A 57671-nucleotide genomic window follows, 5' to 3' on the forward strand; every position below is an offset into this window, starting at 1 on the left:
CGCTACTGCTGTTCCTCGCCATGGGTGGTTCGCGCGCACTGTATCGCGCAACCAAAGAGTTTTACCTGTACGGCGGCCTGGTAGGCAAAGGCAAGCCGGTGGTGGTGCTCGGTGCCGGGTCGGCGGGCGCGAGCCTTGCCCGCGAGTTGTCGCGCTCCAGTGAATGGCGCCTGGTGGGCCTGCTGGATGACGATGTCGCGAAGCATGGTCGCGAAATCTATGGTTACAAGGTACTGGGTGCCATGAGCGAACTGCCGCAGCTGGCGGAATCGCTGAAGACCGAATACGCCATCATTGCGATTCCGTCGGCGTCGGTGGAAGCGCAGCGGCGCGTCGCTACGCTGTGTGTGCGGGCAGGCGTGCGGGCCATGGTGCTGCCGGCGCTGACCACGCTCACGCAAGGGCAAGCCTTCCTGTCGCGGGTGCGGCAGATCGACCTCGAAGATCTGCTGGGCCGGGATCCCATCAAGATCGACACGCCCCATGTGGAAGCCCTGCTGCGCAATCGCGTGGTGATGGTAACGGGAGCGGGAGGCTCGATCGGCTCTGAACTGTGCCGTCAGATCCTGCGCTTCGAGCCGGCCCAGCTGATTGCCTACGATCTGTCCGAATTCGCCATGTACAAGCTCACGGAAGAGCTGCAAGAACGCTTTCCAGGCTTGCCGGTCATTCCTGTGATCGGCGACGCGAAAGATTCGCTGCTGCTCGATCAGGTGCTCTCGCGGCACGCGCCGCACATCGTATTTCACGCGGCCGCTTACAAGCACGTACCGCTGATGGAAGAGCAGAACGCGTGGCAGGCGGTGCGCAACAACGTGCTGGGCACCTATCGCGTGGCGCGTGCGGCGATCCGTCATGACGTGAAGCACTTCGTCCTGATTTCGACGGACAAGGCCGTCAACCCGACCAACGTCATGGGCGCGAGCAAGCGTCTCGCGGAAATGACGTGCCAGGCCTTGCAGCAGACCAGTTCGCGGACCCAGTTCGAGACGGTGCGCTTCGGCAATGTGCTGGGTAGCGCGGGCAGCGTGATCCCCAAATTCCAGCAGCAGATTGCGAAGGGCGGTCCCGTTACCGTGACTCACCCCGAGATCACCCGCTTCTTCATGACGATTCCGGAGGCTTCGCAACTGGTGTTGCAGGCGTCGAGCATGGGACGTGGCGGCGAGATTTTCATTCTGGACATGGGTGAGCCGGTGAAAATCGTCGACCTGGCGCGCGACCTGATCCGGCTCTACGGCTTTAGCGAAGAGCATATCCGCATCGTGTTCACGGGCTTGCGGCCGGGTGAGAAGCTCTACGAGGAGTTGCTCGCCGACGACGAAACCACCACGCGTACCCCGCATCCCAAGCTGCGTATCGCCCAGGCACGCGGTACCCCGGATAACCTGCTCGACGAGTTACTGCCCTGGCTCATGCAGCATCGTGTGCCGGCGGACGACGAAGTGCGGCGCGATCTGCGCCGCTGGGTGCCCGAGTATCAACCTACGCTGGCGCCACCGCTGCAAAGCGTGCCCGGTGTCAGCGGGATTCACGCTTCGCGATAAAGAGAACTTCGGCGTGCGCCTGACGGCCGCGCCGGCCAAACAAAAAAGGCGCGCGAGGCGCCTTTTTTTGCTTACCGCCGACCCTTCCTCACCACCAGCCACCTGGGCGACTTGAAGCGCACGATGCTCACATAGAGCCACACGTAGGTCGCCGCGAACACCATCACGAAGCAGAACAGGTGCAGCGTGTGCCGCCAGAACAAGGTTGCCGGCACGACAGCCACGAGACACAGCAGCCAGAGATACGGCGAAGTCAGCGAATTGCGCCGCGTCAGCTCGCGCGCTGTCCGTGTGCCCACGGCCCAGCGCATCAGGCGCTTGTACACCAGCATGTGCAGGTGCACGCCGTCGGGAATGCCCGGTGACATGCCTCGAATGAACTTCTTCCGGTAGATCGAGAAGCACGTCTCGAAGATCGGGTACATGAACAGCAGAACCGGATACCACGCCGACACGTCGCGGTTGCGCATCACCAGCATGATCGACAGTTCGGCGAGCATGAAGCCGATGAAATACGCGCCGCCGTCACCGAGAAAAATCAGCCCGGCCGGAAAATTCCAGATAAAAAATCCCATCACCGCGCCCATCATGATGAGCGATGCGGACAGCACGACCGGGTCCGATACTTCGAACGCCACATAGGCGAGCGAGGCGAACATCATGAATGCGACCATCGACGCCAGGCCGTTGAAGCCATCAATGATGTTGACCGCGTTTGCGAGGGCGGCCACGGCTAGCACGGTGATCGCGCAGGAAATCACCGCGTACGACAGCAGAAAGTCGAGCGGCGGCACGCTGATGCGCGTCACCGCGATATCCAGCAGGAAGTAGGCGAGCGCGGCCGCTGCCATGGTGCACACGAGTCTTGCGAGCGGCGAAACCCGCTTGGTCAGGTCTTCGACCAGCCCGGAGCCGAACGCCGGCAGCCCGCATGCCGTGAGCCCCAGAATCCCGCCGGACACGGCGGGGTAGGCGTGATGCAGCTGCAGGGCCGCCACCACCAGTCCGAGCAGGATGCCGGTTCCGCCAATCCGCGGCACCGGGGCCACGTGAAATTTCTGAACCCCGGCGAGGTCGGTATCGGTGGAGAATTTTTCATGCAAATGCGCATAGCGCACGATCAGCAGCGTGACCAGCAGTGAGACGAGAAATCCGAGCGCGAAACTAAGCATGAAAGAGAGCCTGTGCGAAGACGCCGAATTATACAAACGAAACTCGCGTGCCCCGAAAAGCGGGCCAGTTCCGGCGCGCGGCTGATTCCGGACGCAGCGTGCCCCTCGCAGAACCGGCCCAGCGCGCGCGGCAGTGAATCTGCACGCGCCGAGCCACTCATGCATACTCTCGCTTTTCTCTGATTGGATCGAGTTGGACCTATGTTTGGCAAACTAGCCGTTGCTGTCATTGCGCTTTCGCTCGTCAAGAGCGCGTGCGCCATTGGCACTTCCGGACCCATCGTGATGACGGGCATCACGCAAATGGCGGACACCGCCGAACTGCGCTTCGATCCTGCGCCTGCGGACACCGGCACGCTCGTCATCCTCGGCGACCACAGCAAGACACCGCAGCAGACGTATCGATTCGTCTATAACCGGCTGGCACCGTACGGTACCGTCGACCCCGAAGTCAGCATTTCGTTTGCCGACAAGCACACGCTGACCATCCTGTGCGACGCGCTGTCGGACAACTGCCGGTCAACCGATTACGTGACCGAAGGCGCGGCGACTTTTTCGATGATGTGGAAACTCACGCGGCGCTAACGCTGCGCGACTGGCGAAGATCCCTCGCGCCGGCGCCGGCTCAAAATAGTCAGCGCGCATACCCCAGCGTCACACCTGCCGTTCTCGCTCGGGCTCCCACATAGTGGCAGCCGACTGCCCGGAAACCCTTGCCTGTCATGGATTCCACCTATCCAGCCCAGCTCGCGAAGCGCCGATATACCAAAGGCGGCGAAGCGCGAACGGGGAGGTCCAGGTTGTGTGCCGCGCGACATGGACGTTACGGGAGAGGGAGATACGGTGCTAAATAACATTACCATTCGTGGCGGCTTGACGCTGGTCATCAGCGTGTTTGTCGCGTTTCTGCTGATCGTGATCGGGGTCGGCTATGGAGCGCTCAAACTGGCCAGTGATGGTCTGCAGAACGTACAGCACAATTCAACGGCGCTCTCGCATCTGAACGCGAGCTCCGCGAAGCTGCTTCAGGCGCGGCTGGCACTCGGCAGCTACGAAACCTTGTTCAGTGTCGGCAAGCAGACGGACGATCTGCTGCCCGCCGCGCACAAGGTGCTGATCGAATCGAACAACGATTTCCAGAACTACGTGAGCGGCCCGTTCGGCAGCGACGAGGAGCAGCGGCTGGCGCAGGCCGTCCAGAAGGCGCGCTCTGCCCTGGTCGATGAGGCGATCGAGCCCGAATTCAAGGCACTCTCCGATAACGACTTCAATACCTTCCGCAACATCCAGGGCGAAACCGCCAATACCTTCTACGCCAGCTATGCAAAGGCGATCGACTCGCTGGAGCAATTGCAAACCGACAATCAGCAGCGTCAGGCCGCAACGGCGGCGGCGCGTTTTCGTGTCGCGACACTGGTGTTCGGTGCGATCGGGGCGGTTGCAATCGTAATTGGCGTAATGGCGCGGGTCGGCTTGTCCGCGGCCGTGCTCAAGCCGGTGAATCAGACCATTCGCCACTTTCAGCGGATCGCGGCCGGCGATCTGACGGTCGCCGTCAAGGTGCGCTCGCGTAATGAAATGGGGCAGTTGCTGGGTGCCCTGACGCAGATGCGCGATGGGCTGGTCGACACGGTTTCCAAGGTGCGCGGTAGCACCGGCGCGATTACGCAAGGGGCGAATGAGATCGCCTCCGGTAATGCCGATCTGTCACGCCGCACCGAACAGCAAGCCGCCGCACTGCAGGAGACGGCGGCCAGCATGGAAGAGCTGTCCGCGACGGTCAAGCAAAACGCCGACAACGCGCAGCACGCCAACCGGCTCGCGCGTGGCGCACTGGAGACGGTGACCCGTGGCGGCAGCGTCGTGGGTCGTGTGACCGAAACGATGGACGGCATTACGACTTCGTCGCGCAAGGTGGCGGAGATCATTGGGATGATCGAAGGGATTGCGTTTCAGACCAATATCCTTGCGCTAAACGCTGCTGTGGAAGCGGCGCGCGCGGGTGAGCAGGGGCGTGGCTTTGCAGTGGTGGCCTCGGAAGTGCGCAGCCTCGCGCAGCGCTCCGGGACGGCGGCCAAGGAAATCAAGGAATTGATCGGCGAGTCGGCGGCGAAGGTGCAGCAAGGCTCGTCGCTGGTCGCCGAGGCGAGCAAGACCATGAGCGAAGCGATGCAGTCGGTGCAGAGCGTGACCGGCATCATGGGCGAGATCGAAGCGGCCGCACTCGAGCAGAGCGAAGGGATCGCCCAGGTGAACAAGGCGATTACGCAAATCGATGAGGTGACGCAGCATAATGCGGCGCTGGTCGAAGAGGCCGCTGCGGCGGCCAGGTCGCTGGAAGAGCAGGCTGCAGTGTTGCGGGACGCGGTGGCGGTTTTCCAGTTGGACCATGATGACGCCGCGGCGGCGCGGGGCCTTGCATCGACGGCATATAGCGGGGACGAGAATGTTGCGCAACCCCTAGCGCGGCGGGCAGCGTCTCTGCAGACGGTGTAGGCGGGGCGGGGAGCGGAGGCTCCCCTTGGCCACCTATCGCAAGGTCGCGGACACCTCGTGAAAAGGGACGCATCCGCCGGGTCATGCCGGCTTGACATACTTTCCAGGCTCGCGCCCCGCTACAATCGCATAGCCGGACGTCGGTGGTGATCGTCTTCTCCTATGCCAAACTCTTCCTATTGCTGGTTCCGGGGCTACGCATCCACCGTGGCTCATTCCTCGCGGTGGCGAGTCACAATGAAACGCGGCACGCTGCTGGCCGGCCTGAGCATGCTGGCCGCCTGCACGTCAGTCTCGGATGTCGGCTCGCGGCAGGACGGGCACTTGACCCTGAGCAGCCGGGCGCGCTGCAGTCTCACGTCGTGGAACCATGTCAAGAACGTCGGACTCAAGCACGCTGCAGCTTATTGCAAAGCACAGAAGTCGCAAGTGCATGTGGTTGCCGTGCATACCGAAGGGGTGTGGGGAGTGACTGACCAGGTGGTCGAAGTGGTATTCGACTGTTACTGATGCGCTCATTGATGCAGACGCGTACCCGCTACGCGCACCAGCCCGATCAGGCCGCCGCCACCGACTCGACAAAGGCCATCAACCGGCTATTGCTCTCTTCTATTCCGTAGTAGGCGGCCCTCGAACGCGCCGCCGCGGCTGACGCTTCGCGAGCCGCATGGTCCATCAGCAGACGTGCCATCGCCTCGGCCATCGCACTCACGTTACCCACGGGCACGAGCGTGCCTGCCTTGCCTCCGGCCAGGATCTCGCGCGGGCCGGTCGGGCAATCGGTCGCGACAATCGCCTTGCCGATCGCTAGCGCTTCCAGCAGCACCATCGGCATGCCTTCATATTTCGAGCTCAGTACCAGCAGCGACGCGCGCGCCATGATGGGATACGGGTTGTCCTGGTGCCCTGCAAAATGCACCCGTCCATGGATGCCCAGTTCGAGCGCCAGTGTCTGCAGTTCTTCGCGATACGCGCCATTGCCGACAATCACGAGATGCTCCGCGACCGCGCGATGCTGCAGCAGCGCGGCAAACGCACGCAAAAGCGTCCGATGGTCTTTCTGAATCTCATCGAGCCGCGCGACGGAGACGATGTACGGAATACCGTGCGCAATGATCTGACCTTGCTCATTCGCCAGCGACGCACGTTCGCGGATTGCTTCGATATCGATCGCATTCGGCAGCACGATGACGCGCTCCAGTTTGCCATCGAAAATCCGCGCGGCTTCGTCGGCCATGTGCTGATTCAGCGCGGCAATGCCGTGATAGCGCTGGTATTGGGTCAGCAAGCGGCCGATCTTGCGCGGCTTGCCGCCAAGGCGTGCGTCAAAGCTAAAGTGATTGACGCCTAGCCATGCCACGCCGAACCGACCGGACAGCCGCCGTAAAGACATGTCGAAATCGACGATGACGTCGACATTGCGCGTCAGTTGTTCCACACGTTTTGCTACATAGGGACGCACGGCCAGCGTGGTGTGGATATCACGCGCAACGCGCCCCAGTTTGCTCAAACGCTGCTCGTATCGCTTCGCCTGAAAATATCCCAGCCACGGACGGTCCACCAGAATCGCTACTTCAATATCCGTCGGAATGAGCGCGCGAAAGCGTTTCTCGTAGGCGGGCGAGGTGTACATCACCGACAGCGTTATTTGAAAGCGAGCCCGATCGAGAATTCTCAGCCATTGGATCAGCGACGACTCGATTCCACCGTCGATGAAATCGGTGATGTGAAAGAGAACGCGCACGCGTGTCTCATCGGTGGGTAGCGGACGCTCAACGGACATACGCTTGATCGGGCCGGGACGAAGCTGGGAAGACTTTAGCACCCGGATTGACGCGCACTAGCGCAAGCCGTGCGCGATGTCGTGAGTCGCCAACAAAAGGACTTCGCCTCGGCCTCGCAGCAGCACCGTCACCTCTGCAAGCCAGTGCAACACGAGTGCGCCCGACTTTGCATTCGCGGGGCCGCCACGGGTCAGTCCTGATTATCCGGATACAATGCCGGCCGGACAGTTAGTCTTTTTCCGCCCTTTTTTGTCCGGAAAATCCAGAGAAAACGATCCGTATTCATTGATCCGAACCCCCATGCAGCAAGTGACTTCCGAGCGCGGAACCCATCTTCCCCAGCACTACCGCCCCGATATCGACGGGCTCCGTGCCATTGCGGTATTGGCTGTCATGCTGTGTCACGCCGGATTTGTACGATTTGCCGGGGGCTTTACTGGCGTCGACGTGTTTTTCACCATCTCCGGCTTCGTCGTCGCCAATTCGATTCTCGGCGACATCGGCCGCAACACGTTTTCGTTCAAGGCGTTCTACGCGCGCCGCGCCAGGCGTCTGATGCCCGCGCTCTATGTGATGCTTGCCGCCACGTTCGTGTTCAGCGTGCTGTTCTGTTTTCCCGAGGACACCTTCCAGCTCGCCAAGAACATCCTCGCGGTGTCGACGATGACATCCAACATCTTCCTTTCGAAGCAGACGGGCTACTTCGATACCAAGGCGGCGGATCAACCCTTACTGCACACGTGGTCGCTCTCCGTCGAAGAGCAGTTCTACATCGTTCTTCCGCTGCTTCTGTTCTGGCTGCACAGAAAGTCGTGGATATGGGCGATTGCCGGGCTTTCCTGCCTGGCAGCTGTTTCGTTTGCCTTCGCAACGTATGAAGCTCATCGAGGCTCGGTTGGCGCCTATTACTTCGCGCAATATCGGGCATTCGAGTTTCTGGTTGGCGTGCTGCTGGCCCTGTTTGAGCTCAAGCGTCAGGCGGCGAGGCTCGCGCTGTTCGACGCAGTATTTGTCGTCGGCATCGCATTGATTCTGGGCGGCGTGCTGGGGCTGAGTCGCGAAAGCCAGTTTCCCGGACTCGGGGCCCTGTTGCCATGCGGCGGAGCGTTGCTCACGATTTTTGCAGGCCGTCGCGCGAAAGTATCGGCCTGGCTGTTGTCTAACCCGCCAATGGTCTTCGTCGGCAGGATCTCCTATCCGCTCTATTTGTGGCACTGGCCCGTCTTTTTCGCGCTAAGGCGCTTTGATATCGCAAGCCCTGCGACGTATCTGGTCGCCATGGGGGTAGCAGGTCTGCTGTCGGCGCTGACCTACTTTGCGGTCGAACGGCGTGTACAACTTCTGCGTATGACGGCGAGTCGCGCGCTTGTCTGCTTTCTCGCGATTCCCCTGCTTTCGACCGGTGTGCTGGCGGGAACCGGCAAGCTGACCGACGGCTTCCTGTTCGCCTATCCCGCGAAGATCCGCGCGAACGTGCAATGGTCGGGTACCGCGCTCTTCGATATGCCTCGCGCAAAGAAATGCTGGTCGCAAGTCGCAGTGACGGACGAGTCTAACTGTCTGCTCGGTGACGCCGCAGCGGATAACAAAGGCGTCGTATGGGGCGATTCTCACGCTTACCACCTGATCTACTTCTTCGACAAGCTGGGTAAAGAGCGGCACATGGCGATTCACGATATGGCGTTCACGCTGTGCCCGCCGATCGAAAACGAGCCGCCGCTGCCGGGCGACAGCTCGCTGATGGAAAGTCACTTGCAATGCGTCCAGCACGATAAGGCTGTCACGGACTACGTTCTGTCGCGCAAGGACATTGGGACGGTCTTCATGTCGTCGGCGTGGCAAAACTATCAGAATCTGACGGTAGGGCCGAACGCGCAACCCAACAGTCATGGCTTCATGCCGGGCGAACTGGAGAGTGAACTGGGCAACACCATCGGCAAGCTGACTGCGGCCGGCAAACATGTCGTAGTGCTGAACGACGTGCCGATGATTCCGATGAACCTGATCAATTGCGACTTCTACAACGAGCTTTACGTGCCGTTTCGTCGCCAGAGCTGTCAATTCAGCGCCGACATCGCCCACGCGCAGCACCAGCCGATCCACGCAATGCTGGAGCGGCTGAAGGCCCGCTATCCGCAGATCGATATCCTGCACACCTACGACGTCCCTTGCGAAAACGGCATCTGCAAACTGGACTTCGACGGCCTGCCGATTTATCGTTACAACGATTATCACCACCTGAGCCTCGCCGGTAGTTCGCTGTATTACGGCAAGTACCAGGAAAAGCATCCTCACGAGCTCGACAAGATTCTCGGCCAGCGCTACGTGCGTGTTTCACAGCCGGGTTGAGAGGGCGCGGAGATCGGTCCGATCGAAGCTGCGGCTGTCCGGACGCCATGGAATTCGCTTCGATCCCGGTTGACTCAGGGACAATCCGTCGCACGCCGAGCGTCCGGGAACCCCGAGCCGCCGCCTCCATTTCTGCTATATAGGTAGTTCTGGAGGCACCCCACACCCCATGGGCCGCCTCTCCGATCAAGCCGCACACCCCACGCGCAACGCTTCTCTGTCGCGAGGAACCCGATTGTGAAGAATGCAACCCTGCGTCAACTGAAGACCTTCGAAATTGTGGCTCGCCGCCTGAGCTTCTCGCGAGCAGCGGAGGAACTGAATCTTTCACAACCTGCCGTCTCGACGCACATCAGGCTGTTGGAAGAACACGCCGGCGTGTCCTTGTTCGAGCAGCTCGGCAAGAAAATCTTCCTGACGCTCGCCGGCCAGGAAATGCTGCGTTATAGCAGCGCGATCATCGAACAGTTCCGCGAAGCGGAAGAAGCGATGGAGCGCATGAAAGGTATCGCAGGCGGTCGCCTGAACGTCGGCGTGATCAGCACGGGCGGTTATTTCTTCCCGCGCCTGCTGGCTGAGTTTACCCAGCGCAACGCGGGCATCCAGCTGGAACTGACCGTCGAGAATCGTGACGAGCTGTTGCGTCAGTTAAGCGAAAACCGCATCGACTTGGCCGTCATCGTCGCCGCGCCCGATGAACCGATGATCGTCACCACGGCCTTTGCTCCGCATCCCTTTGTGATTGTCGCCTCGCCCTCGCATCCTTTAGCGGGCAAGCAGCGTATCCCCACCGCGGAGCTGGCTAGCGAACGCTTCATCGTGCGCGAGCGCGGCTCGGACACCTGGCATTCCATGGATGAAGTTTTCGCCGGCGATCTGGGCCGCACGCAGGCGCCGATGGAAATCAGGAACACCGAGACCATCAAGCAGGCCATCATTGCCGGCATGGGCATCAGCTTCCTGTCCGCACATACGATCAACCTCGAAGTGCAGGCGGGTCTGCTGACCATTCTGGACGTGGTCGATTTCCCGATCCTGCGCCAGTGGGGCGTGGCACATCACGTCGACAAACGGCTCGCTCCGGTTGCGCTCGCCTTCAAACATTTCCTGATCGAGGAGGGCGCAGCGCATATCGCGAAGCTCACCGGTGTCGGCGGAACGGGGTGCATCAATACGACGGTTTAGCTTGTCGAGCGCCCCGCTCAAGACACCGTCTGCCAGATCAGCACGCCATTGAGCATGACGATCAGGACCGTTGCGACGAGTGCGGCGCACACGGTCTTCTTGCCTACGACAAAGTCGCCCATCACGCTACGGCGTGAGGACAGCACCACGAGGGCAACCAGCGGCAGCGGCAAAACGAGGCTCAAAACCACCTGACTGCCGATCATCGCGTCCATCACGTTGCCATGCAGACCGACCACGAAGGCCGGCACCGCGGTGATCAGCCGCCTTACCCAGATGGGGATTCTGAAGCCGACGAAGCCCTGCATGATCACCTGACCGGCCATCGTCCCCACTGCCGAACTCGAAATGCCCGAGGCCAGCAGCGAGACCAGAAACACGGTCGCGGCACCCACGCCCAGCAGCGGAATCAGCGTGTGATAGGCGACGCTGACATCGGTGACACCCGAGCCGGATTTGCCGAACACGGACGCCGACATCATCACCATGGCGAGATTCACGAAGGCGGCGAAGCCGAGTGCAATCACGACTTCCTTGTTTGAGAAGCGCAGCAGCCGCCGACGTTCGCCGTCGTTACGCGCAAGCGTGCGATTCTGGGTTAATCCGGAATGCAGATAAAGCGTGTGCGGCATGATCGTCGCACCGATGATGCTCACCGCGAGAGTCACAGCCGGCGCACCATGCAGATGCGGGACGACGGTGCCCAGAAGCGCCGCGTGCCAGTCAGGCGGCGCGATCACGAGTTCGCACAGGTAGCTCAGACCGATCACCGCGACGAGACCGGCAATCACCAGTTCGAGCGGACGAAAGCCGCGTTTGTCGAGCGACAGGATGGCGAAGGTGACCACACCCGTGACGCTCATCCCGACCATCAGCGAGACGTGGAACAGCAGCGAGATGCCCAGTGCGCCGCCGAGGAATTCGGCGATATCCGTGGCAATGGCCGCTACTTCCGAGGAGATCCACATGCCGATCACAACCGACGGCGAAAACTGCTCGCGGCACAGTTCCGCGAGATTACGGCCGGTGACGATGCCGAGCTTCGCGGACATCGCCTGAAACAGCATGGCTACGAGGTTTGCAAGCAGCACCACCCACAGCAATTGATAGCCATACGTCGAGCCGGCTTGCAGGTTGGTCGCAAAGTTACCCGGGTCCATATAGCCGACCGACGCGATCACTGCAGGCCCAAAGAACGGCAGCAAGGCTCGCAGGCCTTTGCGACGTCCGTCGAGTGACGCGCGCACCGCAAGCTCGGTCTGCAGCGTCGTGCTGCCGGCCGGCCCGACGCCCGCCTGGATCAACTTGAAAAGTGGTGACGTCATGTTGGTTGAAGACTCTTCGAAATGAGGCAGGGCAGTTGACGGGCACAGCGCGCATGCGCCGTGCCCGTGACCGTGCGGATCAGAGCGGCAAGATGTCCGGACGGTTGTTCGGGAAGCGCGCGAGATCAGCGGCGCTGATGTTCAGCGTGTCCATGATCATCTGCGGCGGCGTGTGCGTCAGCCAGTCGGAGAGCGAGACTTCCGCGAAGTGATCGGTTTTGAAGACTTCGACCATCACCAGATCGGTGTCGCCGGTGTTCTCCACGTAGTGCCCGAGGCTTTTCTTCACGTAGCCGATATCGCCGGCACGGAAGTCGGCAGTCGCCGCCTTCGGGCCCGTGTCGAATACCGTCATGCGGCCTTGACCCTTGATGTAGTACTGCCATTCGTCCGCGTTCGGATGCCAGTGCATTTCGCGAATTCCACCCGGCTTGACCGTGACCAGCGCCGCGGCGATGGCTTGCGATGCCTTGAAGTTTCGGCTGTCGGCGATCTGCACCATGCCGCCTTTGGTTTGCTTGACCGGGGGCAGGTCGCTCAGCGAGAAGATGAACGGATGCATCGGCGCGCCGAGCGGGCTCGCCACGGCACGTTGCGCGGCCTCCAGCGGACCAGGGTCGTTGCCCTGGAAGATCCACAGGTTGTCGATCGGGATGTTCTTGAACACATCGACCGGCACGTTGAAGTTCTTGGCGAGCACATCCGGCGGCGTATGGGCCATCCAGTCCGTCACCAGCAGCGTGTTGAATTCGGAAGCGCGGCCGTTATCGAAGGCGATCACGAATTCGGCGCCGCTCGGGCCGAGGCCTTGCAGCGAGTGCGGCAGGCCCGGCGGGAAGTACCAGAGGTCGCCGGTTTTCACGTCGGCGACCTGCGGACGGCCTTGTTCGTCGAGGATCGTGATGCGGCACTTGCCGTCCACCATGATGGCCCACTCGGCTTGCTGGTGCCAGTGCATTTCGCGGGTACCGTTGGCCGCCAGACGCATGTTCACGCCGGAGATGTCTTCCGAGATCGCGAAGTCGTCCTGCGTCACTTCACGCGCCCAGCCGCCGTTCTGATAGCGCTTGTGCGCGTTGTTGAACGACGCCCAGAAGAGCGGCATGCCGTTGACGTCGGTGGCGGGCGGATTCTGGAAGGACGGGAACTGGTTCGCGATCGCGGGATTCTGCGGGCCGGGGTCGGTGCGGCTCGTCAGGCTTTTTGCGTTGATTTCACCTTCAGGCGGCCGGTCGGGATTGCCGAACGAAGCGGCTTTGGCGGTTGCGGCAACGCCGAGCGCGGCGGCCCCGGCGGCCGCGCCGACCAGCATTTTACGTCGTGACAGATCAGTCATGGTTTGCTCCTTTCCGTTGTGGAAGCTGATTAAACAAAGCGGAGTGTTTTACCGCCTGTAATTCGACCGGTTATGCCAGGATCAGATGATTGGCCGATTATCGAAGGCAAAATCCCTATGCGAAATGCTCAAGCCGTTTCGGGCGAATTGACTGATAGGCCAATTCGCCTTGTCGACGCTCAATGAGCTAATCGTTCATCCGGTTCTGGCCAGACAGGCTGTACCGTTGAAGACGATGATAAGGGGCGGTCGTTTCGAAAGATAATTGTATTTCTGGAACGAAATGATAACCGTCTTAATATGATAACCGGTTAATTAACCTTAGGAAAATTTCAAGCCTGCCGTGATGAAATATCGGAAATCAGGATATTAATAATTATTTAATATCACGGCAGACCCGGCCGGTCGGATGCGGCAACGCTGTGCAGAAGGCGGCGACAAGGAAAGGGGCGGGACGTGCGGGCTCTTGTCAGAATTGATGGCGCATGCCCGCCACGAACAGCAGCTGGCGATTATTGGCAGAAGGCGTCACGTTGAACATCGATGCATTGAACACCGAATTGCCACCGCCGCCGCTAACGGTCTGATAGAGGCTTTCGACATAGAGGTCGGTATGGGGGCTTAGACGGTAGTCGGCCTGCACGATCGCTTCGTGCCACTTCGGAGTGAGGCTCGAGGATGACGATTCGAATCGGCCATCCGTGTAGGTGTACGACGCGGCAAGGCTAAGCGCGGGGGTAACGAAGTATCTGCCGTTGATTTCGAAGTTGTCGAAGCTGAGCTCGTTTCCGACCAGCGGCACGAGATTGCCTCCCTGCCAGACACTGGTGACATCTCTGGTCGCGGAATGGGTCCATACCAGTCCGACATCCGCTGCACCGAATTTATATTTACCGCCGAGGCCCCAGATCTGCTCGCGGCCGCCCGTGATGGTGGAGTCGCCATCGCTGGTCGTGACCGCGCCGGCCGCGTTGTAGTTCGCGGCGCCGGCCGAACGATTGATCTGCAAGTAACTTGCGGCGAGCGACACGGGGCCGTTGTCGTATTTCGCGCCCATGCTATAGGCACTGTTATTCGAGAACTGACCGGCATCGTTCGAAAAGCCATACATGGTACCCACGGTCAATCCGCGGTAAGTGGGGCTTTCGTATCGCACCGAGTTCTGAATGCTTTGATGTCGGATCATGTCGTCGTTGTCGAACGGATGCGAGGCGAGATTTCCACCCCAACCCCGACCTTCGGCACTTTCAGTAGAGAGCCACTGGGACATGAAGCTGTACTGGCGCCCAACGGTTAGGGTTCCGTAGGTTTGAGACGAGAGGCCAACGTAAGCCTGGCGGCCGAACAGCACACCGGAATTGCTAAGCTTGCCGTTGGCACTTGAAAAGCCATCCTCAAGACGGAAAATCGCCGCGACTCCACCGCCCAGGTCTTCGGATCCCTGCAAGCCCCAACGCGATGCGTGCGTTCCGCCGCTATCCATTTCGACCCCGGGGCTACCTTGCCCCGGCTTGCCGGTGGCCATGTTGTTTCCATAGATCAAGGCCGTATCGATCACGCCGTACAACGTGACGCTGCTCTGTGCGTAGCTCGTTCCTGAAAGCAAAGTGCCGACTGCTGCGGCAAGTATTAGTTTTTTCATATCACTCATCAAATGAACCGGATGCCGTGGGCTGTCTATCGACATATACCTACGGATATAACGACGGCGGAAAAATTGGCGCGACCAGCGCGCCATCTATGGAAAATCAACAAGAGGACAAGTCAGCTCGCAAGCTGTCAAGAACACGTCAGGAAAACGTCAAGAACACGCCTTAGCCATGCTTGAGCGAAGCAGTGCCAGCGCGCCGGCCCTGGTGATCCGTTGCATCAGACCTCTCGGGCGGAATCTTAAAGTCATGAACTGGCCAGCGACCGGTGCAGTCACGGGCTTCTGCGAAGAGCACAGTTCGGATCTTCGTATCAATGGCACACGATCCTGTCTGCTGCAAGTTCATCTTGCAGCCTTTTCATCACGGAATGCGATTCTTCTATGCCATCATGGTCACACCATTGACACAGATATTCTTAACGCCGCGGAGACCGGCCCTGACATGTATTCGGATGCCCCTATTGTCGATTCTGTTATCCGGTCACGGAAAGCCGTTCGCGTCTTTCGCCCAGACGCTGTTTCCAGACAGGACATTGCAGACATTCTTGATGTAGCACGCACCGCGCCCAGCAATTCGAACACGCAGCCATGGCATGTTCACGTGCTTGGCGGACGGGTCAAACGCCAATTGAGCGATGCGCTTGCGGACGCCCACACCGCTGAGGCGCATCCTCCGTTGCAACACATGCCGGAGCCGTTGCCCGATAAGCACCGGTTGCGGCAGGAGGAGTTTGGGGTGCGCTATTACGGCGCGCTAGGTATCGACAAGGCGGACGTGGCCGCGCGCTCCGTCGCGACCGCTCGGAACTTCGATTTCTTCGGTGCGCCGGTCGGCCTGATCTTCACGATCGACAGGTGTTTGAAAAAGTACAGCTGGCTCGACTACGGCATGTTCCTGCAGACCATCATGATCGCCGCTCGTGCGCGCGGTCTCGATACCTGCGCACAGGTGTCGATTGCACGCTTTCAGGATGTCATCGCAACCCATCTCGATCTCGAACCGGGTTACGACGTCGTGTGCGGCATGTCTCTGGGTTACGCCCAGGAAGAGTCCATTGTGAACCGGCTCGCAATGCCGCGTGCTCCTGTCGATCAGTTCGCGAGATTTGCCGGATTCGACGAATAGATCTTCGCGGCGGTACGTCCTCGCCGCGCCGCGCCGTGTGGCGCCCACCCGGTCGGGTCTGAACGCTCCGCAGCATTGGCGTCGTCTATCCGTTGACTCATGCGTCAATCTGCTCATGCGTCAATCTGTTGAGGCAGCTCATTCTTTTTGTCTCGTTGTTTCCAATCCTTTTTATTGAAGATCATGACTATCAAAGTTCTTGCTCTATGCGGAAGCACTCGCCGCGATTCGTTGAACCGTAAGCTTCTCGAAGTGGCCGCGCGTGGCGCGCTCGACGAAGACGGCGAGGTGACGTTCATCTCGCTCGCCGACTATCAACTGCCGTTCTACGACGGCGACTTCGAACAAGAGTATGGGGTGCCGGAGCAGGTGAGAGAACTGCAGGGATTGTTGGCCGAATGTAACGCGCTTCTGATTGCATCACCCGAATACAACGGCGGATACACGGCGCTGCTGAAGAACGCAATCGACTGGATCAGCCGGCCTCGCAAGGGCGGTGAGCCGGGCGTTCTGCTGTTCGCGGAGAAGGCTGCGGCGGTGGTCTCCGCATCGCCGGGCCCGATGGGTGGCATCCGTTCCATGCTGGGGATGCGCAGTGTGCTCGAGAAGCTGGGCGCCATGGTGATTCCGCAAGGGTTCTCGCTTGGCGCCGCGCATCGGGCATTTGCGGAAGACGGTAATCTTGTTGACGGAAAAGCCGGCACCGAGGTCCGGTCGGTCGGTGCAAGTCTGATTCGCGTCGCAAGGCAACTGTCCCGGCAATAAGGCGGCCCGGCCCGGTGCGCGCAAGACTGACGGGTCTTTGGAAATACCATGCAAGGGCGATGCGCCGGGACATCTTTCACCTACATCCATTTCCAGTGACTAACGAGATCCTTTGGCGGTACGTACCGCTGATGCACGCGCTGATGTTCGGCACAGCGGCTGTCGGCAGCCGCATATTTCTGGTCTTGAGGAAGGGTGGTTCACATCCCGTCTCGTTCACGTTGGGTGACGACGCGCAGAATTGGGTCGCGCGCAGCTTCTACGTAGGGTTGCCCGTGGCTGACGCAGCGTTCCTGGTGATCTATGGCCTCACAGGTGCGCATGGGCCATTCGTTTTCGATGGATTGCCTCGCCATCATGCGATCCGATGGATCGGCGCCCTGAGTCTGGTCGTTTCCCTCGTCTGGGTCGTCTGGTCGCAGGCCGCGATGGGTAGTGCATGGAGGATGGGCGTGAACGACCATGCGCCCACCGAGTTGATCATGAATGGACCCTTCGCTATTTCGCGGCATCCGGTCTACCTCGGAATCAGAGGGTCGATGGCTGGACAACTTCTCGTGCTGCCGACATGGCCTGTATTGGTGTTCTGGCTCGTGTCCGAGGTGCTGGTTCAGGTGCAAGTCAGATTCGAAGAAGCGCGCATGTTGAGCATGCACGAAACGCGCTACGCCGCTTATTGCGCACGTGTGCGCCGCTGGCTCTAAAGGGCGCCCCGGAAATGGATTCAGCTGGCTGGCAGATTAATACTTTCAAAGCGAATGCTAAACCCCTTCAGTTCACCTGGAAAACCGCCTGCAAGCCAGGGCGGGTAAGCGAGAAAAGTTTGCGAACCGCTCAAGATGCGGGCTACCCCGATTAAAGCTGGCGCTCCTCCCAGCCGATATCCCTCCTAGCGGCACAGTGAAGTGTCAGGCAGCGACGGTGGCGGTCGTCTGCAGGGAGGCACTTCACGGGTGCGGCCACGACTATATAACCTGAGAGAAGACACGACTGGGTCTCCCCCGTGAAGAGCGGAGGTGCCAGCGCGTTTTGGCTTTTCACAGACGTTCACGAGGGGGAACGAGGTGGAACATTCAACGCCCGAGCGGCAGCTCGAAATGCACGAACTCAGCGCGGTCAGCGCGGCACTGCACCGCGTGCAAGCGGTCATCGAGTTCGATCTGCACGGCATTGTCCTGCACGCCAATGACAATTTCCTGAAGACGCTCGGCTACACGCTCGAAGAAGTGCGTGGCCAGCATCATCGAATGTTCTGCGATCCCGCCTACGCCGATTCCGTCGCCTACCGTCAGTTCTGGGAAAAGCTCGGCCGCGGCGAATACGATCACGGCGAATATCAACGCGTGGGACGCGGTGGCCGCGAGGTCTGGATCAACGCGTCGTATAACCCGGTATTCGATGCGGGCGGCAAGCCCTACAAGGTCATCAAGTTCGCGACCGATATCACCGCCGCGCGTCAGCAGACCGCCGAATACGAAGGTAAGGTGCGCGCCATCGACCGCGCCCAGGCCGTGATTGAATTCGATCTGTCCGGCAATGTGCTGTTTGCCAACCAGAACTTCCTCGACACGCTCGGTTACCGGCTTGACGAAATTCAGGGTAAGCATCACCGCCTGTTCTGTGAAGATGCCTACACGGCCACTGCCGAGTATCGGGATTTCTGGGCCAAGCTCAATCGCGGCGAATTCGATGCCGGCCGCTACAAGCGCCTCGGCAAAGGTGGCCGCACCGTGTGGATTCAGGCCAGCTATAACCCGATCTTCGATGTCGCCGGACGCCTCTCCAAGGTCATCAAGTTCGCCACCGACGTGACGGCGCAGGTCGCGCTGGAAGACCAGGTGCGCCGGCGCGCCGAGGACGATCAGCGTAAGGTCGCGGCGCTGCTGGAGGTGGTCAGCCAGGCCGCTGCGGGCAATCTGACGGGCGCGGTGGAGATTGCCGGCGACGAGCCGATCGACCAGCTCGCCGCCGGCATCAAACGCATGATGGACGACCTGCGCGGCGTGATCGGCAAGGTCGTCGAATCGGCCGGCGGCTTTACGAGTTCGTCGCAGGACATCGCCGGGCGCGCGAATACGGTCGCGAGCGGCGCGCAGTTACTGGGCGCGACCGTAGAGGAAATGAATGCGTCCATCGAAGAACTGACGGCGTCGATCAATTCGATCGCCGACAACTCGCGCAGCGCCGACAACCTCGCCAAAGATACGCAGCAGGAAGCCGAGCGCGGCGCGAAGGCGATTGCCCGTTCGATCGAAGCGATGGACCTGATCAACAAGTCGTCCGAGGACATCAGCGAGATCATCAAGGTGATCGGCGAGATTGCCAGCCAGACCAATCTGCTCGCGTTCAATGCGGCCATCGAAGCGGCCCGCGCCGGCGAACACGGTCTGGGCTTTTCGGTGGTGGCCGACGAAGTGCGCAAGCTTGCCGAGCGCTCGTCGCAGGCGACCAAGGAAATCTCCAAGCTGATCAACGAATCGGTCAAGCGCGTCGCGCAGGGTAGCGAAATCTCAAAGCAGGCCGGCGAAGCCTTCGACAAGATCGTGGTCGGCGTGAGCCGCACCACGCATGCGATTTCGGAGATTTCCTGCGGTGCCGACGAGCAGTTGATCGCCGCCCGCGAGGTCAGCGCCGCGATCCAGCAAGTTGCCGAGGAGACCGAGAAGTCCGCCGGCGCCTGCGACACGATTGCGCGCGCCAGCGCCACGCTGATGCAAGGCGCGCAAACGCTCGATCAGACCGTCACGCGCTTCGTCGTCTAACGCAGGAGGCGTCGTGGACACGGATCGTGAAGTCGATCAGGCGACCCGTCGCGCCTTTTTCGATCAGGTGCGGCGGCATACCGGCATTGCGATGAGCGAGCGCAAGTGGACCTTGCTGGAAGGCCGCTTGCGCCGGCGCCTGCGGGAACTGGCGCTACCGGATTACCGCGATTATCTGCAGGTGCTCGAAGCGAAACCGGAGGAGGTGAACGATTTCATCGATCTCGTCACCACCAACGAGACGTCGTTCTTCCGCACGCCGCGCATCTGGGAGTACTTCGCGCAGCAATTCCTGCCGCGCTGGTTCGCCGCGCGCCCCGACATGCCGCTGCGGGTGTGGTCGGCGGCGGCGTCGAGCGGCGAAGAGGCGTACACGGTGGCGATGCTGTGCGAGGAGTTTCGCCTCGCGCATCCGGGCTTCCGTTACCGCATTCTGGCCACGGATATCGCGGACGGCATCCTGCGCAAGGCGGCCGCTGCGCAGTATCGCGGCCGCAGTATCGAGGGACTCGCGCAGACGCATCCCGAGTTGCTGAAGAAGTACTTCAGCGCGCACGAGGAGGGTTTCTGCGCGGGCCCGGCGTTGCGCGCCAACCTCACGTTTCGCAAACACAACCTGCACCAGCGGCCTCGCGATCTCGGCGTGTTCGACGTCACGTTGTTGCGCAACGTGCTGATCTATTTCGACGCCGAGGGCCAGCAGGCCGTGCTCGAAAACGTGCGCCGCGCGATGGCCCCCGGTGGCGTCCTGATCGTCGGGGAGTCCGAATCGCTGAGTCGCTTCGATATGGGCTTCGCCTTCGAGCAGCCGCTGATCTACCGCAACGGGGAGGGCGCCCGTGACTGAAACACGCGAAATTCTGGTGCACATGTGCGCGATCGGCATTGGCAACGGTATCGATCACGACGTGTTGCGCGCCACGCTCGGCTCCTGCGTGGGAATCGGCCTGTTATGGCGCGAGCGCGGCATCTACGGACTCGCGCATTGTCTGCTGCCCGACGCGCAAAACCGGCCTGAAGGGCTCGGCGCCAAATATGTGACGCAGGCCGTTCCGTCGCTGCTCGCCTTGATGCAGGTGCAGCGCGCTTCGCACCATGCACTCGAGGCGGTGCTCGCCGGTGGCGCAAATATGGTGCATTACGTGCGCCGCCCGAGCCATGCGCCGATTGGCGAGCAGAACGTACGCACGGCGCAGCAGCTGCTCGAAACACTGGGCGTGCGCGTGGTGCATACGGATGTCGGCGGCGAATGCGGCAGGCAACTGCTGATCGATTGCCATGAGCACGCATTTGTTGTGAAAAAGATTGCCCGCACTCTCTAACCGGGATTTCCGTCATGGACCTCACCCGCAACGCTGCCGCAACGACCGGCACGCCCGCCGTCGAACTGTTCGGCTCGTTCCATCTCGGCGAGACCGAACTGGCGCTGCCGGTGGCGGCCCTGCAGGAAGTGGTCAATTATCCGGCGGCGGTCACGCCGGTGCCGCTCGCGCCGGCTCATCTGCTCGGCCTCTTCAACCTGCGCGGCACCCTGATTCCGATCGTCGACCTGCGCCAGTTGCTGCATCTGCCGGAGCGTGGCGAGCGCTCAGCGAGCAAGATCGCCATCGTCGAACTGGGCGATGCGCGCGTGGGGCTGCTGTTCGATGCGACCGGGGAAATTCTGCGCGTGCCGGCCGCACAAAAAATCGCTTTCGACCGCCCGGACAATGCGCCGCTCGTGATTTGCGGCGCGCTCAAGCTGAACGACGGCGACCGGATTTTGCAGATCCTGTCGGCGGCGGCGCTGCTCGGGCTGCCGGATGTGCCGCAACTGCATCACCGTGCCGCTGCCTCAGGGCGGCGCGTGCAGCCGCGGCGCCAGACTGTCTCGTTTCGGGTCGCCGGCGCGCATCTGGCGCTGCCGATGGCGGCCATCCAGGAGATCATCCGCGTGCCGGCAATGCACCCGTCGCCGCTCGCCGACGCGATCTGTATCGGCATGCTGAATCTGCGCGGCACGACCCTGCCGGTGATCGACTTCACGCGTTTCATGGGCCTCGCTCGCGATGACGCAGCGGCGCCGGATGAGGCCGCGAGCGCCGACGAACGGCGCATCGTCGTGCTCAGCCAGAACGACGTTCACGTCGGCCTGATGGTCGACGAAGTGCGCAGCATCGTCGCCTACCGCGACGACGAGTTGATGGCGATGCCGGCCTACAGCCGCCGGCACGTCGCGCTGTTCGCCGGATGTCTCGGCAACGAGGGGCGCGACAGCATCATCCTGCTGAATCCGGACGCCCTGTGCGCGCACGAGCGGATCGCGGCGATCGCACGCGGCCACCACGATCTGTATCGCAACCGGCCGCAGACGGGGGCCACCGCCCGCGAACGCAGCCTCGCGCGCGAGACCTACGTGACGTTTCGCCTGATTCATCTGTTGGGTGTACGCATCGGCCAGTTGCGCGAGGTGATCGACTACTCGAATGACATCGTCGTCACGCCTGGCACGCCGGCATTCGTGCGCGGCGCGCTGCAACTGCGCCGCGAACTGGTGACGGTGATCGACGTGCGCGCCATGTACGATATGCCGCCGTACGACGACATGACGCACGCGAAGATCCTGATCGTCGAGCATCGCGGCGAAAAGTACGGACTCGTCGTGGATGCGGTCGACAATATCGTGACGATCGAAGCGGCCAGCCGCATTCCGGTGCCCGCCATGCTGACGCGGCAGCTCGGCAATGGCTTTGGCAACGGCATGAAGGAGGCGGTGGAGCTGCCCGGCCGCGGCACCCTGATGCTGATCGATCCGGCGACGCTGTGCGAGCGGGCGGCGGCTGAGGCTGACGCTGAAGCCGGTGTAGAGGCCTGAGCCGCAGTCCCGGGACGAGGGCGCACTTCCAGCAATTGACGAGTGCCGGATAGCGCGCCCGCGCCGCAGTCGTTCAAGCAGCCAGCATGGCCTGATGATGCCTGCGCGCATCCTCGTTTTCGACGGCCGGCAGAATCTCCACGATGTCGAAAAGGCGATCCCAGATGGGGGTGTCGCGCAACGCTTCGACCACGCGCTCATACGCCTCGCGATCGGTCACTTCCCACATCCAGACGTCGGTGACGCGGGTCGAATAGAACTCGGCGTCGTAGTACCGCAGACGAACCTGTCCGGCGTGCTCGCGCAGGATCGGCGCCATGTGTTCGCGCATCAGGCGCACGCGCTCGTCGCCCGCCAGCGCCAGCCATTCGGGTTGGGTTTTGACGAGCATGAAGACGGTCAGGATGATCGGTGCAGCGCCTTGTTCAGCGCCTGTTTGCGGGTGAGTCATGTGGGCTTGTTCCGTTCGGGTGGAGGGAGAAGCTAGAATATGAGTATTCGCTCGTATTCACTACTCGCTTTCCAGCCATGCCTCGCAAACCCGCCCATGATCCGCTCGCGCCCCGCAAGGCGCCACTACAGCGGCGCTCGGCCGCCACCGTCGACGCGATCGTCGAGGCGGCGGCTCGCATTCTCGAGACCGAAGGGCTCGACGGCTACACCACCAATGCGGTTGCCGAGCGGGCGGGCGTCAGCATCGGTTCGCTTTACCAATACTTTCCGAATCGCGATGCGCTGACCGCCCGCCTGATCGAACGCGAAACGGCGGTTTTGCTGCAGCAGGCTCGCGAAGCTGCACAGGGCGGCACGTGCGCAGCGGTGCTGGAACGGTTGATCGGCGCCGCGGTGGAGCATCAGATGCGGCGCCCGGCGCTCGCCCGCATGATCGACTTCGAGGAGCGGCGCCTGCCGGTGGACGAACAAAATCAGCGTGTCGCCGGCATTTTGCAGCAGGCGATCGTCGACGCGTTGCAGCTCGACGATGCGCCCAGGGTGGCCGATCGCGAATTGGCCGCGCAGGATGTCCTGGCACTCGCGCACGGCATCATCGATGCCGCCGGCGAGCGCGGCGAAACCGATGCGCGAGGCTTGCTGCGGCGCGTGCGGATCGCGGTGGCGGGGTACCTGGTCGGGATCGCGGTGGATAGTTGATACCGGCGCGCAAGTGATACCGGCGCGGGCCGCTGGAAGCCGGCCGCTGCCGTTGCGTCGCCGCTTACAGCGCGCGTGTCAGGGCGTGGCTTCCGGCCTCAACCCCGCCGTCGGTTCTTGCACGGATGCTTCTTGCGCCGCCGGCGCTTGCCCGACGGTCGCAATGCCGCAGAACCAGTCGCCATTGCGCGGCGCATAGCTCCAGCGCGCGTCCTGTTTCAGGACCGTGTTGCACTGCTCGTGCAGGACGATGCCCGGATCGGCTGCGGTGCATTCATGGGCAATCAGGGCAATCTCGGGTTTGGCCTCTGTGCTGGCCTCTGTCTTTACGTCGGAGGGGGCGTCTGCGCGTGTCCTTGCAGTTTCCTGTACGGTTGTCTCCGGCAGCGCCGGCGTTTTCACATCAGGCTTCGCCTGTACGGACGCTGCTTGCCGCGCTGCTTGCCGCGCTTGTGCGAGCTCGCCTCGCTCAACAGGCGTCTCCGGCTCAGCGGGGATATCGCGCGGGCGAGGTGCTGCCTGCAGCGGCACGCCGGAACGGTCCTGCTGCAGGCCGGCAAGCAACTCTCGCAGTTCCGCGATGCGGCCGTTGTACCAGGTATTGAGGCAGGCTTCGTCGCTGCAGTTGGCTTCGCGCCACACCCACTTGCTATCGCTGTCGGCGCGGAAGGCCTTCGGGTTCGAGACGCGGCGGCGGGCTTGCCAATACAGCTTGCCGAGCTGGTCGTCGAGCTTCGACAGATCGGCGTGATGGCAGATCATCTGCTCGGTGACCGAGCGGCCCTTGCTGCAATCGAAGCTGGTCGCGTGGACCAATGAATGGACAAGCAGCAAGCTGGCGAAACATACGGTGCGGTATATCTTCATGGCGGTCCGGGCAAGTCACTGGTTCGGTCGTGCGACGAATGATCAGCCCGGGCGGCCCGCATGCAGACCGCAAAAACAGCCGCACTTCCTGATCTGCTTACCAGGTATTTCGGCCCGTAATGAACGGATGAGGCGGCAAGGCACAACGCAAGGCACGAAAAGAGACGCGCCAGGGCACGCGCACCACGCGCCCGTCGGCACCCGTACGCGGCTGCGTCGTCGATCGGGATGCGGTACGCTAGCTCACGCTGCAAAAGGTAGGAACAAAGCGCTTCATACGAACCACGCCTAGCCAGTCCAGCCCAGGAGTCAGAATGCGAAGACAGTACGTCCACTACCTGTTTGCGGCTTTAACCAGTCTGCTGATCGTTCCTGCGGCGGCCTTCGCACAAAGCCAGGCCTTCACCAACGGCCCGGTCAACCTGCGCGCCGGCCCGGCACCCGACTACCCGATCGTGACGCAACTGGCAGGCGGCGTGCCCGTCACGGTGATGGGTTGCGTGGCAGGCTACTCATGGTGCGATATCGCACTACCCAACCTGCGCGGCTGGGTTTACGCTGGACGCCTTAGCTACCCATATCAGGGCAGCAATGTCCCCATCCTGAGCTACGGACCGACGATCGGCCTGCCGATCGTCACGTTCTCGATTGGCACCTATTGGGGCAACTATTACCGTGGCCGGCCGTGGTATCGCGATCAGTCGCGCTGGGCGCATCGTCCGCCGCCGCGCCCCGGACATGGAGGACATGGGCGTCCCCCAGGCGCGCGCCCGCCGGGTCACGGAGGCCAGCCGCCAGGCCACGGAGGCAGGCCACCGGGTCATGGCAATGGCCGGCCACCAGGCGGACCGTCGCACGGTGCGGGAGGGCGCCCTTCGGGCGGCTCAGGCGGAGGCACAAGTCGTCCGCCTGGCAACGGAGGCGGCGCCAGGCCGGGCGGCGGAGGCCACGGCGGAAGCCACGGTGGTGGTCAGGGCGGTGGTCAGGGCGGTGGTCAGGGTGGTGGCTCGGGGGGCAGACCGCCGCGTAACTGAAGCGCAAGCAACTGGCCGGGCGGCCCGGGTCCGAGTGGACCGCGGGCCTGCGGCAGGCTGGGCCCGAAGTCCGTCGGACGATCCACACGCGGCTCCACGTCCCGAACGGCTCATGACATGAATCTCTTTGCGGAGGCAGTGGCGATGGCACCAGGCGAATTCAGAACGAGCGGCGCATCGGCGGTGGGTCTCGCGACCATCGCCGCCGACGGGACCGTCCTCGACAGCTGGTTTCCCGAGCCCGCGCTGGCCGATGAGCCGGTCGTGGGCGGCACGCTGCGCCTCACACACGACGACGTTTCGCGCGCCATCGGCGATGCCGCCGCCAACTGCGTCGGCCCTGACGAACGGCGGGGCGTGGAGGTGGTGGGTGTGCGGACCGGCATCGCGTCGCTGAGCGAGCCGCCCAGCGACGCGCACGATGTCTATCTGCGCCTGCATCTGCTCAGCCATCGGCTGATCCAGCCACATGAGGCCAATCTGAGCGGCCTGTTCGGGCTGCTTGCGAATGTCGCGTGGACATCGTTCGGGCCCTGCGCGGTGGAGGCCGTCGCGCAAGTGCGGCTCAAAGCGCGCGCCTCGCGCACCCCGTTCGAAGTCACCAGCATCGACAAATTCCCGCGCATGACCGACTACGTGGTGCCCTCGGGCGTGCGGATTGCCAATGTCGATCGGGTGCGCCTCGGCGCTCATCTGGCGCCCGGCACGACCGTCATGCACGAAGGCTTTTGCAACTTCAACGCGGGCACGCTCGGCACCTCGATGGTCGAAGGGCGCATCAGCTCCGGCGTGGTAGTAGGAGATCACAGCGATATCGGCGGCGGCGCCTCGATCATGGGCACGCTGTCGGGCGGCGGCTCGCAGGTGGTGTCGGTGGGCAAGCGCTGCCTGCTCGGGGCCAATGCGGGAATCGGCATCTCGCTTGGCGACGATTGCGTCGTCGAGGCCGGTTGCTACATCACCGCGGGCACCCGGGTCAGCTTGCCGGACGGATCCGTGGTCAAGGCGGCCACGCTGTCCGGCCAGCCAGGCTGGCTTTTGCGCCGCAATTCGCAGACCGGCGCGGTCGAAGCAATTGCGCGAACCAAGACCTGGGGGCAACTGAATCCGGACCTGCACACGCACAACTAGATCAAGGTGCCGCACGTCATGCAAAACGCATGAAGCGGTTTCGCCGCGCTCAAAGGGGCGATCGCAAAGCTTCGCGTAAACCCCGGTGCGCTGCCGGTCCAATCCTGCCGATGTCGGGATAGGGGGCTCAGATATGACTAGCCGGGTGACACCAGCTGACAGGGTTGGCGCAGAGTCTGACGGGACCCGCTATTCATCGGGGCTCGCGGAACAGGTGTTGGCGTCCGAGCGCAGCGTATTGCGGCTGATCACGCGCAATACGCCGTTGCCGGAGCTGCTCGACGAAGTATGCCGGCGCGCGGAGACGTTGCTGGGCGAAGGCGCGAGCTGCACGATCCTGCTGCTCGACGCGGACGGCGTGCACGTGCGCACCGGCGGCGCGCCGTCGTTGCCGCCGTCCTATACCGCCGCGCTCGACGGCGCGGCAATCGGCCCGCAGGTGGGCTCGTGCGGCACGGCGATGTATCTGCGCAGGATGATCGTGGTGGAGGACATCGAAACCGATCCGCTGTGGGCCGATTTCAGGCATCTCGCGCTGCCGATCGGCCTGCGTGCCTGCTGGTCGATCCCGTTCGAAAACGACGTAGGCATGGTGCTCGGCGCGTTCGCCGTCTATTACCGCAGTCCGCGCCGGCCGAGCACGGAAGAGGAAGCGATCCTGCGCGACATCGGCCGCAGCGTCGGCCTCGCGGTCCATCAGGATGCGATGGCGCAACGTCTTGCGCAAAGCGAAGAGCATCACCGCCTCGTCGTCAATAACCTCAATGAAGGGATCGTGGTGCAATCGCGCAGCGGCACCGTGCTCGCCTGCAATCCGAGCGCGCTGCGCATTTTGCATGCGCCTGCCAATCTGGTCGGCCACGATATCTTCACGGTCATGGTGCGGGCCTTTCACGAGGACGGCACGCCGCTCGCCCAAGCCGAGCGCCCCACGGTACGCGTGCTCGCGAGCGGAAAGCCGGTGCTGGGCATGACGGTCGGGCTCGAGCTGACCGACGGCGAGACCATCTGGATCACGCAAAACGTCGTGCCCATCGTGAAACCCGGCGAGACCGAGCCGAGTTCGGTGCTGATCTCGTTTACGGACATCGGTCCGGTGCGCAAGGCCCAGCAGCAGCTCAGATTCCTCGCCACGCGCGACTCGCTCACCGGCCTGTATAACCGCACTTATCTGGCCGACCGGATGCGCGATCTGTTCGAGCCGTCGGGTCTGAGTGAACTGGCGCGCGTCGCCGTGCTGTTCGTCGATCTCGACGGCTTCAAGAAGGTCAACGACACGGCCGGCCATGAAGCGGGCGATGCCTTGCTGTGCAGCGTTGCGCGCCGTCTTGCCTCGTGCGTGGCGGAAGACGGCACGCTCGCGCGGGTGGGCGGCGACGAGTTCGTGATCGTGGTGAGCGGCTATGAAGGCACCGCGGATCTGATCGCGCTGGCGCGGCAGATTCTCGAGACGATCGCCGTGCCGTTCGCAGTGGCAGACAACGAGTACTACCTGGGCGCGTCGATCGGCATCAGCCTGTTTCCCCAGGACGGCCAGGACGTGCCCACCTTGATGCGCAACGCCGATTCGGCGATGTACTCAGCGAAGCAGCGTGGCCGCAATAACTTCCAGTTCTTCACACCTGAACTCAATGAGCATCTGCAACGGCGCTTCGCCATTGAGCAATTGCTGCGGCGCGCGCTCGCGGCGGGCGAGCTGAGTCTGGTGTACCAGCCGATCATCGACAGCCGGGGTGGCAGGACCGTCGGCGCGGAAGCGCTGCTGCGCTGGTACAACAGCGAACTGGGCGATGTCTCGCCGGTGGAGTTCATTCCGGTCGCGGAAGACACCGGGCTCATCATCGCGATCGGCAACTGGGTCATGGAGCGCGCCTGCGAGCAGGTCGCCGAATGGCGCCGTACACTTACCGCCGATCTGGTGATTGCCGTCAACCTGTCGCCGCGTCAGTTCAACGACGGCCTCGTGGAGCGCATCGAACGCTGCCTCGTACGCTGCGGTCTGTCGGCCGATGCGCTGGAGCTGGAGATCACCGAACGCCTGCTGATGCGCGACAGCGAAACCGTGCTGCCGATGTTGAGCGCGCTGACCGACATGGGCATACGGATCTCCGTCGACGACTTCGGCACCGGTTATTCGTCGCTGTCCTATCTGAAGCGCTTTCCTCTGCACAATCTGAAGATTGACCGTTCATTCGTCGCGGGACTGCCGGATCATCGCGATTCGATTGCCATCACCCAGGCCGTCGTGGCGATGGCGCATTCGCTCGGCATGAACGTGACCGCCGAAGGCGTCGAAACCGAGGCCCAGGCCGCCTTTTTGCGTTCGATCGAATGCGACAAGCAGCAGGGCTATCTGTTCAGCCGGCCGGTGGGCGCGAGCGCCTATGCGCGCAACCTGCTGGAAAGCCGCAGGAGCGAGGGCGTGGTGACGGGTGGGTGAGGGGTGAAATAACCTCGTCGGGCGTATGGAGGTTGCCGACGGCCTTTCTCCAGTCGTGTTTTTTTCTCGTGGCGCGGGTCCCAACGGGGTCGCGCGAATTCCTTCTGTGCCCCGCCCAGCATGGCTTTGCGCCCGCTCGTCCGATTGTTCGCAATCTCGGACAAGTGACTTCGTGATCCGGCTATTTATCCAAAGTTCCCCGATCTCTAGAATCCAGCCATCGAAACGTTAGTAGAGGCGTGGAGCCGAAGCGGCGCGACGGGTTGGAGCGGATATGAGAGCCTTGATCGAAAGACAGCTTTATCATCCATCGTTGGTCCTGCCGATGGTGGAGTTGATGCAAATAATGGTGGCGCAGGATTTCAACCTGAGCCAGGTGGGCCTGCTGGTGGCCACCCGTGGCGCCCGCGCGGCGCTGCAACGTTCGCGCGAACTGATCTGCGCGAGTCATTGCCACAACTGCCACGCGTAAGGCGCGGGCAGGCAGTAATCATGCCGGGCATCGCTAAAAGCCCGGCGGCGTAAGGCAAAAGCCCTCAGGACAACTTCGGCAACATCCAGTGACTGCTGGCGTAAGATGGCACGAACCCGCCCACGGGTTTCAGGAGGTCTGCCATGCTACAGCGCTTCGACGCAGTCGTGATCGGTACTGGACAAGGAGGCGGCCCACTCGCGGTGCGCCTTGGCAAGAGCGGCCGCAAGACGGCTGTGATCGAGCGGGCTGCGTTCGGCGGCACCTGCGTGAATGTCGGCTGTACCCCCACCAAAAGTTATGTAGCGAGTGCGCGCGTGGCCCACGTGGCGCGGCATGCCGCGGAATATGGCGTGCATGTGGCAGGGCCGGTTTCGGTGGATCTGGCGCAGGTCAAGCTTCGCAAGGACGGCATCATCGGCCAGTCGCGGGATGGCGTCGAAAAATGGCTGCGCAGCGCCGATAACGTCACGGTGTTCAAAGGTCACGGACGCTTTACTGGAGCCCATACGCTCAGTATCAGCGACCACGACAATCAGATCGTCGACGAACTCGAGGCCGGCGAAATCTTCATCAATACCGGCACGCGCGCGGTCGTGCCGCTGCTCGAAGGCATCGCGGGCATCCGTTACTACACGAATTCGAACCTGCTGGAGCTGACCGAATTGCCGGAACATCTGGCGATTGTCGGCGGCAGCTATATCGCACTCGAATTTGCTCAGGTGTTTCGCCGTTTCGGCAGCCGGGTCACGGTGATCGTGCGCGGCGAGCGCGTGCTGGCGCGCGAAGACGCCGACTTCGCAGAAAGCGTACAGAAGGTGCTGGCGCGCGAGGGCGTCGAATTCCGTTTCGGCGCCGAGCCGCAGAGCCTGACGCCGCTTGCGGGCGACGGAGTGCGCCTCGGCTTCGACGGCGGCCGGCCCGCCATCGAGGCTTCGCATCTGCTGTTCGCCACCGGCCGTAAGCCGAATACCGACGATCTGGGGCTCGCTGCCGCCGGCATCGAAACGGACCGGCACGGCGTCATTCCTGTCGACGGCGAGTTGCGCACCCAGTTGCCGGGCGTGTGGGCTATCGGCGACGTGAACGGCCGTGGTGCCTTCACCCACACGTCCTACGACGACTATCAGATCGTCGCCGCCAACCTGCTGGAAGGCGGCAAACGGAGCGTCGACACACGCATCATGGCGTATGCGGTGTTCGTCGATCCGCCGCTCGCGCGGGTGGGTATGTCGGAAACGGAAGTGCGCCAGTCCGGCCGTGCCGCGTTGATTTCGACCATGCCGATGTCGCGCGTCGGCCGCGCGCGCGAGCGCGGCGAAACCGATGGCTTCATGAAGGTGCTGGTCGATGCGCAGACGAAACAGATACTCGGCGCGGCGATACACGGCATCGAGGGTGATGAAGCAATCCACACGTTCATCGACATCATGACGGCCGGCGCGCCGTATCCGACCTTGCAATACGCGCTGCATATCCATCCCACCATCAGCGAACTGGTGCCGACCTTGCTCGACGGTTTGAAGCCAATGAAGTGAGAGGTCGCACGCAACATGGGCCAGTCGGAATCACGCACAGTATGGCGTGCTGAAATCGCGAATTCGGTCAGGAGCCCCTATGCCACGTGTCGGCACCCTGTTTAGCGAAGGTAGTGCGGCGCGCGGCGTCGACGAGCGTGTCGATACGCTCGTCGAGCAGGGCGGCATGACGCTGGAACGGATCGTCTCCACGGGTCAGGCGAGCCCGCCGGACTTCTGGTACGACAGCCCGCGCGACGAATGGGTCGTGCTGCTCAGCGGCGCGGCGCGCCTCGAGTTCGAAGGTGAAGCACCCGCGCTTGCGATGCAGCCGGGCGATTATGTGCTGATCGAGGCACACTGCCGGCATCGCGTCGCATGGACGCATGACAGCGTGCCGAGCGTGTGGCTCGCACTTCACTACCCACCTGCATGAACGCCCGCACCACGATCTCCCGCCTTGGTCTGATTTCCGACACGCACAACCTGGTGCGTCCCGAGGCGCTGGCGCATCTCGCGGGATGCGAGGCCATCATTCATGCTGGCGATATCTGCGAGCAGGCGGTGCTCGACGCACTCGAACGCATCGCGCCGGTCACCGCGGTGCGCGGCAACAACGATACGGGCGCGTGGGCGCGCGCCTTGCCCACCCACATCACGCTGACGGTGCAGCAGGTGACGATTCTGGTGGTGCACGATATCGCGGATCTGAAGGTGAACCCACGCAGCGAGGGAATCGGCGTGGTCGTGAGCGGGCATTCGCACCAGCCGTTGCTCGACGAGCGCGACGGCGTGCTGTTCATCAACCCCGGCAGCGCCGGGCCGAGGCGCTTCAAATTGCCGGTGTCGGCGGGCCTGCTCGTGGTGCAGGGCGCGCACGCAACGGCGACGCTGCATCCGTTGCTGGCATGAAAAACGGGCCGCCCATGAAACTCACGGCGGCCCGTTCCAGGTACTGCGCTGCGTGCGGTGATGCCGATGTGGCATGCGCCCGCATCATCCTCATAGGCTCATCAGATTAGACGACGCTCGCTCAAGCCCGTGCCGTCGCATAACGGTCGTCCATCTCTTCGGCTTCGCGTTCGCCGCGCAGTACCGCGTGCGCTTCGGCACGGGTGGCGACGCACGGTGCCGAACCGAGCAGCGGCTGGCGCGCCGTTTCGCGCAATGCGAGCACCGACACCACGCCGATCAGCGATGCGCCCATCAGGTAGTACGCCGGCATCATCAGATTGGCGGTCTTGTCGACCAGCCACGCGGCGACGAGCGGCGTGGTGCCACCGAACAGCGACACGGAAATGTTGAAGCCGATTGCCAGCGCGCCATAACGGATCCTGGTGGGGAACAGCGCCGGCAGGGCCGACGGCATCACGCCTGTGAAGCACGACAGCAGCACGCCGAGAATCAGCAGGCCGCTGAACACCGGCAGCATCGTGCCCGTGCGGATCAGCAGCAGCGCCGGAATCGACAGGGCGAACAGACCCACGCAACCAAACAGCATCACCGGCTTGCGCCCGATCGTGTCGGACAGACGGCCGGCGAACAGCGTCATCGGCATCATCAGCACCATCACCAGCAGCACGAGGAACAGACCGTGCGTTTCGTCGAAGTGCAGCGTCGACGACAGGTAGCTCGGCAGATAGGACAGCGCCATATAGTCGGTGACGTTGAAGATCAGCACGAGGCCGACGCACAGCAAGAGCGGCTGCCATTGCTTCGCGATCAGTTCGCGCAAGGTTTGCCTGGGCAGTGCCTTGTCTTCCGCTTCGCGTTGCTCGGCCTGCTTCTTGAACGCGGGCGTTTCTTCGAGCTTCATCCGGATGTACAGACCCACCAGACCCAGCGGACCCGCGATCAGGAACGGCACACGCCAGCCCCACGACAACAGCGCCTCGTGCGATAGCGTGGCGGTCAGCACGGCAACCGTGCCGGCGCCGAGGACATACCCGATCAGCGTACCGAATTCGAGAAAGCTGCCCATGAAGCCGCGGCGCTTGTCCGTCGAAAACTCGGCGATGAAGGTGGCGGCGCCGCCGTATTCGCCACCGGTCGAGAAGCCTTGCACCAGACGTGCGACGAGCAGCAGGACCGGCGCAAAGATGCCGATCGTGGCGTAGCTCGGAATCAGGCCGATCGCGAAGGTGCCGAGCGCCATCATGATCATGGTCATCGCGAGTACGCGCTGACGTCCGATGCGGTCGCCAAGCGGCCCGAATACCATGCCGCCCACCGGACGCACGAGGAAGGCCGCCGCGAAGGTGCCGAAGGTGGCGATCAACTGCGCGGACGGGCTGCTCGACGGGAAGAAGACTTTGCCGAGCGTGACGGCGATGTAGCTGTACACGCCGAAGTCGAACCATTCCATGGCGTTGCCGAGCGCCATGGCGCCGACGGCCCGCTTGAGGAGGGATTTGTCGACGACCGTGATGTCGTCGAGGGAAAGGCGTTGTTCTTGTTGGTTGTGTCGCCAGAAGCCGTTGCTGGAAGCGGTCAAGGTGAATACTCCAATGACTGCGACGAAACTCATGAAAACGCGCATGAACGTTCCGCCACGGGTGCTGGGGAAGTGCAGTTTCGCGATAAGGGCGACAAGGGCGACGGTTGCGCGGCCAGAAGGCACATCAGCCGTGCAGGGGCGCAAAAAGAAAAAGCAAACGCCCATGCCCCGCGTACGTTTCGCGGAAATGCACTGGTCTACGTTGTTGCTAGTCGTTGCATCTGCGTGGCCGTGGAAGGGGGGCAGATGCATGAGGACGCTGGGGACACGGAATGCCCTGCGCGCCGCTGTCAGGCTTGAAACGAAAAAGGCCGGTGATTTTCGCGACGGATGCGTGACCTGAACCGCGAAGCGACCGACAAGCCTTCTTGTCTAAAAACAGCTCAATCCGAGGCGCGCCGCGCACGGCGCCACACCATGAATTGAACGCGATTGATGGTTAAAGACTGTTGAAACGAGCGACATGATAGCACGATGACGGAGGATCGCGCAAACGCGGTTGTGGTGGGGAGTGCTGGAAATGACGCTCAATCCCTTGCGGGCTGGGGGCTACGGCGAATTTTCGGAGACCGGGGAAGAGGCTGGATTCGGGGTGAAAATGACCCTTGGGTTGGCGCGTTCCGGCGGTGAAAACGGAGACTGAAAACGGGCGCGGCGCAATGCAAAAAGCGGCTCTTTGCGCATCCTTCAGACGAAAAAAATCCGCGCACCTGGCGCGGATTTTTTGGTGCACGCGGACCGGCAACCCTACCGGCAAGCGAAAGCCGTCGCTCAGCTCTGCGATGGCGGCACGTAGCCCGATGCCTGATCCGCGCCCTCGCCGAAGAAGAATTTCTCGGTCTGCTTCATCAGGTACTGGCGCGCCCGCGGATCCGCCATGTTCAGGCGGTTTTCGTTGATCAGCATGGTCTGCTGCTTGAGCCACGCCTGCCAGGCTTCCTTCGAGATGCTTTCGTAGATCCGCTTGCCGAGTTCGCCCGGCAGCGGCGGGAAATCGAGGCCTTCGGCTTCCTTGCCGAGCTTCGCGCATTGAACCATACGAGCCATGCTGTGATTCTCCTGTTATTCAGTGTGGGGTGATGCGGCAGCCGTTTTTATTTGGGGACGCTCAGAGCTGTTTCATCAGCACGAGCGACTTGCGCTGCCAGTTATAGAGGCGGCGGCGATCTTCCGGCAGGTCGTCGACCGTTACCTTCACGAAGCCGCGTTTCAGGAACCAGTGTTCGGTGCGCGTGGTCAGCACGAAAATGCGTGTGAGGCCGCGCGCGCGGGCCCGCTGTTCGATACGCTTGAGTAGCCGCTCGCCGTCGCCGGTGCCTTGCGCTTCGGGCGCGACGGTGAGACATGCCATCTCGCCGATGCGCTCCTGCGTGTACGGATACAGCGCCGCGCAGCCGAACAGCACGCCATCGTGCTCGATCACCGAGAAATGGTCGATGTCGCGTTCGATCTGGTGACGTCCGCGCCGCACCAGCGTGCCGTCCGATTCGAGCGGCTCGATCAGCGCCAGAATACCGCCTACGTCGTCCGGCGTGGCTTCGCGCAGGCTTTCGAGATTCTCGTACGAGATCATCGTGCCCACGCCATCGTGCAGGAACAGTTCGAGCAGCAGGCTGCCGTCCAGCGCATAGGGAATGATGTGCGCCCGCGCGACGCCGCCGCGGCAGGCGCGGATCGAATGCTTCAGATAGAAACCCGCGTCGCCGGTGACTTCGCCGCTCTCGTGCAGCTTGTAGGCGTCGTCGAGCGAGAGTTCGCGGACCAGTTCCGGGCCGTCTTCGCCGTCTTGCATCAGGCCTGGCGTTTCGGTCAGGAACACGATCTTGTCGGCGCGCAGCGCGATGGCCGCCGCGGACGCCACATCTTCCATGGCCAGGTTGAACGCTTCGCCCGTGGGCGAGAAGCCGAGAGGCGAGAGCAGCACGAGCTTGCGGCTTGCCAGCGAGTGGCGAATCGAATCCGCGTCGATCTTGCGTACCACGCCGGTGTGGGCGAAATCCACGCCGTCGAGAATGCCGACCGGACGCGCCGTCACGAAGTTGCCGGACACCACGCTGATGTGCGCGTGCGCCATGGGCGTGTTCGGCAAACCCTGGCTGATCGCCGCCTCGATGTCCAGGCGCACTTCGCCGGCCGCTTCTTTCGCGGATTCCAGCGCGCGCGCATCGGTAATGCGCATGCCGTGCGAAAACTCGGACTCCACGCCATGCAGGCTCATCTGCTCTTCGACCTGCGGCCGCGAGCCGTGCACCAGCACGATCTGGATGCCCATGGCCTGCAGCAGCGCGATGTCCGACACCAGCGCGTTCAGCAGCCCCTGATGCACCACCTCGCCGCCGAACCCGACGACGAACGTCTTGTTGCGGAACGCGTGGATATAGGGGGCGACCGAGCGCATCCAGTCGACGAATTGCGCGTGTTGCGAGTCGGATTCCGCAGCGCCGGACGGGGCCGGAGCGCTCGCGGGCGTGGGGACGAGGTCGGTTTGGGAATTCATGCCCGGGATTATAATGCGCCCCCATGTCGAATGTACCCAAAAGTCCCGCTGGGGCGAATCAGAAAGCCGCGTCGGATGCGGACAAAACCCGCGCCGGCGATGTCGCTCGCGGCGCGGCTCCCGATACCCCTCGCGGTGCTACGGAATCCGCACGCGAGCCTCGGCGCGCCGGAGACGCCGCGCACGCGCCTGCGCAGCCTTCCGCGCCAGCCCAAACGCCGACTCAAACGCCGACCCAGCCCACTCCCACGCAGCCGCATGAGGCGCAGGCGCGCCGTGACGGGCGCTCGCACCCGCAAAAAACTGCGCCGAAGCCGCAGCAGGCTGCGCCGCGCAAACCCACGCAGGAAGGTAGCAAGCCGCCACCGCAAGGCACTCGTCAAGAGCGGCGCGAGCCACGCGAGGCACGAGCGGCGCGCCCCACGCGCGTCGTCGAGCCGAACCCGATTCCGCCGATCACCTTCCCCGAAGCGCTGCCGGTGTCTGGCCGGCGCGAGGAAATCGCGCGCGCGATCGCGGAAAATCAGGTCGTGATCGTCTCGGGCGAGACCGGTTCGGGCAAGACCACCCAGTTGCCGAAGATCTGCCTCGCACTCGGGCGCGGACTCGGCGCGGGCGGCGCGGGTCTGATCGGCCATACGCAGCCGCGCCGGATTGCGGCCTCGGCGACGGGGCGGCGCATTGCCGAAGAACTCGGCACGCCGTTCGGCGAAGTGGTCGGCTACAAGGTGCGTTTCACGGACAACCTGTCGCCCGGCGCATCGGTCAAGCTGATGACGGACGGCATTCTGCTCGCGGAAACGCAGACCGATCCGCTGCTGAAGGCGTACGACACGCTGATCATCGACGAAGCGCACGAGCGCAGTCTGAACATCGACTTTCTGCTTGGCTACCTGCGCGAGATTCTGCCAAAGCGCCCCGAGCTGAAGGTGATTGTGACGTCCGCGACCATCGACGCGGATCGTTTCGCGCGCCATTTCGGCAGCGCCGACCAGCCCGCGCCGGTGATCGAGGTGAGCGGCCGTTTGTATCCGGTCGAGGTGCGCTATCGCCCGGTGGCGGAAGACAGCCCGGCTGTGAAAGCCGCGGAAGGCGCCGCGCCGTCCTCGCGCGAACGGCCGAAGACTCAGCGCGAGACCGACCGCGACCTGATGGACGCGATCGTCGACGCAGTGGATGAACTGTGCCGCGAAGGCCCAGGCGACGTGCTGGTGTTCCTGCCGGGCGAGCGCGAAATCCGCGACGCCGCGGAGGCGCTGCGCAAGCACCACCCCCCGCACACGGAGATTCTGCCGTTGTTCGCGCGGCTGTCCGCGGCCGAGCAGGAGCGTGTGTTCCGCGCATCGAACGCGCGCCGCATCGTGCTGGCGACCAACGTTGCGGAAACCTCGTTGACGGTGCCGGGGATTCGCTACGTCGTCGATACGGGTCTGGCGCGCGTGAAGCGCTACTCGTACCGCAACAAGGTCGAGCAGTTGCAGGTCGAGTCGATTTCGCAGGCGGCCGCCAATCAGCGCGCCGGACGATGCGGACGCGTTGCAGACGGTGTGTGCATTCGACTCTACGAGGAAACGGATTTCCAGTCGCGCGTGCGTTTCACGGACCCGGAGATTCTGCGCTCGTCGCTGGCGTCGGTGATTCTGCGGATGAAGTCGCTGCATCTGACGGCGATCGAAACCTTTCCGTTTATCGAACCGCCGCCTGGCCGCGCAATTGCCGACGGTTATCAGCTGCTGAACGAACTCGGCGCCGTCGACGACGACAACGAGCTCACGCCGCTCGGCCGCGAACTCGCGCGCCTGCCGCTCGATCCGCGGGTCGGCCGGATGATTCTCGCCGCGCGCGATCAGCAGGCATTAAAGGAAGTGCTGATCATCGCGAGCGCGCTGTCGGTGCAGGACCCGCGCGACCGGCCGATCGAAGCGCAGGAGCAGGCCGACCAGGCCCATCGGCGCTTCGCCGACGAGCGTTCCGAATTCCTCCAATGGCTGAAGATCTGGAACTGGTTCGAAGAAGCGATTGCGCACAAGAAATCGAACCGGCAGTTGCAGGACGAGTGCCGCGCGAATTTTCTTTCGCAATTACGTCTGCGCGAATGGCGTGACGTGCATTCGCAATTGCTGACGGTGGTGCGTGAGCACGGCTGGCGGCTCAACGAGGCCGAAGCGACCTTCGAGCAGATCCATCTCGCCTTGTTGACGGGCCTGCTCGGCAACATCGGCCTGAAAGCCGACGACGAGCCGTATTACCTCGGCGCACGCGGTATCAAGTTCTATCTGTGGCCGGGCTCGGCGCTGGTGAAAAAGGCCGGCAAATGGGTGATGGCCGCAGAACTGGTCGAGACCAGCCGGCTCTACGCGCGATGTATCGCGAAGATCGAGCCGGAGTGGATCGAACGGATTGGCGCGCATCTGCTGAAGAAGTCGCTTTCGGAGCCGCATTGGGAAAAGCGCGCGGCGCAGGTCTCCGCGTATGAGCGCGCGGTGTTGTACGGCTTGCCGGTTTATCACCGCCGCCGCGTGAGCTTCGGCAAGCAGGATCCGGCGCGAGCCCGTGAGTTGTTCATTCGCGGCGCGCTGGTCGAGGGCGAATTCGACACGAAGCTCGCGTTCTTCGCGCATAACCGCAAGCTGCTCGCGGATATCGAGCAGCTCGAACACAAGTCGCGCCGCCAGGACGTGCTGGTCGACGACGAACTGATCTTCGCCTATTACGATCAGGCGCTTCCACAAGGCATCTATACGGGCGCGTCGTTCGAGCGCTGGTATCGCGACGAAGTGAAGAAAAGCGGCCAGCCGGAAGAGAAATTGCGCCTGCTGTATCTGTCGCGCGACGATCTGATGCGCCACGAAGCGGCCGGCGTCACAACCGACCTGTTCCCGAAGCGGATGACGATGGCCGGTGTCGAAATGGCGCTGACCTATCACTTCGAACCGGGTTCGCCGCGCGACGGCGTCACGCTCGCCGTGCCGCTGTACGCGCTGAATCAGGTGGACGCGCGGCGCTGCGAATGGCTCGTGCCGGGCATGCTGAAGGAGAAGGCGCAACTGCTGCTCAAATCATTGCCGCAGAAGCTGCGCAGGCATTGCGTGCCGCTGCCGGAATATGCGGCGGCCTTTGTCGAGCGGCATGGCGGTCCGCGCTTCGGCGCGGGTGGCCTGCTCGAGACGCTGATTGCCGACGTCCGTGAGCAGACCCAGGTCGCGATGAAACAGTCCGACTTCAAGCTTGAGACGCTGCCGGCGCATCTGTTCATGAACTTCAAGGTCGTGGATGAGCACGGGCGGCAGCTTGCGATGGGCCGCAATCTCGCGCAATTGCGTGCGGAACTGGGCGCCCAGGCGCAGCAGCATTTTCAGAAGATTGCCTCAGGCGCGGCGGGTGCGGCGCTGGCGGATGCCGTGGGCGCCGCAACGGGTGAGGCCCGCTCTGCCGGTGCGGATGGTGGCAATGCAGCGGCGCGGGCCGGTGTGGCTGGAGCCGCACGCGACGCGCATGCGAACCGCGTAGCACGCGGGACTGCGGTTCCACAAACCTCGGCGCAGGACGGCACGCCCACGACCGCGCTCTACGAAAAGCTCACTACGTGGAACTTCGGCAAGCTGCCCGAGTTGCTGGAAATTCGCCGCGGCGGGCAAACGCTGTTCGGTTACCCGGCTCTCGTCGACCGCGGCACGCATTGCGATGTCGAGGTGTTCGATTCGCCCGATGAGGCCGCGCGCATTCACCGCGCGGGATTGCGCCGTCTGTTCGCGCTGCAGTTGAAGGAGCCGATCAGGTATCTGGAGAAGAATCTGCCCGGTCTGCGCGAAATGGCCATGCAGTTCATGCCGCGCGGCACGCAGGAAGAGTTGCGCGACCAGTTGATCGATACCGCGCTCGATCGCGCCTGCTTGCAGGATCCGCTGCCGGACGACGACGTGTCGTTTCACACACGGCGCGACGAAGGGCGCAGCCGGTTGACGCTGCTTGCGCAGGAGATCGCGCGCCTGGTGGGGCAGATTCTTAGCGAGTATGCCGCGGTGACGAAGAAGCTCGTGCAGGCGAAGTCATTCACGGCAGCCTACGCGGATCTGCAAAACCAGCTTGATGCGCTGATCGGCAAACGCTTCGTGATCGACACGCCTTATGCGCAGCTATCACATTTTCCGCGCTATCTGAAAGGCATTGCGCTGCGAGTCGACAAGCTGAAAGCCGACGCGGCCCGCGACGCACGGCAGTTCGCCGAGTTTCAGCCCTTGCTGCAGAACTATCAGCGCGCGCTCGCGCAGCGCGGCGGCGTCGCCGATGCGCGGCTCGCGGAATTCCGCTGGTTACTGGAGGAGTTGCGTATTTCGCTTTTCGCGCAGGAGTTGCGCACGCCGATGCCGGTATCGGTCAAACGGCTGTACAAGGTGTGGGAGTCGATGCAGCGGTGAGGGCACGGCTGTCACCTCGTGGAAGCGGCCCCTGAAGCTTGATGCTGCAAGTCCGTCAGCACGGCGTCCACGGCACCGGAGGAGAAAAAAGCGCGACACCGGATGAACGACCCGGTGTCGCGCAAAAGATGCAGGTCCGCCCGGACCTGCATCCACTCGCTGCTCGCGGTTATCGGGCGAGACAAGACCTTCGTTTTTACCAGTGCATGCCGGCGCCGATCGACGCGCCGAACTGGCCACGCGAATCACTGGTGCCTTGCACCTTGTAGACCCACTTGCCGGTCTCGGACAGTTGCGATACGCCGAGCGCAATGGCCGATTGGCCGGCATACGTGCCCCCCGCGACCGCCACCATGCCATGACCGGGCAGAACCGCTTGAGGCAGACCCGCGGCCGCCAGTGCCGACGCTGTGCCGCCGTACGAATCGCGGCGCGCGGAACGGATCTGGTCGTCGGTGTAGCCCTTCGACTCGCCCAACGCGTTGCTCACGCTTTGGTTCATCTGGTTGACGTTGACGGCGTCCGTGCCCTGCACACCGGCGGCGACGTTGGTGATCTGGCGTTCCTGACCGGCCGCGCCCACCGACACCGTATTGGCGCGATCTGCGACTGAACCCTGGCCCAATGCGACCGCGTTGTCGGCGCTGGCGTTTGCGCCTGCACCGAGTGCCGTCGTGTTGTTGCCGCTTGCGACCGAGTTCGCGCCCATGGCAACGGCGTTCGTGCCGGATGCCTGCGCATTGGCGCCGGCTGCGATCGAATGCGTGCCGGATGATTGGGCGGCTTCGGTGTTGGTGTCGCCGTCGGCGCTGAAGAAGGCGCTGCCGGTGTTGCCGGAGATGTTGCTGATCGCGCTGCCGATCGCGGCATCGAGCTGACCGAGGTTGACCGCGTCGGTAGCGATCACGCCATCTGCGACGTTGTGGATGACTGTGCCGCCATCACCACCGAGCGTGACGCTGTTCCTGTTGACGGTGCCGTCCGCGTTGGTGTCATACATCACCGCGCCGTCGACCTTGGCCGCTGCTGCGCTGGCCTGACTTGCGACGGCGTTCAACTGCGAGACGTTGACGGCGTCGGTATCGGCGATACCGGCGGCGACGTTGGTGATCTGGCGTTCGTTGCCGGCCGAGCCGACCGAGACGCTGTTCGCCCGATCGGCCACGGAGCCTTGGCCCAGGGCGACTGAGTTGTCGGCGCTGGCGGTGGCCTGATTGCCGATGGCGGTGGCGTTTTGCGCGGTAGCCTGGGCGTAGGAGCCGACGGCAGTAGCGGCGGTGACGGTCGGATCGCCGATGCTGCCCGCGACCGAGTTGGCGCCAAGCGCGGTTGAGTTGTCGCTATACGCCCATGAGAGGGTACCCACAGCCGTGCTGTGCGTGCCGGTTGCCCACGAGCTGGTGCCCGCTGCGAAAGCCTGAGGGCCAGAGGCGAGGGCACCGCTGCCGATTGCGACGGCGTGGTCGCCGCTGGCGATCGCGTCATCCTGGCCGTTCTCAAGACCGTCTGCCTTGAAATAGTGCGAGGTTGCGGCGGCGCTGGCCGTGGCGGCTTGCAACTGGCTCAGGTTGACGGCGTCAGTCGGGTCGACGCCCGCTGCTACGTTGGTGATGCGACGTTGGCTGGTTGCCGACCCGACCGAGACGGTGTTGTCCTGGTCAGCCACCGAAAGTTGGCCGAGTGCGACGGAATTGGTGCCGCTGGCGGTTGAATAGGCACCGATAGCGGTGCCCATGCTGCCCGCAGTGGAATAACCACCCAATGCAACAGATCCGAGGCCGTTGGCATTCGCCCCGACTCCGGCGGCGATTGCAACACCGTTCGAAGCCGTTGCATTTTCGCCGATGGCAACCGAACCCGTGCTGGACGCCTGCGCGCCGTAGCCGAACGCCGCCGAATAGTCGCCGCTGGCCGAGGCGCTTGCACCTGCCGCGACTGCATGCGTGCCGCCGGCGAGCGCGTCGTCCGAACCGTCGGCGAGGCCTTCGGCCTTGAAATAGTGCAAGGTGCCGCTGTCGGCGATGGTGTTGACCTGGTTGCTGAGGGTATTGACCTGGCCGCTGATGGTGGTGACCTGACCGCTGATGGTGTTGACCTGGGTGCTGATCGCGCCGACTTCGTTGTCGACGGACTTCAACTGACTGACGTTGACCGCGTCGGTGTCCGCGGATCCGGCGGCGACGTTCGTCACTCGGCGTTCGTTTTTGTCGGAGCCAACCGACACTTCACCTTTGGCGGTGCTCGCGGCGATTGCCGTGGCGCCGGCACCATTCGGCGTGTAAGCGGTGGTGGTCAGATTGGCCGTGGTAGTCGAGTTCGCACCGAGGGCGACGCTGTTGCTCGCCGAAGCATTGGCGGCGTAGCCGATTGCGACGGAGTTGGCTGCAGACGCTGCGGTGCGGGCGCCCAGCGCTGTGCCGCCGATACCTTGCGCCGCGCTTTGTGTGCCGACGGCGGTGGCGTTGTCGCTGCCCGCCCTTGCGGCCGTGCCGTTTGCCAATGCACCGACGCCGCTCGAGAACGCATTGGCGCCGATGGCGATCGAGCCGCTATTGCTCGCATTCGAATTGCTGCCGATCGCGATCGAATATTGCTGGGACGCCGAGGCGCCGACCCCGGCTGCGACGGCTTGCGCGTTGAGCCCGGCGAAGGCTGCGCTGTCGAGGACAGTGCCAGCTCCGGTTGCATCGAAATAATCAGCCGAACTCTGCGCGTACGCGCCGGCCGCTCCCGTCATTACCACCCCCGCCATCAAAGCGCGCGCCATCACCAGCTTGCGCGACACGCCGCGCTTCGACTTCGAGCGCGCCGTTTCCGACGTTGCGGCCCACGCGCCCGTCGTTTCATTCCAAACCGATTTATAGATTCTGTTCATGCTTAAAAAAACTCCGCGGTATTACTAGCGTGGCTGGCGTAAAAATGCATTCGAATCAGGGAAGCGCCATCGCCCTTTTTGGCCGCGCACAAAATTTGACATACCGACCGCGGTTTCTCCGTCTGTCTCTGTCCTGCTGAAATTTTCCGCGCGTTCTGACCGAATGCTTCACGCCCTCGTGTCCACCATGGTTAAGAGCATGGGCGATGATCGCGGCGATTGTCAGACAGGGCGGGGCACCGTCGATATAAGTGAATTCTTAAAAAGTATGCGTCAGATCAATTTTATTTTTTGAACTGTAAATAGATGTTTTAAAATAAATTAAATCGAGAAAATTCTTACTGATTCTTATTGATATGGCGTACATGTAAGAGTTCAACAATACGTTGATGGGTGGGTTGAGCGGAAATTTATATTCTCGTTAATATCCCGTGGCAGATCCGGCCAGGGTTATCCGTTCGCCATAGGTAACCTGACGTGATTGGCATTCAACTTTGGAGAAAGGATCAGCCGGCGCCGCATCGCCGGCTTCCCCCGCCGTGGTGCGCCGCAACCTTTTTGCTGTCGATACCCCATCCGGATCAACCGCTTGCGCTAACAAACGCTTTACAATGCAAGGTGTTCTTCGAAGTGAGTTTTCATGCGCAAATTTCTTTTCCGCGGCTTGAGCGCCACATTCGCCGCAAGCGCGGCGCTGGTCGCCGCAGCAGGCCTGCTAGCCCCCGCTGCCCACGCCAACAACGTGATCGTGCTCAACTCCGGCGAGGCCACCCTCAGCCTCATTGATGAAGCGACGCGCCAGGTCGTCGGCACGGTGCCCACCGGCAAGGAGCCGCATCACCTGATGGCGACTCCGGACAACTCGTCGCTGATCGTGGCCAATTCGGTGTCGAACAACCTGATGTTCGTCGACCCGAAAACCGGCAAGGTACAGCGCTGGGTCGAGAACATCGAAGATCCGTATCAGATCGGTTTTTCGCCCGACCGCAAATGGCTCGTCACCACGGGCCTGCGTCTGGACCGCCTCGACATCTACCACTACGACGCGCAGAACAATATGACGCTCGCGAAGCGTTTGCCGCTCGCCGTGATGCCTAGCCACCTGGCTTTCACGAACGACAGCAAGACCGTTTTCGTCACGTTGCAGGTCTCGGGCGAGCTGGCGGCGGTCGACCTGGCCACGCAGGAAGTGAAGTGGAAAATGAAGGTCGGCAAGGTGCCGGCCGGCCTGTGGATGACGCCGGGCGACAAGTACCTGCTGGTCGGCATGACCGGCGCGGACTATGTGGCGGTGGTGGACTGGCGTAACCAGAAGATCGTGAAGACCATCCAGACCGGCAACGGAGCGCACAACTTCCGCTCGCTGGCGGATGGCAAGCATGTGGCCGTGTCCAATCGCGTCGCGAGCACGATCAGCATCATCGACGAAGACACCCTCACCAACGTCGGCGACATCAGCGGATTGATGCCCGGACCGGACGACATGGAATTGTCCTCGGACAAACGCTATCTGTGGGTCACGTTCCGCTTCGCGAAGCACATCGGTATCATCGATCTGAATACGCGCAAGCTGATCCAGACCATCGCCGTCGGCCGTTCGCCGCACGGCATCTATTTCTTCGACCGCGCGCCGGTGACCGCGCCGAATGGGGCGTAAGCGGGGCATGAGCGGGGCATCGGCGCGCAGCAGGGCGGGAAGGCCCTGCGGCGTCATAGCTGAGGTAAAGCGAGCATCATGTTTCATCTGATTTTCTCTTCTCTCGACAGCCTGGTCTCGACCGTGCAGACGCTGCTGTACGTGGATCTCGTGCAGCCGCTTCTGTTCCGCTTCAACCTGATGGACTACGACGAAGACACGTTCGATAGCCTGTACTGGGTGATCGTGGGTGTTTTCGAAGTGCTCGCCATGTATGCCGTGCTGCGTCCGCTCGAAGCATTGCGCCCGGTCGAGCGGTGGGAGAATCGTAAGGCGGTGCGCGTCGACGTGCTCTATACGTGGATCGCCAAGCTCGGCATCCTCAACCTGTTTTTCTTTTTCGCGCTGCAGCCCTTCTTTGATAGCGTGCAGAGCTGGCTGCGTCTGCACGATATTGCGAGTCTTGAATTCGACAATCTGTGGCCCGGCGTGACCACGCAACCCATCGTCACGTTTGCGATGTATCTGCTGGTGCTGGACTTTGCCGGCTACTGGTATCACCGGTTCGAACATCGTTTCGGGCTCTGGTGGGAACTCCATGCCGTGCATCACAGCCAGCGTCAGATGTCGCTCTGGTCCGACGACCGCAATCATCTGCTCGACGATCTGCTGCAAGCCTGTTTCTTTGCGACCATCGCGCTTGTGATCGGTGTGCCCCCATCGCAGTTCGTCGTGCTGGTCGCCGTCACCAACCTGGCGCAGAGCGTGCAGCACGCCAATATCCGCTTGTATTTCGGCTGGCTCGGTGAGCGGCTTCTGGTGAGTCCGACGTTCCACCGCCGCCATCATGCAATCGGCTACGCTCGCGAAGGCCTCAAGTACGGCTGCAACTTCGGCGTGCTGTTTCCGTGGTGGGACATGCTGTTCGGCAGCGTGTCGTGGAGCCGCGAAATGGAGCCAACCGGCATTCGCGACCAGCTCGACGGACGCCGTTATGGCGAGGGTTTCTGGGCACAGCATGGGCTCGCGTTCGTGCGTATCGCGGGGCGCCTGTCGTCGAAGAAGCGTGCCACGCGGGGCAATGACGCAACGGCCGTCTGACAGCGGCGGTCTCTCGCCAGCTGGAAATTCCTTCGCTGTATTGCCGCAGACCTGGCGCAGACCCGCCGCTGAATTACCGCGGATCGTCCCCACCTGTCGGTCCGCGCAGGGCAAGCCCGTGCAGCCCCTCGCGCAACCTGCCATTTCCCGTCTTCGCGATGACCGGTGCTACCGGCCGCACCGCGCGTGGTTTATCCTGTCCACGTGTGCCGCCGTCTCCGTTTGTTGCGCGGCGTCCCTTTGTCCAACCGTTTCGTTCACTTGCACTGGCTCGCATGAATGATTTGTTGCGCTCGTTCGGGCGCGCGCTGGCAAGCGCGCTCCACCCGCGCATGCTCTGGCTGACTTTTGTGCCGTTTTTCGCGGCGACGGTCGTGTGGGGCGTGATCCTGTGGTTTTCCTGGCAGACGCTGATCGGCACCACGCGCGTGTGGCTCGAAAGCTGGTCGTTTACGACGACGCTGTATCACCTGTTCGACTGGCTCGGATTTTCGTCGCTGCATGCGGCGCTTGCGCCGTTCATTGTGATTGCCATGGCGATTCCGCTGATCGTGATGACCGTCCTGATGCTGATCGCGACCCTATCCATGCCGGGCGTGATCCGCCATCTGTCGGCGCGGCAGTTTGCCAGCCTGGAAATGCGTCGCGGCGGAACGTGGTACGGTAGTCTCGCGCAGGCACTGTGGACCACGCTCGTCTGTCTGGTGCTGCTGATCGTCACGCTGCCGCTTTGGCTGATTCCGCCGTTTTTCGCGCTGATTCCGCCACTGCTATGGGGCTGGCTCACTTACCGCGTCATGACGTACGACGCGCTCGCGCTACATGCGAGCCGTGACGAGCGGCGCGAGCTGGTGCGCCGCTACCGTTTGCCGCTGCTGCTGATCGGCGTGGCGAGCGGCTTGCTCGGCTCGCTGCCGACGCTGCTATGGGCGTCGTCGGTCTGGCTGATCGTGTTGTTTCCGGTGATCACCGCGGCGACGATCTGGATCTATGCATTCATCCTGGTCTTTTCGGCGCTGTGGTTCGGCTATTACTGTCTGCGCGCGCTGCAGCGCATGCGCGCCGAAGAAAGCGGCGCGCGGCACGTGGCGCCGGTGGTTCCTTACTGAATTTATCTGAGAGGCCGCAATGGCATTTGGCGTCATCATCATAGGCGACGAAATCCTGTCGGGCAGGCGGGTCGACAAGCATCTGCCCAAGGTCATTCAACTGCTGACCGCACGCGGGTTGTCGCTTGGCTGGGCGGAGTACATTGGCGACGATCCTGAGCGCATCACCGCGACCCTGCGCCGCACGCTCGCCTCGGGCGATATCGTGTTTTCGACGGGCGGCATCGGTGCGACACCGGACGATCACACGCGGCAATGCGCCGCTGCGGCGCTCGACGTGCCGCTCGAACTGCACCCGGAAGCGGCGGAGCTGATCCGCGAGCGGATTCGCGACATGCATCCGGCCAACTCGCCGACTCCGCTCGACATCGATTCGCCCGAGAACCGTCACCGCCTCAACATGGGCACGTATCCGCGCGGCGCGTCGATCATCCCGAACGGCTACAACAAGATTCCGGGCTTCTCGGTTGGCGATCACCATTTCGTGCCGGGCTTCCCGGTGATGGCATGGCCAATGATCGAGTGGGTGCTGGATACGCGCTACGCGCATCTGCATCACGCCATGCCGCATGCGGAAAAGTCGCTGCTGGTATTCGAATTGCCGGAATCGACGCTGACGCCGCTGATGGAGAAGATCGAGCACGACTTCCCGGGCGTCCGCGTGTTCAGCTTGCCGAGTGTGGGAGACGCGGAGCGGGGCGGTATCTATGCGCGCCGCCACATCGATCTCGGCGTGAAGGGTGAGCCGGAAGCTGTCGCCGCAGCGTTCGTGAAGCTGCGTGAGGGGGTGCATCTGCTAGGCGGCGACATTATCGAACACGAGACGCCGGCCCCGGAAAAGCCGCGTAACTGATCCGCCAGGCAAGACCGCGGCCCCGGAAGTTCGCGCGCCGTGAGCGCGCGGCGCGCAGCACTGCATCATTGTCCTGTCACATCCCGCGCCGACGATGCAGTCAATGCGTCGCCGGCGTGCGGCTCAGGTTCGGGGAAACTCAGGCCCCAATCCACGGCAACCCACGGAAGCACCAGCCCGAGACCATCTTGCGATGCCCCTGGCCGTCCTTGTCGCCTTCAAAACCTTCCAGCAGGTCGAACGCCTTCGCGAAGCCCGCTTGTGTGGCGGCGATCGCCGCCAGTTTGGAGCGCGCCGCGCTGCGGCACAGGAACAGCACCGGCGTATCGGGTGTCGCCACCTGGCTCAGTTGCGCGAGGAATTCCTGATTCGGCACCGCGCCCGGATAGCGCGTCCATTCGACATGCGCGTACTGTCCGTCGCCGATCACCGGCCGGCCCACCCAGTCGAGTTCCGCGCGAGTGCGCACGTCGACGAGGCGGGTACGCGGGTCGAGTTGGAGAAGCTCGAAGGCCTCGGCGGGCGATACCGCGCCCGCGTAGGGCAGCTGGTTGTCGAGACGGCGCTTTTCGGCCTGCGCGTACAACTGTTCGAGCGTACTCATGACAGCAAATCTCCTTCGGACCAAATGACCATTCTAGCGCGAGCGCTCCGTCATGCGTGCTGCACGCCGCGACCCGCGAGTTCACGAAGCGCGCACGAGGAAATGCCCCGAAAAGGTGCGGTGCTGGTCGAATGCCCCATGATAGGGATTTCCAAAGAGGGGCATCCGGCGATTGCACTATCATGGTGCCACGGGTGGGGCAAACAGGGTCCGTTCACGTTTGTAAGGGTGCGCGGATTCCCCGTCAACGCGCGTGAGAACAGGCTTTGCGCCGCCTTGGCGCATACATGGCATGGAAGCTGCTTATTTGGTGCCGATCGATCGGTCGGGCAGTTTTCGGGGTTCGCTTGCGCATGAATGAAATGCGAGGTAGACGTGCCGCGACGGGTCAGCTAGATTTGGGCGGCGGCTAAATCCGCCAATTCGTTAATCAGGAGATAGGTTATGAGTAAATCCGTGGCCGACGTCATGCAAATCGTCAAGGACGAGGACGTCAAGTTTGTCGACTTCCGTTTCACCGACACGCGCGGTAAAGAGCAACACGTTTCGGTGCCGGTGTCGGCATTCGACGAAGACAAGTTCGAGAGCGGCCATGCGTTTGACGGTTCTTCGATTGCCGGCTGGAAAGGCATCGAGGCGTCGGACATGCTGCTCGTGCCGGACACCAATACGGCCTTCATCGACCCGTTCTATGAAGAGTCGACCCTCGTGCTGACTTGCGACGTCGTCGAACCGGCTGACGGCAAGGGCTACGAGCGCGACCCGCGTTCGCTGGCAAAGCGTGCAGAAGCCTATCTGAAGAGCTCGGGCCTCGGCGACACCGCGTTCTTCGGTCCGGAACCGGAATTCTTCATTTTCGACTCGGTCCAGTGGAACACGGACATGTCGGGTTGCTTCGTGAAGATCGGTTCGGAAGAAGCACCGTGGTCCTCGGGCAAGGAATTCGAAGGCGGCAACACGGGTCACCGTCCGGGTCTGAAGGGCGGCTATTTCCCGGTCGCACCGGTGGATTCGTTCCAGGACATCCGTTCGGAAATGTGTCTGCTGCTCGAACAGATCGGCATCCCGGTTGAAGTGCATCACCACGAAGTGGCAGGCCAGGGCCAGAACGAGATCGGCACGAAGTTCTCGACGCTGGTTCAACGCGCTGACTGGACGCAGCAACTGAAGTACATCGTGCACAACGTGGCGCACACGTACGGCAAGACGGCGACCTTCATGCCGAAGCCGGTGGTCGGCGACAACGGTTCGGGCATGCACGTTCACCAGTCCATCTGGAAGGACGGTCAGAACCTGTTCGCAGGCAACGGCTACGCCGGCCTGTCGGAATTCGCACTGTTCTACATTGGCGGCATCATCAAGCACGCTCGCGCGCTCAACGCCATCACCAACCCGACGACGAACTCGTACAAGCGTCTCGTGCCGCACTTCGAAGCACCGGTCAAGCTCGCTTACTCGGCGCGCAACCGTTCGGCATCGATCCGTATTCCGCACGTGAGCAACCCGAAGGGCCGCCGTATCGAAACGCGCGTCCCGGATCCGATGGCCAACCCGTACCTGTGCTTCTCGGCACTGATGATGGCGGGTCTGGACGGCGTGCAGAACAAGATCCATCCGGGCGAAGCAGCCGACAAGAACCTGTACGACCTGCCGCCGGAAGAGGATGCAAAGATCCCGACCGTGTGTGCCGGGCTCGACCAGGCGCTGGAAGCCCTGCACACCGACCGCGAGTTCCTGACGCGCGGTGGCGTGTTCACGGATTCGATGATCGACGCTTACCTGGAACTGAAGGAAGCCGAACTGCAACGCGTGCGTATGACCACGCACCCGGTCGAGTTCGAACTGTACTACTCGCTGTAAGCGGCGATGGCGCTTCGCCCCGCAGTTGTGGCGAAGCGCACGTCCGACGCGCGTGACTGATCAACGGGTCACACAGGGACGGCGGCGCCGTCCCTTTTTTGTTAGGCCTTATGCAACGTTTGCGCGGCAGTTTGCAACGCGCGGACGTTTGCTGACTCACCATCTCTCATCGGCCAGACTGCAAGATGGTTTTGAAGAATCTGATCAAAGCAAGAAAAGGTCATGCCGAGCCGCTGTCGGAAAACGCGCAGCTCGTCGAATCCGGTCTGCTGACAGGCTTCGAGGCATTGCCCACCGTTGTCCTCGTGCTCGACAAGCGCACCCTGCGGGTCGCGTTTGCGAACCCGTCCGCGGAGTCGATGCTCGATCTGTCGCGCCGGCAACTCACGCAAATGGCGTGGCCGGATATCTTTACCAACGCGGACGAATTGCTGGCGACCATCGCGGCAATCGCCGAACACCGTTTTCACGCCACCCACCTCGACGCGGTGCTGGAGCGCCAGGGACACGAACCTTTGCATGTGCATGCGATCGTCGGTTTCCTCGAAGGCGCGCAGGACTACGTGCTGCTGGAGCTCTTCGAAAACGAGCGGCATCTGCGCACCGACCGCGAAGAGCGCATCAACGATCTCACCGCGGTCAACAAGCAACTGATCCGCAATCTCGCGCACGAGATCAAGAATCCGCTCGGCGGCATTCGCGGCGCCGCGCAACTGCTCGAGTTCGAACTCGGTGTGCGCGAACGCGACGAGTTGCGCGAGTACACGCAGGTCATCATCAAGGAATCGGACCGGCTGCAAACGCTGGTGGACCGCTTGCTCGAACCGCACCGTCATCCGCATATCGTCGGTGATGTGAATATCCACGAAGTCTGTGAGCGTGTGCGCGCCGTGATTCTGGCGGAGTTCCCGCGCGGTCTCACGGTCGAACGCGACTACGACGTGAGCGTGCCGGATCTGCGCGGTGACAAGGAACAACTGATTCAGGCGGTCCTCAACATCGTGCGCAATGCGGCGCAGGCATTGCGCGAGCGGATCTCGCAGGGCGACGCGCGCATCGAATTGCGCACGCGCATCGCGCGCAAGATCACGGTTTCAAAACGCTTGTGCAAGCTGGCATTGGACTTGCATATCATCGACAACGGACCTGGCATTCCCGATGAGATTCGCGACCGCATTTTTTATCCGCTCGTTTCGGGGCGTGAAGATGGCAGCGGTCTGGGACTCACACTCGCGCAGACTTTCGTGCAGCAGCACGATGGCCTGATCGAAGTCGAGAGCCGGCCGGGCCACACCGAGTTTCAGATTCTGCTGCCGCTCGACTGCTAATACCACACGCACCTAAAGACTTCTGACGACCATATGAAGCCGATCTGGATAGTAGACGACGATCAATCGATACGCTGGGTGCTAGAAAAAGCCCTTGCCCGTGAGAACTTCGCGACGCGCAGCTTCGCGAACGTGCGCGATGCGGCAGTCGCGCTCGATCACGACAGCCCGCAGGTGCTGGTGTCGGACATCCGCATGCCCGGCGGTTCGGGCCTCGAATTGCTGCAAACGGTGCGCGACAAGGTGCCGGGCTTGCCCGTCATCATCATGACCGCGTTCTCCGATCTCGACAGCGCCGTCGCCGCGTTTCAGGGCGGTGCGTTCGAATACCTCGCCAAGCCGTTCGACGTCGACAAGGCGGTCGAACTGATTCGCCGCGCCGTCGACGAAAGCATGCGCGGCGAGCAAACGTGGGACGAACGGGTCGCCGATGCACCAGAAATGCTCGGCCAGGCCCCCGCGATGCAGGACATGTTTCGCGCGATCGGCCGTCTGTCCCATTCTGCTGCAACCGTGCTCATTACCGGCGAATCAGGCACCGGTAAGGAACTTGTCGCACGTGCGCTGCACCGACATAGCCCACGCGCGAACGGTCCGTTCATTGCGCTGAACACCGCGGCGATTCCGAAAGATCTGCTGGAGTCCGAACTATTCGGCCACGAACGCGGCGCTTTCACCGGCGCGCAGGCCATGCGCCAGGGCCGCTTCGAACAGGCTGAGAACGGCACGCTGTTTCTCGATGAAATCGGCGACATGCCATTCGATCTGCAAACGCGTTTGTTGCGCGTGCTTTCCGATGGCCAGTTCTATCGGGTCGGCGGTCACAATCCGTTGCGCGCGAATGTGCGCGTGATTGCCGCGACGCACCAGAATCTCGAATCGCGCGTGCGGCAAGGTCTGTTCCGCGAAGACCTCTACCACCGCCTCAATGTGATCCGGCTGCGTTTGCCGGCGTTGCGCGAGCGCAGTGAAGACATCCCGTTGCTGACGCGTCACTTCTTGCAGAAGAGTGCGCGCGATCTGGGCGTGGAGCCAAAGCGCGTATCCGAAGAGGCGCTCGCGTATCTTGCCTCATTGCCGTTCCAGGGCAATGTGCGGCAACTGGAGAACCTCGCAAACTGGCTGACCGTGATGGCGCCGGCCCAGACCATCGAAATCAAGGACCTGCCTCCCGATCTGATGCCTGCGCAAGCAGGCGGCGCGGAAATCGCCGCAGGCGGTGCGCTGGGCACGGACCCGGCGAACGGCGGCGTGGGTCAGACCGGCGCAAACGGCGCGGTGTTGAGTCCGCAGGCGCCCTCGCTGCCCGGCATGCCGGCGAGCACGGTGGTCAGCGCATGGGAAAGCGGCCTGCGTACGGAGGTTGCGCGGATGCTGCGTGAAAACGCGGCGGACGTGATGGACGAGCTCGCACGGCGCTTCGAAGCGGCGGTGATTCGCGAAGCGCTCGACTTCACGCGCGGACGCAAGGTCGAAGCGGCCGAACGCCTTGGCATTGGCCGCAATACGATCACGCGCAAGATTCAGGAGCTCAACCTCGAGCCTTGATGCTCGCGCGGTGGTTGCGGTAGCACCGAGTTGACGCGGGGGCGCTGCTGAAAAGCGGCGCCCCCGGTCGTTTGTGGATCACAAGGCATAATTGGCGTTGTTCAGTTACGACGGCCTACCATGCCTCTTTCCGCTTCTCGTGCTTCATCCGCTTCCCGGGCTGTGACATGGCCGCTTTCTCCCGACCCTTTTCTGTCGCTTGAATCGCTTGACGATCCGGCTGTGTTGGCGTGGGTCGAACAGCAGAACGCGCGCACGCGCGCCGCGTGGTGCACCGGGGCGCGCTTTGATTCGCTCACGCAGCGTCTGGCCGCGGCGTATCTGCCGCGTGAGCGGCCGGTGATTCCGGATCGCTGGCAGGAGTGGGCCTATGACCTGTGGCAGGACGAGACCAATCCCAAAGGCATCTGGCGTCGTACGCCGTGGGCGAACTGGCGCAAGGGCACCCATGAATGGCAGAACCTGCTCGATTTCGACGCGCTCGGTGCCGCCGAAAATACGCCGTGGGTCTGTGTCGAACTCGACATCCTCTATCCCGATGGCGATCGTGCTCTGGTGACGTTGTCGCCCGGCGGTTCCGACGCCGTGGTGGTGCGCGAGTTCGATCTCGCTGCGCAGTGCTTTCTCAGCGACGGCTTCGTGGTGCCGAAGGCCGGCAAGCATGCGGTGTCGTGGATCGATCGCGATACGGTCTATGTCGGCTGGGACAAGGGTGGCAAGTCGCTCACGCGCTCCGGCTATCCGCGCGAAGTGCGGCGCTGGACGCGTGGCACCGCGCTCGCCGATGCGCCGGTCGTATTTCGCGGCGAGTTCGACGACATCAGCGTCGACGCGAACTATGACCCGATCGACGTGCGGCATACGGTCACACGCAGCGTCGATTTTTTCGATTCGGACACGTTCTACCTGGATGCCGCCGGCGCATGGCAGCGCTACGACGTGCCATCGCATGTCGGCGTGGGCGGATGGGAAGGGTGGTTGCTGTTCGAGCCGCGCCTCGACTGGGCGTGCGAGGACGCGCACTATCCGGGCGGCTCGTTGCTCGTCATCCGCGAGAGCGACTTTCTCGCAGGCGCACGCCGCTTCGTGCCGCTCTTTACGGCAAACGCGCAGACCTCGGCGTGCGACTGGACGCATACACGGCATCATCTGATCGTCTCGTATCTGGACGATGTGCAGGGCAAGACGGTGCTATGGCAACCGCAGCAGCCGGGCGATGGAGCGTGGACCTGGATCTCGCGCGCGTTCCCCGCGCGCGAAAGCTCGCAGGTGGATGTCTCGCCGATCGAGCCGACTCTCAACGACGAGGTCTATGTCGATGTCGACGATTACCTTTTGCCGCCCGAATACTGGATGGCCGATCTGGCGCGCGACGATCTCGCCGAGTGGGCGTTGCTCGACCGCTGGCCGACGCAGTTCGACGCGGCGCCGTACACCGTGAAGCGAGGCCACGCGCAATCCGCCGACGGTACGCGCGTGCCTTATACGATCGTCGGCCCACGCGCGTTGCTCGATGCGCCAGCGGGTGCGCCAACCAGCCCGCGCCCCTGTCTGCTCACCGGCTACGGCGGTTTCGCGATTCCGCTCACGCCGAGCTACCTGACCGGAACGGCGATCGGCTGGCTGGAGCAGGGCGGGGTGTTCGCGGTGGCGCATATTCGCGGCGGCGGCGAGTTCGGCACCGAGTGGCATCGCGCGGCGCAGGGCGAGCATCGGCAGCGCTCGTTCGACGACTTCATTGCGGTCGCCGAAGCGCTCGTCGCCGCGGGCGTGACCACGCCCGCGCAACTGGGCATCAAGGGCGGCAGCAACGGCGGCCTGCTGGTCGCCGCGTGCATGGTGCAGCGGCCTCACCTGTTCGGCGCGGTGGTGTGCGAAGTGCCCTTGCTCGATATGCGCCGCTATCACCTGTTGCATGCGGGCGCCTCGTGGATCGACGAATACGGTGATCCAGACGAGCCGGACGAGGCGCGCGTGCTGGCCGCTTACTCGCCGTACCATCAGGTGAGCGCGGACGTGGTGTATCCGCCTGTACTGTTTACGACTTCGACGAGCGACGATCGCGTGCATCCCGGTCACGCGCGCAAGATGGTGGCGCGCATGCAGTCGCTGGGTGCGCCACGCGTGTGGTACAGGGAGAACACGGACGGCGGCCATGGCGGCGGCTCCGATGAACTGGAGCAGGCCGTGCATGATGCAATGGAGTACGAGTTCCTGTGGGGCTGCCTCGGTGGTTCGAAGTCCGCGTAGAGGAGACCGAGGGCGCGCAGACGGCGCCCTCGTTGCGCGTTAGTCGATCTGCGCCACCACTGGCGCATGATCCGACGGCTGGTCCCATTTGCGCGGCGTCTTGTCGACGTCACAGAATGTGCAGGCTTGAGCGAGCGGTTTCGACAGCAGGATGTGGTCGATGCGCAGGCCCGCATTGCGGCGAAACGCGAGCATCCGGTAGTCCCACCACGAGAAAATCTTGTCCGGCTGATCGAACAGGCGGAACGCATCCACGAGTCCCAGTCCGACCAGCCGCACGAATTCCGCGCGCTCTTCGGGCGACACGAGATTCTGTCCTTCCCACGCTTTCGGGTCGTGTACATCGCGGTCTTCCGGCGCGATGTTGTAATCGCCGAGCAGCGCGAGCTTCGGGTATTGAGTGAGCTCACCCGCCGCCCAGTCGTGCAACGCAGCAAGCCAGCGCAGCTTGTAGGCGAACTTGTCGGTGCCCGGCGCCTGGCCGTTGGGGAAATAGGCCGAAATGATACGCACGCCTTCGATGGTTGCGGCAATCACGCGCTGTTGCGGATCTTCAAAGCCGGGGATATTGCGCACAACCGTGCTTTCGTCGACGTTCAGGCCCTCGCGCACCAGAATGCCGACACCGTTATATGTTTTTTGCCCGGCAAACCAGCTTCGATAGCCTTTGGCTTCGAGATCGGCGCGCGGGAATTTTTCGTCGGGCAGCTTGAGTTCCTGCAGGCACAGAACGTCGATGTGACTCGTTTCGAGCCAGTCGATCACATGCTGCTGGCGAACTTTCAGCGAATTGACATTCCAGGTGGCGATTTTCATGTGCGGCATCTTTGTTGGGTCGTTGATCGAGATGATAACCGCCCGTTTCCGAATCGAAAAATCCTGCGCGAGGACAACCCGAAGCACGTCGATGCGCGAGCCCCGCCAACCTTGCGGCCCACTTCTCGTTAAACTATCGCCATTTCGGTTGGGGCGCCGCGGTGACGGGACGTCATCGCTTCGACGCAGGGCGGCCCCACTCTCGACAGGATTGAGTCATGAAGCAAGCTGTTGTATCAGCGGCACTGGCCATTTGCCTTGCACAGCCGGCCTCACAGGCGTTGGCGCAAACGGTCAACGATCAATGTTTTGCGCTAGGCGATATTGCGGGGCAGGTGGCCTCGTGGCGGATTCACAAGAAGACCAAGGCGCAAGCGCTGAATCAGGCGGCGCAGTATTACAAGGATGAATCCGACCGTCAGGCGATCGTCGCCATTATCGACAAGGTGTATGACGTCAAAGGCCCGTATACGACGCCGGACAAGGCCAGCATGGACGCCACCGCGGAATGCGCGAACCGGCAAGGCACGCCCGCGGCGCAACAATGAGGCGTGCGTTGCGCAGGTTAAGGCACGAAGAAACTTCGAAGCCCTTATTGTCTTGCGCAACTGAGCACGCCGCCGCCACTTCTCACGCAAGCTCAGGCTTTGCCCGGTTGTGCGGTGCGTTTGTCGCTTCGCTGATAGCATCGTGGTGAAGACCACTCATGCGACTGCAGCGCCCCCAATGCTGTCTGCACCAGACCTCAATGAACGATCGCCAATCTCTGCCCTGGACGCGCCACCTTTCCTCTGATCTGGTGGCGGTCACGCGTCTGATGGAATCCGGCCAGTCCGCGCATCTCGGCTTTGTCGACACCATCGTGCGAGCCGCAGTGGCGCGCAACCGGTTCGTCGCGAGTTCGCTTCTGATGCTGGGCACTCGCGCGCTCGGTAACGATGCAGCGGAGCCGCTCGACGCATCGACGCTGCATGCGTTTGCGGCTGCAATGGAACTCATCGTGCTGTCGCTCGACGGCCACGCGAATCTGCCGGATCAATCGCGCGCGAACCCCGACGAGCCGCTGTTATCGCTCGGCCCGGCGGTCGGCGTGTTGCTGGGCGACCTGCTGTATACGCGCGCGTTTCGTCTGATTGTTCAGACCGGCCATGAGCGCGGTCTCGCCGAGGTGGCGCGCATTACGGAGCGGATGGTGCTCGGCGCCACGTCCGAGCGGTTCCCCGCAGCGGCCGAAACGAACACGCCGACGTCAACGGCGCCGGCAACGCAGAGCGCCACGCTACTGACCGCGACTTACGCGGGATGTGCCTCGCT

General features: G+C 62.7%; 45 protein-coding genes (1 of these 45 running past the window's edge). 32 read left to right on the forward strand and 13 right to left on the reverse strand.

Annotation, left to right across the window (positions count from 1 at the left end):
• Nucleotides 1-1547, forward strand: a 1547-nt coding sequence (locus tag VGH41_RS23810; RefSeq protein ID WP_331600107.1) for a nucleoside-diphosphate sugar epimerase/dehydratase, incomplete at its 5' end; no start/stop codon positions are given.
• A gap of 71 nt (nucleotides 1548-1618) precedes the next feature.
• On the opposite strand, the gene VGH41_RS23815 is transcribed toward VGH41_RS23810, so the two are convergent.
• Nucleotides 1619-2719 carry a glycosyltransferase gene (locus VGH41_RS23815; RefSeq protein WP_331600108.1) on the reverse strand — a complete coding sequence of 367 codons (1101 nt, stop codon included), beginning with the start codon at nucleotides 2717-2719 and terminating at the stop codon, nucleotides 1619-1621.
• Nucleotides 2720-2920: 201 nt separating this feature from the next.
• Between VGH41_RS23815 and VGH41_RS23820 the strand changes: the two genes are divergently transcribed.
• From VGH41_RS23820 to VGH41_RS23830, 3 genes are all read left to right on the forward strand, one after another.
• On the forward strand, nucleotides 2921-3304 hold the full coding sequence (locus tag VGH41_RS23820) for a hypothetical protein (RefSeq protein ID WP_331600109.1): 384 nt from the start codon (nucleotides 2921-2923) through the stop codon (nucleotides 3302-3304).
• A gap of 258 nt (nucleotides 3305-3562) precedes the next feature.
• Nucleotides 3563-5215, forward strand: coding sequence for a methyl-accepting chemotaxis protein (locus VGH41_RS23825; RefSeq protein WP_331600111.1), 1653 nt, complete (start codon nucleotides 3563-3565; stop codon nucleotides 5213-5215).
• Between the two features lie 237 nt (nucleotides 5216-5452).
• A complete protein-coding gene (locus VGH41_RS23830; RefSeq protein ID WP_331600112.1) occupies nucleotides 5453-5725 on the forward strand; it encodes a hypothetical protein in 273 nt (90 codons plus the stop codon).
• 46 nt (nucleotides 5726-5771) lie between these two features.
• Here VGH41_RS23830 and VGH41_RS23835 read toward each other — a convergent pair whose 3' ends face one another.
• Nucleotides 5772-6998 carry a glycosyltransferase gene (locus tag VGH41_RS23835; RefSeq protein WP_414696705.1) on the reverse strand — a complete coding sequence of 409 codons (1227 nt, stop codon included), beginning with the start codon at nucleotides 6996-6998 and terminating at the stop codon, nucleotides 5772-5774.
• Between the two features lie 301 nt (nucleotides 6999-7299).
• Here VGH41_RS23835 and VGH41_RS23840 point away from each other — a divergent pair, with 301 nt between their 5' ends.
• Both VGH41_RS23840 and VGH41_RS23845 read left to right on the forward strand, forming a co-directional pair.
• Nucleotides 7300-9348 (forward strand): acyltransferase family protein, encoded by a 2049-nt coding sequence (locus VGH41_RS23840; RefSeq protein ID WP_331600114.1) that lies wholly within the window; start codon nucleotides 7300-7302, stop codon nucleotides 9346-9348.
• A gap of 237 nt (nucleotides 9349-9585) precedes the next feature.
• Nucleotides 9586-10533, forward strand: a complete 948-nt coding sequence (locus tag VGH41_RS23845) for a LysR family transcriptional regulator (protein ID WP_331600115.1) — start codon at nucleotides 9586-9588, stop codon at nucleotides 10531-10533.
• Between the two features lie 17 nt (nucleotides 10534-10550).
• Here the strand turns inward: VGH41_RS23845 and VGH41_RS23850 are convergent, their stop codons facing one another.
• From VGH41_RS23850 to VGH41_RS23860, 3 genes are all read right to left on the reverse strand, one after another.
• Nucleotides 10551-11858 carry an Nramp family divalent metal transporter gene (locus VGH41_RS23850; RefSeq protein WP_331600116.1) on the reverse strand — a complete coding sequence of 436 codons (1308 nt, stop codon included), beginning with the start codon at nucleotides 11856-11858 and terminating at the stop codon, nucleotides 10551-10553.
• Between the two features lie 79 nt (nucleotides 11859-11937).
• Nucleotides 11938-13194, reverse strand: coding sequence for an oxalate decarboxylase family bicupin (locus tag VGH41_RS23855; protein ID WP_331600117.1), 1257 nt, complete (start codon nucleotides 13192-13194; stop codon nucleotides 11938-11940).
• A 469-nt stretch (nucleotides 13195-13663) separates the two neighbouring features.
• A complete protein-coding gene (locus tag VGH41_RS23860) occupies nucleotides 13664-14845 on the reverse strand; it encodes a porin (protein WP_331600118.1) in 1182 nt (393 codons plus the stop codon).
• Nucleotides 14846-15092: 247 nt separating this feature from the next.
• Here VGH41_RS23860 and VGH41_RS23865 point away from each other — a divergent pair, with 247 nt between their 5' ends.
• The 7 genes from VGH41_RS23865 to VGH41_RS23895 all read left to right on the forward strand — a co-directional run bounded on the left by VGH41_RS23865 (nucleotide 15093) and on the right by VGH41_RS23895 (nucleotide 22352).
• Nucleotides 15093-15971 carry a nitroreductase gene (locus tag VGH41_RS23865; protein ID WP_414696706.1) on the forward strand — a complete coding sequence of 293 codons (879 nt, stop codon included), beginning with the start codon at nucleotides 15093-15095 and terminating at the stop codon, nucleotides 15969-15971.
• Between the two features lie 183 nt (nucleotides 15972-16154).
• Complete coding sequence (locus VGH41_RS23870; RefSeq protein ID WP_331600119.1) at nucleotides 16155-16736, forward strand: NAD(P)H-dependent oxidoreductase; 582 nt, start codon at nucleotides 16155-16157, stop codon at nucleotides 16734-16736.
• 95 nt (nucleotides 16737-16831) lie between these two features.
• Nucleotides 16832-17440 (forward strand): methyltransferase family protein, encoded by a 609-nt coding sequence (locus tag VGH41_RS23875; protein ID WP_331600120.1) that lies wholly within the window; start codon nucleotides 16832-16834, stop codon nucleotides 17438-17440.
• Between the two features lie 360 nt (nucleotides 17441-17800).
• Nucleotides 17801-19498 carry a PAS domain-containing methyl-accepting chemotaxis protein gene (locus VGH41_RS23880; protein ID WP_331600121.1) on the forward strand — a complete coding sequence of 566 codons (1698 nt, stop codon included), beginning with the start codon at nucleotides 17801-17803 and terminating at the stop codon, nucleotides 19496-19498.
• A gap of 13 nt (nucleotides 19499-19511) precedes the next feature.
• Complete coding sequence (locus tag VGH41_RS23885; RefSeq protein WP_331600123.1) at nucleotides 19512-20345, forward strand: protein-glutamate O-methyltransferase CheR; 834 nt, start codon at nucleotides 19512-19514, stop codon at nucleotides 20343-20345.
• The gene (locus VGH41_RS23890; RefSeq protein ID WP_331600124.1) at nucleotides 20338-20820 is read left to right on the forward strand and encodes a chemotaxis protein CheD; all 483 of its coding nucleotides are present in this window, start codon (nucleotides 20338-20340) and stop codon (nucleotides 20818-20820) included. Before VGH41_RS23885 ends, VGH41_RS23890 begins: the two co-directional genes overlap by 8 nt.
• A gap of 14 nt (nucleotides 20821-20834) precedes the next feature.
• The gene (locus tag VGH41_RS23895; RefSeq protein ID WP_331600125.1) at nucleotides 20835-22352 is read left to right on the forward strand and encodes a chemotaxis protein CheW; all 1518 of its coding nucleotides are present in this window, start codon (nucleotides 20835-20837) and stop codon (nucleotides 22350-22352) included.
• Nucleotides 22353-22425: 73 nt separating this feature from the next.
• Here the strand turns inward: VGH41_RS23895 and VGH41_RS23900 are convergent, their stop codons facing one another.
• Complete coding sequence (locus VGH41_RS23900; RefSeq protein ID WP_331600126.1) at nucleotides 22426-22803, reverse strand: darcynin family protein; 378 nt, start codon at nucleotides 22801-22803, stop codon at nucleotides 22426-22428.
• Between the two features lie 77 nt (nucleotides 22804-22880).
• On the opposite strand from VGH41_RS23900, the gene VGH41_RS23905 reads away from it, so the two are divergent.
• Nucleotides 22881-23504, forward strand: coding sequence for a TetR/AcrR family transcriptional regulator (locus VGH41_RS23905; protein ID WP_331600128.1), 624 nt, complete (start codon nucleotides 22881-22883; stop codon nucleotides 23502-23504).
• Nucleotides 23505-23582: 78 nt separating this feature from the next.
• On the opposite strand, the gene VGH41_RS23910 is transcribed toward VGH41_RS23905, so the two are convergent.
• A complete protein-coding gene (locus VGH41_RS23910) occupies nucleotides 23583-24371 on the reverse strand; it encodes a hypothetical protein (protein WP_331600129.1) in 789 nt (262 codons plus the stop codon).
• Nucleotides 24372-24685: 314 nt separating this feature from the next.
• Here VGH41_RS23910 and VGH41_RS23915 point away from each other — a divergent pair, with 314 nt between their 5' ends.
• The 7 genes from VGH41_RS23915 (at nucleotide 24686) to VGH41_RS23945 (ending at nucleotide 31877) form a co-directional block, all read left to right on the forward strand.
• Nucleotides 24686-25405 (forward strand): SH3 domain-containing protein, encoded by a 720-nt coding sequence (locus VGH41_RS23915; protein ID WP_331600130.1) that lies wholly within the window; start codon nucleotides 24686-24688, stop codon nucleotides 25403-25405.
• 117 nt (nucleotides 25406-25522) lie between these two features.
• A complete protein-coding gene (gene dapD / locus VGH41_RS23920; RefSeq protein ID WP_349257406.1) occupies nucleotides 25523-26536 on the forward strand; it encodes a 2,3,4,5-tetrahydropyridine-2,6-dicarboxylate N-succinyltransferase in 1014 nt (337 codons plus the stop codon).
• A gap of 133 nt (nucleotides 26537-26669) precedes the next feature.
• Nucleotides 26670-28976: a putative bifunctional diguanylate cyclase/phosphodiesterase gene (locus VGH41_RS23925; RefSeq protein WP_331600131.1), complete on the forward strand. Its 2307-nt coding sequence runs from the start codon at nucleotides 26670-26672 to the stop codon at nucleotides 28974-28976.
• Nucleotides 28977-29250: 274 nt separating this feature from the next.
• Nucleotides 29251-29448 carry a hypothetical protein gene (locus VGH41_RS23930; RefSeq protein ID WP_331600132.1) on the forward strand — a complete coding sequence of 66 codons (198 nt, stop codon included), beginning with the start codon at nucleotides 29251-29253 and terminating at the stop codon, nucleotides 29446-29448.
• A 143-nt stretch (nucleotides 29449-29591) separates the two neighbouring features.
• Complete coding sequence (locus VGH41_RS23935; RefSeq protein ID WP_331600133.1) at nucleotides 29592-30986, forward strand: FAD-containing oxidoreductase; 1395 nt, start codon at nucleotides 29592-29594, stop codon at nucleotides 30984-30986.
• Nucleotides 30987-31065: 79 nt separating this feature from the next.
• Entirely contained in the window at nucleotides 31066-31401 is a 336-nt protein-coding gene (locus VGH41_RS23940; RefSeq protein ID WP_331600134.1) for a cupin domain-containing protein, read from the forward strand.
• Nucleotides 31398-31877, forward strand: a complete 480-nt coding sequence (locus VGH41_RS23945) for a metallophosphoesterase family protein (RefSeq protein ID WP_331600135.1) — start codon at nucleotides 31398-31400, stop codon at nucleotides 31875-31877. The genes VGH41_RS23940 and VGH41_RS23945 overlap by 4 nt, the downstream gene beginning before the upstream one ends.
• A gap of 121 nt (nucleotides 31878-31998) precedes the next feature.
• Here the strand turns inward: VGH41_RS23945 and proP are convergent, their stop codons facing one another.
• The 3 genes from proP to argA form a co-directional block, all read right to left on the reverse strand.
• The gene (gene proP, locus VGH41_RS23950) at nucleotides 31999-33492 is read right to left on the reverse strand and encodes a glycine betaine/L-proline transporter ProP (protein ID WP_331600136.1); all 1494 of its coding nucleotides are present in this window, start codon (nucleotides 33490-33492) and stop codon (nucleotides 31999-32001) included.
• Between the two features lie 741 nt (nucleotides 33493-34233).
• Entirely contained in the window at nucleotides 34234-34509 is a 276-nt protein-coding gene (locus tag VGH41_RS23955) for an oxidative damage protection protein (RefSeq protein WP_133648312.1), read from the reverse strand.
• A gap of 61 nt (nucleotides 34510-34570) precedes the next feature.
• A complete protein-coding gene (gene argA, locus VGH41_RS23960; protein ID WP_331600137.1) occupies nucleotides 34571-35959 on the reverse strand; it encodes an amino-acid N-acetyltransferase in 1389 nt (462 codons plus the stop codon).
• 23 nt (nucleotides 35960-35982) lie between these two features.
• Between argA and hrpA the strand changes: the two genes are divergently transcribed.
• Nucleotides 35983-40377 (forward strand): ATP-dependent RNA helicase HrpA, encoded by a 4395-nt coding sequence (gene hrpA / locus VGH41_RS23965; protein WP_331600138.1) that lies wholly within the window; start codon nucleotides 35983-35985, stop codon nucleotides 40375-40377.
• A 196-nt stretch (nucleotides 40378-40573) separates the two neighbouring features.
• On the opposite strand, the gene VGH41_RS23970 is transcribed toward hrpA, so the two are convergent.
• Entirely contained in the window at nucleotides 40574-43252 is a 2679-nt protein-coding gene (locus VGH41_RS23970) for a YadA-like family protein (protein WP_331600139.1), read from the reverse strand.
• 640 nt (nucleotides 43253-43892) lie between these two features.
• On the opposite strand from VGH41_RS23970, the gene VGH41_RS23975 reads away from it, so the two are divergent.
• The 4 genes from VGH41_RS23975 to VGH41_RS23990 all read left to right on the forward strand — a co-directional run bounded on the left by VGH41_RS23975 (nucleotide 43893) and on the right by VGH41_RS23990 (nucleotide 47951).
• The gene (locus VGH41_RS23975; protein ID WP_331600140.1) at nucleotides 43893-44909 is read left to right on the forward strand and encodes a beta-propeller fold lactonase family protein; all 1017 of its coding nucleotides are present in this window, start codon (nucleotides 43893-43895) and stop codon (nucleotides 44907-44909) included.
• A 78-nt stretch (nucleotides 44910-44987) separates the two neighbouring features.
• A complete protein-coding gene (locus tag VGH41_RS23980) occupies nucleotides 44988-45989 on the forward strand; it encodes a sterol desaturase family protein (RefSeq protein ID WP_331600141.1) in 1002 nt (333 codons plus the stop codon).
• A 275-nt stretch (nucleotides 45990-46264) separates the two neighbouring features.
• Nucleotides 46265-47098, forward strand: coding sequence for an EI24 domain-containing protein (locus VGH41_RS23985; RefSeq protein WP_331600142.1), 834 nt, complete (start codon nucleotides 46265-46267; stop codon nucleotides 47096-47098).
• Between the two features lie 19 nt (nucleotides 47099-47117).
• The gene (locus VGH41_RS23990) at nucleotides 47118-47951 is read left to right on the forward strand and encodes a competence/damage-inducible protein A (protein WP_331600143.1); all 834 of its coding nucleotides are present in this window, start codon (nucleotides 47118-47120) and stop codon (nucleotides 47949-47951) included.
• 139 nt (nucleotides 47952-48090) lie between these two features.
• Here the strand turns inward: VGH41_RS23990 and VGH41_RS23995 are convergent, their stop codons facing one another.
• A complete protein-coding gene (locus VGH41_RS23995) occupies nucleotides 48091-48555 on the reverse strand; it encodes a rhodanese-like domain-containing protein (RefSeq protein WP_331600144.1) in 465 nt (154 codons plus the stop codon).
• A gap of 444 nt (nucleotides 48556-48999) precedes the next feature.
• Between VGH41_RS23995 and glnA the strand changes: the two genes are divergently transcribed.
• The 4 genes from glnA (at nucleotide 49000) to VGH41_RS24015 (ending at nucleotide 55541) form a co-directional block, all read left to right on the forward strand.
• The gene (gene glnA / locus VGH41_RS24000; protein WP_331600145.1) at nucleotides 49000-50415 is read left to right on the forward strand and encodes a type I glutamate--ammonia ligase; all 1416 of its coding nucleotides are present in this window, start codon (nucleotides 49000-49002) and stop codon (nucleotides 50413-50415) included.
• A gap of 185 nt (nucleotides 50416-50600) precedes the next feature.
• Nucleotides 50601-51743: a nitrogen regulation protein NR(II) gene (gene glnL / locus VGH41_RS24005; protein WP_331600146.1), complete on the forward strand. Its 1143-nt coding sequence runs from the start codon at nucleotides 50601-50603 to the stop codon at nucleotides 51741-51743.
• Between the two features lie 33 nt (nucleotides 51744-51776).
• Entirely contained in the window at nucleotides 51777-53291 is a 1515-nt protein-coding gene (gene ntrC / locus VGH41_RS24010; protein WP_331600147.1) for a nitrogen regulation protein NR(I), read from the forward strand.
• Nucleotides 53292-53411: 120 nt separating this feature from the next.
• On the forward strand, nucleotides 53412-55541 hold the full coding sequence (locus VGH41_RS24015; protein ID WP_331600148.1) for a prolyl oligopeptidase family serine peptidase: 2130 nt from the start codon (nucleotides 53412-53414) through the stop codon (nucleotides 55539-55541).
• A 39-nt stretch (nucleotides 55542-55580) separates the two neighbouring features.
• Here VGH41_RS24015 and xth read toward each other — a convergent pair whose 3' ends face one another.
• Nucleotides 55581-56357: an exodeoxyribonuclease III gene (gene xth / locus VGH41_RS24020; protein ID WP_331600149.1), complete on the reverse strand. Its 777-nt coding sequence runs from the start codon at nucleotides 56355-56357 to the stop codon at nucleotides 55581-55583.
• A 218-nt stretch (nucleotides 56358-56575) separates the two neighbouring features.
• Between xth and VGH41_RS24025 the strand changes: the two genes are divergently transcribed.
• Both VGH41_RS24025 and VGH41_RS24030 read left to right on the forward strand, forming a co-directional pair.
• Nucleotides 56576-56905, forward strand: a complete 330-nt coding sequence (locus VGH41_RS24025; protein WP_331600150.1) for a hypothetical protein — start codon at nucleotides 56576-56578, stop codon at nucleotides 56903-56905.
• A 200-nt stretch (nucleotides 56906-57105) separates the two neighbouring features.
• Nucleotides 57106-57671: the 5' portion of a hypothetical protein gene (locus VGH41_RS24030; RefSeq protein ID WP_331600151.1), read on the forward strand. 274 nt of this gene lie beyond the right edge of the window; the window shows 566 of its 840 coding nt (coding positions 1-566); it begins with the start codon at nucleotides 57106-57108; the stop codon falls past the right edge of the window.

Source organism: Paraburkholderia sp. (genome assembly GCF_036488795.1).
GTDB lineage: Bacteria > Pseudomonadota > Gammaproteobacteria > Burkholderiales > Burkholderiaceae > Paraburkholderia.

Bases quoted from the DNA above. Each gene is read 5' to 3' on its own strand.
- VGH41_RS23815 (WP_331600108.1), bottom strand. From the start codon at position 2,719: ATGCTTAGTTTCGCGCTCGGATTTCTCGTCTCACTGCTGGTCACGCTG.
- VGH41_RS23820 (WP_331600109.1), top strand. From the start codon at position 2,921: ATGTTTGGCAAACTAGCCGTTGCTGTCATTGCGCTTTCGCTCGTCAAG.
- VGH41_RS23830 (WP_331600112.1), top strand. From the start codon at position 5,453: ATGAAACGCGGCACGCTGCTGGCCGGCCTGAGCATGCTGGCCGCCTGC.
- VGH41_RS23835 (WP_414696705.1), bottom strand. From the start codon at position 6,998: ATGTCCGTTGAGCGTCCGCTACCCACCGATGAGACACGCGTGCGCGTT.
- VGH41_RS23840 (WP_331600114.1), top strand. From the start codon at position 7,300: ATGCAGCAAGTGACTTCCGAGCGCGGAACCCATCTTCCCCAGCACTAC.
- VGH41_RS23850 (WP_331600116.1), bottom strand. From the start codon at position 11,858: ATGACGTCACCACTTTTCAAGTTGATCCAGGCGGGCGTCGGGCCGGCC.
- VGH41_RS23855 (WP_331600117.1), bottom strand. From the start codon at position 13,194: ATGACTGATCTGTCACGACGTAAAATGCTGGTCGGCGCGGCCGCCGGG.
- VGH41_RS23860 (WP_331600118.1), bottom strand. From the start codon at position 14,845: ATGAGTGATATGAAAAAACTAATACTTGCCGCAGCAGTCGGCACTTTG.
- VGH41_RS23865 (WP_414696706.1), top strand. From the start codon at position 15,093: ATGAACTGGCCAGCGACCGGTGCAGTCACGGGCTTCTGCGAAGAGCAC.
- VGH41_RS23870 (WP_331600119.1), top strand. From the start codon at position 16,155: ATGACTATCAAAGTTCTTGCTCTATGCGGAAGCACTCGCCGCGATTCG.
- VGH41_RS23895 (WP_331600125.1), top strand. From the start codon at position 20,835: ATGGACCTCACCCGCAACGCTGCCGCAACGACCGGCACGCCCGCCGTC.
- VGH41_RS23900 (WP_331600126.1), bottom strand. From the start codon at position 22,803: ATGACTCACCCGCAAACAGGCGCTGAACAAGGCGCTGCACCGATCATC.
- VGH41_RS23905 (WP_331600128.1), top strand. From the start codon at position 22,881: ATGCCTCGCAAACCCGCCCATGATCCGCTCGCGCCCCGCAAGGCGCCA.
- VGH41_RS23910 (WP_331600129.1), bottom strand. From the start codon at position 24,371: ATGAAGATATACCGCACCGTATGTTTCGCCAGCTTGCTGCTTGTCCAT.
- VGH41_RS23915 (WP_331600130.1), top strand. From the start codon at position 24,686: ATGCGAAGACAGTACGTCCACTACCTGTTTGCGGCTTTAACCAGTCTG.
- dapD (WP_349257406.1), top strand. From the start codon at position 25,523: ATGAATCTCTTTGCGGAGGCAGTGGCGATGGCACCAGGCGAATTCAGA.
- VGH41_RS23925 (WP_331600131.1), top strand. From the start codon at position 26,670: ATGACTAGCCGGGTGACACCAGCTGACAGGGTTGGCGCAGAGTCTGAC.
- VGH41_RS23930 (WP_331600132.1), top strand. From the start codon at position 29,251: ATGAGAGCCTTGATCGAAAGACAGCTTTATCATCCATCGTTGGTCCTG.
- VGH41_RS23935 (WP_331600133.1), top strand. From the start codon at position 29,592: ATGCTACAGCGCTTCGACGCAGTCGTGATCGGTACTGGACAAGGAGGC.
- VGH41_RS23940 (WP_331600134.1), top strand. From the start codon at position 31,066: ATGCCACGTGTCGGCACCCTGTTTAGCGAAGGTAGTGCGGCGCGCGGC.
- VGH41_RS23945 (WP_331600135.1), top strand. From the start codon at position 31,398: ATGAACGCCCGCACCACGATCTCCCGCCTTGGTCTGATTTCCGACACG.
- proP (WP_331600136.1), bottom strand. From the start codon at position 33,492: ATGAGTTTCGTCGCAGTCATTGGAGTATTCACCTTGACCGCTTCCAGC.
- VGH41_RS23955 (WP_133648312.1), bottom strand. From the start codon at position 34,509: ATGGCTCGTATGGTTCAATGCGCGAAGCTCGGCAAGGAAGCCGAAGGC.
- argA (WP_331600137.1), bottom strand. From the start codon at position 35,959: ATGAATTCCCAAACCGACCTCGTCCCCACGCCCGCGAGCGCTCCGGCC.
- hrpA (WP_331600138.1), top strand. From the start codon at position 35,983: ATGTCGAATGTACCCAAAAGTCCCGCTGGGGCGAATCAGAAAGCCGCG.
- VGH41_RS23970 (WP_331600139.1), bottom strand. From the start codon at position 43,252: ATGAACAGAATCTATAAATCGGTTTGGAATGAAACGACGGGCGCGTGG.
- VGH41_RS23975 (WP_331600140.1), top strand. From the start codon at position 43,893: ATGCGCAAATTTCTTTTCCGCGGCTTGAGCGCCACATTCGCCGCAAGC.
- VGH41_RS23980 (WP_331600141.1), top strand. From the start codon at position 44,988: ATGTTTCATCTGATTTTCTCTTCTCTCGACAGCCTGGTCTCGACCGTG.
- VGH41_RS23985 (WP_331600142.1), top strand. From the start codon at position 46,265: ATGAATGATTTGTTGCGCTCGTTCGGGCGCGCGCTGGCAAGCGCGCTC.
- VGH41_RS23990 (WP_331600143.1), top strand. From the start codon at position 47,118: ATGGCATTTGGCGTCATCATCATAGGCGACGAAATCCTGTCGGGCAGG.
- VGH41_RS23995 (WP_331600144.1), bottom strand. From the start codon at position 48,555: ATGAGTACGCTCGAACAGTTGTACGCGCAGGCCGAAAAGCGCCGTCTC.
- glnA (WP_331600145.1), top strand. From the start codon at position 49,000: ATGAGTAAATCCGTGGCCGACGTCATGCAAATCGTCAAGGACGAGGAC.
- glnL (WP_331600146.1), top strand. From the start codon at position 50,601: ATGGTTTTGAAGAATCTGATCAAAGCAAGAAAAGGTCATGCCGAGCCG.
- ntrC (WP_331600147.1), top strand. From the start codon at position 51,777: ATGAAGCCGATCTGGATAGTAGACGACGATCAATCGATACGCTGGGTG.
- VGH41_RS24015 (WP_331600148.1), top strand. From the start codon at position 53,412: ATGCCTCTTTCCGCTTCTCGTGCTTCATCCGCTTCCCGGGCTGTGACA.
- xth (WP_331600149.1), bottom strand. From the start codon at position 56,357: ATGAAAATCGCCACCTGGAATGTCAATTCGCTGAAAGTTCGCCAGCAG.
- VGH41_RS24025 (WP_331600150.1), top strand. From the start codon at position 56,576: ATGAAGCAAGCTGTTGTATCAGCGGCACTGGCCATTTGCCTTGCACAG.